38 protein-coding genes and 1 pseudogene (1 of these 39 running past the window's edge) are annotated in these 57,671 nt (G+C 57.9%); 16 read left to right on the forward strand and 23 right to left on the reverse strand.

Going from position 1 to position 57,671, the window contains the following annotated elements:
* The first annotated feature begins 757 nt into the window (after positions 1 to 757).
* Positions 758 to 1,009: a hypothetical protein gene (locus tag IVA98_RS07530; protein WP_247298843.1), complete on the forward strand. Its 252-nt coding sequence runs from the start codon at positions 758 to 760 to the stop codon at positions 1,007 to 1,009.
* Positions 1,010 to 1,040: 31 nt separating this feature from the next.
* Here IVA98_RS07530 and IVA98_RS07535 read toward each other — a convergent pair whose 3' ends face one another.
* Positions 1,041 to 1,733, reverse strand: coding sequence for a response regulator transcription factor (locus tag IVA98_RS07535; RefSeq protein WP_247298841.1), 693 nt, complete (start codon positions 1,731 to 1,733; stop codon positions 1,041 to 1,043).
* A 946-nt stretch (positions 1,734 to 2,679) separates the two neighbouring features.
* On the opposite strand from IVA98_RS07535, the gene IVA98_RS07540 reads away from it, so the two are divergent.
* Positions 2,680 to 3,024, forward strand: a complete 345-nt coding sequence (locus tag IVA98_RS07540; RefSeq protein WP_247298839.1) for an H-NS histone family protein — start codon at positions 2,680 to 2,682, stop codon at positions 3,022 to 3,024.
* 1,428 nt (positions 3,025 to 4,452) lie between these two features.
* Here the strand turns inward: IVA98_RS07540 and IVA98_RS07545 are convergent.
* Together IVA98_RS07545 and IVA98_RS07550 are read right to left on the reverse strand one after the other, a co-directional pair.
* On the reverse strand, positions 4,453 to 5,025 hold the full coding sequence (locus tag IVA98_RS07545; protein WP_524536352.1) for a transglutaminase-like cysteine peptidase: 573 nt from the start codon (positions 5,023 to 5,025) through the stop codon (positions 4,453 to 4,455).
* A 1,111-nt stretch (positions 5,026 to 6,136) separates the two neighbouring features.
* Entirely contained in the window at positions 6,137 to 7,024 is an 888-nt protein-coding gene (locus tag IVA98_RS07550) for an efflux RND transporter periplasmic adaptor subunit (RefSeq protein WP_247279019.1), read from the reverse strand.
* A gap of 216 nt (positions 7,025 to 7,240) precedes the next feature.
* Here IVA98_RS07550 and IVA98_RS07555 point away from each other — a divergent pair, with 216 nt between their 5' ends.
* From IVA98_RS07555 to IVA98_RS07570, 4 genes are all read left to right on the forward strand, one after another.
* Positions 7,241 to 9,157: an efflux RND transporter periplasmic adaptor subunit gene (locus IVA98_RS07555; RefSeq protein ID WP_247354588.1), complete on the forward strand. Its 1,917-nt coding sequence runs from the start codon at positions 7,241 to 7,243 to the stop codon at positions 9,155 to 9,157.
* A gap of 10 nt (positions 9,158 to 9,167) precedes the next feature.
* Positions 9,168 to 11,321 (forward strand): peptidase M50, encoded by a 2,154-nt coding sequence (locus IVA98_RS07560; RefSeq protein WP_247298833.1) that lies wholly within the window; start codon positions 9,168 to 9,170, stop codon positions 11,319 to 11,321.
* Positions 11,322 to 11,331: 10 nt separating this feature from the next.
* Positions 11,332 to 13,350 (forward strand): preprotein translocase subunit SecA, encoded by a 2,019-nt coding sequence (locus IVA98_RS07565; RefSeq protein ID WP_247354589.1) that lies wholly within the window; start codon positions 11,332 to 11,334, stop codon positions 13,348 to 13,350.
* A 203-nt stretch (positions 13,351 to 13,553) separates the two neighbouring features.
* Complete coding sequence (locus tag IVA98_RS07570; RefSeq protein WP_247354590.1) at positions 13,554 to 19,247, forward strand: LamG-like jellyroll fold domain-containing protein; 5,694 nt, start codon at positions 13,554 to 13,556, stop codon at positions 19,245 to 19,247.
* Between the two features lie 97 nt (positions 19,248 to 19,344).
* Here the strand turns inward: IVA98_RS07570 and IVA98_RS07575 are convergent, their stop codons facing one another.
* From IVA98_RS07575 to IVA98_RS07615, 9 genes are all read right to left on the reverse strand, one after another.
* Complete coding sequence (locus IVA98_RS07575; protein ID WP_247298828.1) at positions 19,345 to 19,584, reverse strand: hypothetical protein; 240 nt, start codon at positions 19,582 to 19,584, stop codon at positions 19,345 to 19,347.
* Between the two features lie 74 nt (positions 19,585 to 19,658).
* On the reverse strand, positions 19,659 to 20,600 hold the full coding sequence (locus IVA98_RS07580; protein ID WP_247354591.1) for an alpha/beta hydrolase family protein: 942 nt from the start codon (positions 20,598 to 20,600) through the stop codon (positions 19,659 to 19,661).
* Positions 20,601 to 20,678: 78 nt separating this feature from the next.
* The gene (locus IVA98_RS07585; RefSeq protein ID WP_247298824.1) at positions 20,679 to 21,923 is read right to left on the reverse strand and encodes an ATP-grasp domain-containing protein; all 1,245 of its coding nucleotides are present in this window, start codon (positions 21,921 to 21,923) and stop codon (positions 20,679 to 20,681) included.
* Positions 21,920 to 23,161 (reverse strand): NAD(P)-binding domain-containing protein, encoded by a 1,242-nt coding sequence (locus tag IVA98_RS07590; RefSeq protein WP_247298823.1) that lies wholly within the window; start codon positions 23,159 to 23,161, stop codon positions 21,920 to 21,922. Before IVA98_RS07590 ends, IVA98_RS07585 begins: the two co-directional genes overlap by 4 nt.
* A gap of 892 nt (positions 23,162 to 24,053) precedes the next feature.
* Positions 24,054 to 24,515, reverse strand: coding sequence for a hypothetical protein (locus tag IVA98_RS07595; RefSeq protein ID WP_247298821.1), 462 nt, complete (start codon positions 24,513 to 24,515; stop codon positions 24,054 to 24,056).
* Complete coding sequence (locus IVA98_RS07600; RefSeq protein WP_247354592.1) at positions 24,493 to 25,353, reverse strand: hypothetical protein; 861 nt, start codon at positions 25,351 to 25,353, stop codon at positions 24,493 to 24,495. The genes IVA98_RS07595 and IVA98_RS07600 overlap by 23 nt, the downstream gene beginning before the upstream one ends.
* A 402-nt stretch (positions 25,354 to 25,755) precedes the next feature.
* The gene (locus IVA98_RS07605) at positions 25,756 to 27,069 is read right to left on the reverse strand and encodes an HlyD family type I secretion periplasmic adaptor subunit (protein ID WP_247298819.1); all 1,314 of its coding nucleotides are present in this window, start codon (positions 27,067 to 27,069) and stop codon (positions 25,756 to 25,758) included.
* On the reverse strand, positions 27,066 to 28,769 hold the full coding sequence (locus tag IVA98_RS07610; RefSeq protein ID WP_247298848.1) for a type I secretion system permease/ATPase: 1,704 nt from the start codon (positions 28,767 to 28,769) through the stop codon (positions 27,066 to 27,068). The genes IVA98_RS07605 and IVA98_RS07610 overlap by 4 nt, the downstream gene beginning before the upstream one ends.
* Positions 28,770 to 29,880: 1,111 nt before the next feature.
* Positions 29,881 to 32,712 carry an Ig-like domain-containing protein gene (locus IVA98_RS07615; protein ID WP_247298818.1) on the reverse strand — a complete coding sequence of 944 codons (2,832 nt, stop codon included), beginning with the start codon at positions 32,710 to 32,712 and terminating at the stop codon, positions 29,881 to 29,883.
* 666 nt (positions 32,713 to 33,378) lie between these two features.
* Here IVA98_RS07615 and IVA98_RS07620 point away from each other — a divergent pair.
* A complete protein-coding gene (locus IVA98_RS07620) occupies positions 33,379 to 34,032 on the forward strand; it encodes a class I SAM-dependent methyltransferase (protein ID WP_247298817.1) in 654 nt (217 codons plus the stop codon).
* Positions 34,033 to 34,273: 241 nt separating this feature from the next.
* Here the strand turns inward: IVA98_RS07620 and IVA98_RS37485 are convergent.
* Positions 34,274 to 34,372 (reverse strand): annotated as a pseudogene (locus tag IVA98_RS37485) (IS5/IS1182 family transposase); the annotation flags it as partial.
* 515 nt (positions 34,373 to 34,887) lie between these two features.
* On the opposite strand from IVA98_RS37485, the gene IVA98_RS07625 reads away from it, so the two are divergent.
* The 3 genes from IVA98_RS07625 to asnB are packed head-to-tail and all read left to right on the forward strand — an operon-like array spanning position 34,888 to position 38,926.
* Positions 34,888 to 35,595: an acyltransferase gene (locus IVA98_RS07625; protein WP_247298816.1), complete on the forward strand. Its 708-nt coding sequence runs from the start codon at positions 34,888 to 34,890 to the stop codon at positions 35,593 to 35,595.
* A complete protein-coding gene (locus tag IVA98_RS07630; protein ID WP_247298815.1) occupies positions 35,588 to 36,949 on the forward strand; it encodes a glycosyltransferase in 1,362 nt (453 codons plus the stop codon). Before IVA98_RS07625 ends, IVA98_RS07630 begins: the two co-directional genes overlap by 8 nt.
* A gap of 33 nt (positions 36,950 to 36,982) precedes the next feature.
* On the forward strand, positions 36,983 to 38,926 hold the full coding sequence (gene asnB / locus IVA98_RS07635) for an asparagine synthase (glutamine-hydrolyzing) (RefSeq protein ID WP_247298814.1): 1,944 nt from the start codon (positions 36,983 to 36,985) through the stop codon (positions 38,924 to 38,926).
* Between the two features lie 19 nt (positions 38,927 to 38,945).
* On the opposite strand, the gene IVA98_RS07640 is transcribed toward asnB, so the two are convergent.
* Positions 38,946 to 39,899, reverse strand: coding sequence for a glycosyltransferase family 2 protein (locus tag IVA98_RS07640; RefSeq protein ID WP_247298813.1), 954 nt, complete (start codon positions 39,897 to 39,899; stop codon positions 38,946 to 38,948).
* 716 nt (positions 39,900 to 40,615) lie between these two features.
* Here IVA98_RS07640 and IVA98_RS07645 point away from each other — a divergent pair.
* A complete protein-coding gene (locus tag IVA98_RS07645) occupies positions 40,616 to 42,040 on the forward strand; it encodes an O-antigen ligase family protein (protein ID WP_247298812.1) in 1,425 nt (474 codons plus the stop codon).
* A 99-nt stretch (positions 42,041 to 42,139) separates the two neighbouring features.
* Positions 42,140 to 43,300, forward strand: coding sequence for a GNAT family N-acetyltransferase (locus IVA98_RS07650; protein WP_247298810.1), 1,161 nt, complete (start codon positions 42,140 to 42,142; stop codon positions 43,298 to 43,300).
* 101 nt (positions 43,301 to 43,401) lie between these two features.
* Here IVA98_RS07650 and IVA98_RS07655 read toward each other — a convergent pair whose 3' ends face one another.
* Positions 43,402 to 43,860 (reverse strand): class I SAM-dependent methyltransferase, encoded by a 459-nt coding sequence (locus tag IVA98_RS07655; protein ID WP_247298808.1) that lies wholly within the window; start codon positions 43,858 to 43,860, stop codon positions 43,402 to 43,404.
* Between the two features lie 697 nt (positions 43,861 to 44,557).
* On the opposite strand from IVA98_RS07655, the gene IVA98_RS07660 reads away from it, so the two are divergent.
* On the forward strand, positions 44,558 to 45,535 hold the full coding sequence (locus IVA98_RS07660) for a right-handed parallel beta-helix repeat-containing protein (RefSeq protein ID WP_247298806.1): 978 nt from the start codon (positions 44,558 to 44,560) through the stop codon (positions 45,533 to 45,535).
* Positions 45,536 to 45,619: 84 nt separating this feature from the next.
* On the opposite strand, the gene IVA98_RS07665 is transcribed toward IVA98_RS07660, so the two are convergent.
* A complete protein-coding gene (locus IVA98_RS07665) occupies positions 45,620 to 46,708 on the reverse strand; it encodes a glycosyltransferase family 2 protein (protein ID WP_247354593.1) in 1,089 nt (362 codons plus the stop codon).
* A gap of 347 nt (positions 46,709 to 47,055) precedes the next feature.
* Between IVA98_RS07665 and IVA98_RS37165 the strand changes: the two genes are divergently transcribed.
* Positions 47,056 to 47,766: a class I SAM-dependent methyltransferase gene (locus IVA98_RS37165; protein ID WP_247298804.1), complete on the forward strand. Its 711-nt coding sequence runs from the start codon at positions 47,056 to 47,058 to the stop codon at positions 47,764 to 47,766.
* Positions 47,767 to 47,848: 82 nt separating this feature from the next.
* On the opposite strand, the gene IVA98_RS07675 is transcribed toward IVA98_RS37165, so the two are convergent.
* The 4 genes from IVA98_RS07675 to IVA98_RS07690 are packed head-to-tail and all read right to left on the reverse strand — an operon-like array spanning position 47,849 to position 51,906.
* On the reverse strand, positions 47,849 to 48,895 hold the full coding sequence (locus tag IVA98_RS07675; protein WP_247354594.1) for a hypothetical protein: 1,047 nt from the start codon (positions 48,893 to 48,895) through the stop codon (positions 47,849 to 47,851).
* Positions 48,896 to 48,925: 30 nt separating this feature from the next.
* Positions 48,926 to 50,410, reverse strand: a complete 1,485-nt coding sequence (locus IVA98_RS07680; RefSeq protein WP_247298800.1) for a lipopolysaccharide biosynthesis protein — start codon at positions 50,408 to 50,410, stop codon at positions 48,926 to 48,928.
* A 48-nt stretch (positions 50,411 to 50,458) separates the two neighbouring features.
* A complete protein-coding gene (locus IVA98_RS07685; RefSeq protein WP_247298798.1) occupies positions 50,459 to 51,112 on the reverse strand; it encodes a PIG-L deacetylase family protein in 654 nt (217 codons plus the stop codon).
* Positions 51,109 to 51,906, reverse strand: coding sequence for a sugar phosphate nucleotidyltransferase (locus IVA98_RS07690; protein WP_247298796.1), 798 nt, complete (start codon positions 51,904 to 51,906; stop codon positions 51,109 to 51,111). Before IVA98_RS07690 ends, IVA98_RS07685 begins: the two co-directional genes overlap by 4 nt.
* A gap of 196 nt (positions 51,907 to 52,102) precedes the next feature.
* Between IVA98_RS07690 and rfbC the strand changes: the two genes are divergently transcribed.
* Together rfbC and IVA98_RS07700 are read left to right on the forward strand one after the other, a co-directional pair.
* Positions 52,103 to 52,723: a dTDP-4-dehydrorhamnose 3,5-epimerase gene (rfbC, locus tag IVA98_RS07695; protein WP_247298794.1), complete on the forward strand. Its 621-nt coding sequence runs from the start codon at positions 52,103 to 52,105 to the stop codon at positions 52,721 to 52,723.
* Positions 52,724 to 52,780: 57 nt separating this feature from the next.
* Positions 52,781 to 54,124 (forward strand): NAD(P)H-dependent oxidoreductase, encoded by a 1,344-nt coding sequence (locus IVA98_RS07700; RefSeq protein WP_247281166.1) that lies wholly within the window; start codon positions 52,781 to 52,783, stop codon positions 54,122 to 54,124.
* Between the two features lie 114 nt (positions 54,125 to 54,238).
* Here IVA98_RS07700 and IVA98_RS07705 read toward each other — a convergent pair whose 3' ends face one another.
* The 3 genes from IVA98_RS07705 to IVA98_RS07715 all read right to left on the reverse strand — a co-directional run.
* The gene (locus IVA98_RS07705; protein ID WP_247354595.1) at positions 54,239 to 55,357 is read right to left on the reverse strand and encodes an acyltransferase family protein; all 1,119 of its coding nucleotides are present in this window, start codon (positions 55,355 to 55,357) and stop codon (positions 54,239 to 54,241) included.
* A 354-nt stretch (positions 55,358 to 55,711) separates the two neighbouring features.
* Complete coding sequence (locus IVA98_RS07710; RefSeq protein WP_247298790.1) at positions 55,712 to 56,764, reverse strand: NAD-dependent epimerase/dehydratase family protein; 1,053 nt, start codon at positions 56,762 to 56,764, stop codon at positions 55,712 to 55,714.
* 157 nt (positions 56,765 to 56,921) lie between these two features.
* Positions 56,922 to 57,671, reverse strand: partial view of an NAD-dependent epimerase/dehydratase family protein gene (locus IVA98_RS07715; RefSeq protein ID WP_247298788.1) — the 3' portion only. The gene runs 249 nt beyond the window's last position; only the last 750 of its 999 coding nucleotides appear in the window; its start codon lies beyond the right edge, outside the window — the gene reads right to left on this strand; it ends in the stop codon at positions 56,922 to 56,924.

Genomic DNA, 57,671 nt, shown 5'->3' on the forward strand with positions numbered 1-57,671 from the left:
TCGATTGCGCTCGAAATCCGAGTATCAGCTCTGGGGCAATCGGCCTTGCGCTTTTCCTCCTTCTCTTCGTCTGCGCAATCGACCCCACCATCCGCGCTTCGAATTCCAGAGCTCCCGCCGGTCGCGAACGGCCCTTTGCCACCGCCTCCGCCAGCACCGGACCCGCCGCTACCGCCGCCACCGCCGGATGTCCGTCCGGCACGAGATGATCCAGCAGGGCCACCACCAGCTGCTCCACCACCGCCAGCTGCTCCGCCGCCCCCAGATGACCCTCCGCTCGAGTTCCCCGGCCCCGCCGCGGACGACCGGTCGTTGTCGAAGAACGACTGGCCCCTGTCGTTCTGCCTCCCCCGTGCAGGCCGCCTGAACTTGCAATGGCTTTTGAGGTCAGGGAAGTGGACAGAAGCAGGGTCATGACAGGGGGCGTCACGGCTGCAAATCTTCCGCAGGTTTTCAAAAACGCCCGCCGGTCGTCATCTTCATTACCATCCCGGGTCACGACACGCTCTCCTCGAATTAAAACTTTAAATACCCTATTATATATTAAATACGTTTTCAACCAGGAATGTTCCTTGGCCCGGCGGGAGTTACTGAACGTGCGCCGCGCCGACAGAACGCTGAAATTCCGTGTTTTCCTCTCGGCGCGCCCGACGCATTGCAGCTTGCTGCGCGAATTTTGAGTTGCGCCTCGGCATTTAATATAGTTAATTTGCGTTTAACTGGCCGAGCGCGAGTTCGGCTGCAAAGGATCTTTGTGATGCCACTGCAATTCCACCGGTCCGTCCGGGACATGGAGATCTGGAGCGCGAGCAGCCACGGCTTCTCGTTCGTGATCAGTTTTGAAAGCCCCGGAGGTTCGGGCTTTCACGGACGCAACGGCTACTTGGCGAGTTGGCGTCCGCTCCACAAGAACCAAGCTGCAATCAAGATTGGCGGCTCGCCGTTTGGAACGTTGGCCGAGGCTGAAGGGGCTTGCCGCAATATGATTGAGCATCTGGCGCCACCATAGCGCGCCCCCGCGCACCCTCCAGGCGTCCTCGTCATTTCACGCTGGGCGGATCCTGACGCAACAGATCCGGGGGATCCGGCTCACGTGGCGCTGTATGCAGCTCGTTTCGCGAAATCGCCAATGCCGCGAGAACTGTACGATTGCTGATATCCAGCTTCTGGAAGATGTGATGAAGGTGGACTTTGATCGTACCGTCGGCAATATTCAAGCGACGCCCAATTTCCTTATTCGATAGCCCCTCCGACACGAGCCGCATGATCTGGCGCTCCCGGTCCGTCAGTTGTGTCAGCGGCTTCTTCTCGCCGGCACGGGGCTCCTGGTTGCCGTTCCCGGTGCTCGGCAAGCCTGCTGCTACGGCTTGAGCAGCCTTCCGCAGGGTTGCGACCAGCATCTCCGGACTCGCGTCCTTCGGGAGGATGATGCAGGCGCCATCCAAGGCCAGCCTCTGTAGCTCAATGTCGCCCGCGATACCCGCGAAGAAGATTATCGGGACAGCTGGGCCTACAGTGTTTGCAAGAGCGAGGATCTGCTGTCGGCTCACATCGGGCAGTCCAGCATCGACAAGCGTGATGTCCGGCACAAGAAATCGGATTGCCTCAAGACAGCTTGCACCATCGCTGCACGACGCAACGATCGTAAAATCACGCTGCGTCGCAAGAACGCTCCGGATTCCCTGTAAGACGATCGGGTGTCGATCCGCGATGACAACTCTGATGCGGCGCATGCTTCCCTTGCCTGTAGCTAACACCCCCCGTGCAGCCGTTTAATCCGGCATCTCCTTTGAGACGCGCGAGGCATGACCAATCAGCTCGGCCATAACGTCGCAAGGCTTAGGTTTGAGACAGCACGAAGCAGCAACGCTCGATGGCCGCGCTAGCGTAACTCGCTCAGAGAATGCGTGCAGCACCGTAAGAATGCGGTGCTCCACGCAAGGTTAAAACCGCGAATTCCTCGACGAAAGCGCCATTCTTTTCACAACGATTGGTAGATTCGATCTACAAGTTCTCTCGGAGAATGTCATCGGCACCCGATCGGCTGCGTTGTCATTATGGTCAACATCCATCTAACTTCGCCAAGGCCGGTTATTACGAACGATATATAGGGTCATTCACGATTCGAATCTAACATTCGACGAAGTTTCACTGAAGCGAGGCCATTCGAAAAGCCTCGCTTTCCGGAGGGAGGGCAAGAAAAGTATTACTATTCACCAAAGCGAGGATGGCAATCAAACACAGAATTTGGCTGCGTTTGATCGCAGCCCGTGTAGCACCGATGAAAACCCGGTCCCCAGTTGGAGCTGATTCCGTCAATTCAGCAACTTCAATGAGCGGCCGCGGGGTCATCGTTGGCATGAGTAGGTGGTCACATGTATTCTTCCGCTATTTTGCGTCAAACACATCAGGCCCTAATCGTTCAATTTACCGAATTGCAGAACCTACGTAGTCGCGTGTTGAAGGCCGAGCAGCGATTGCTTGCGCCCAGGCGACGAGCCCACGGGCGGAGGGCGCCAGGGAAGCGACCGCTCGGTCGGAGGCACGGGCCCAATCGGTAGCACCAGGTACCGCGTTGCACACAGGCGCCGCGCGCGCCCGCATCGCGCTTGCCCGACCCCGGCTTGACCTGATAATCCCCCTCCTGTGTAGGTTCGGAAGTAGTTGGGGACGGCTTCCATGGAGAAGGACGACTGGGCAAACATGACCACAGCCGAGCTGTGGCGGCTTTACGATGAGGTCACGACCGTCCTCAGTCGCAGGATGACTGCTGAAAAAGCCAAGCTCGAACAGCGGCTTCGTAAGATTGAGGGGACCGCCGGTCCGACTCAGACCCAGGAACGTCCGCGCCGCCCCTACCCGCCGGTGCTGCCGAAATACCGGAACCCGAAGAATCCGTCCGAAACTTGGTCTGGTCGCGGTAAGCAGCCCCGATGGCTGAAAGCGCAGCTTCGAGCCGGCAAGAAGCTAAACGATCTCCTGATCGATCGCTCGTCCGCGCAAAGGCGCCGCCGGGCCGGCTGAGGTGCGCCGCCGCGCTATCGTCGCGCGCCGACGACCCCGCGCGGTCTCTCGGCGGCTTGTGTGGCGACGCTCGCGTTGAAGCCGATCTAGCCCGCGCTGAGGGTCGGAGAACAAGCAGCGATGATGTTTTGCGGATCCTCCGTACAACGTCTCGATCAAATAGACAGTCGATCGCAGCAACATCAAACACCGCGAATCCTTCAAGCGTCCGGCGAGATAACAATCGCCGAATTGCATCCTCCTGAACTAAACGATGCGACCAGCGCCCAGGCGGCGGTATTTTCATTATCGATGATCCGCAGAAGCCGGACGCCATCAACCTGTGGTTCTCCAACACGCTCAGGTCGCGGTTAGACGACAAAAGGCGTCATCACCGTCGTCATGCAACGCGTTCACCTCAACGATGTCAGCGGCTACCTGCTCGAGATTGTTGGATCTGGCGGCGATCGCCGAGGAAGATGGGGAAATTGAGATCGGCCGCGGTAAGGTTCACCGTCGGCGGGCCGGCGAGACCCTTCATCCCACCACCTTAAACTAAACTTCTCGGCCATGCGCGGCGGTTTGAAGAAGCCGGAACGTAGGGCCCCTACGCAGCTTAGGACGCGCAGCTCGGCGGTACCGGCGCGGGTCTCCTACTAGTTTCGGCCGCCTGCGACTGAAGAACTCGCTTCAGGAGGCGGCGCCCCGCAGCCGCCAACCAGATCAAAGTCAAAAAAGCTGCCGCTCAGACTCATGGCCAACCGAGAATAGTCCTCCTCTTGAACCTTGGCAGGCCGGTGCGAAAAGCGTCCACCCAGTTTGAGCGCTGAGGCTGGACTCCCCTTCGCCCAGATCGCGCAAGCACAGCAAGGCGGATCGCTCTTCCTTCGCGCTCAGGCCTTTCTGGTCTGCAAACAGCTTCCGTCCCACGCTAGCCGCGTCAAGTTCGCCTGCAAGGTCAGCGACGAATTCACCGTACGCATCGTCAAGATGAAGAGCTACACCGCAATGGTAACAAGACGCCTTGGTGGGCGGACCTCCAGATCTCACCGCGACCGGTCGCGAACGAGCTATGGGCTGGAAGCCGGATCGACGCCAGCGGGCAGGTCGACAGACGCGATCAAGCTCGCTGTTCGGAGCTTGGAACAAGAGCAACGTTGAAATGAATTTCCCCTTCAATATGACCTAAGTCCTCCCGGCAAACGCCATACCGGGAGACTTCGAGGTGCTTGCCCCCCCCTCCTGCCCGAAGGCCTCGACCGAGCTCACACTCAACCCGGCGCTCGATGGGACTGGCCGATCGAACGGTCGGTTCGTAGTGGTCACTCGGCCGTGTGCCTGATCGGGCTCCTGGTCGGTCCCGACGAAAGGCTCCGCGCCTTTCGCGACAGGTTACTAATTTAGTCGTGGAAAGGAAATGGTGATTGCCTTGTGCTGGCTCGGCCAAATTTATACCTTTCCGCGGTCGATCGTCGACCACAGCTGATTGCTGCTCGGCATTTGTACGCGAACCCAACGATAGGGGACCCGCGACCACAGCTTGATCTCTGAAGCAAGATTGTCGAGCACGAGATCGCCGCTCCGGGTGCGCACGAGCAGCACCAAATGATGCTCTCCAGAACTGACGATGACCTCGCTCAGGAGCAAGGCCCGCGCCGGCCAGCCACGCTGAAGGAGTTCGTGACGTTTGCTTACGGCGTAATCATTGCAGTCCCCGCGATCGGGATTGATGCTCCACGCCTCGCCGTCTAAGCCGAGATGGTTGGGCGCAGGCACAATGGACAAGTTGACCAGACCATTGACCTCTAAGAGATCCGCCCACCGTTCCTCCGTCAGCCGGACTGGACCGCCGCGGAAGCCCCGCCGCGAGCGGCACTCGGCCTCGTAGCGCAGGCAGAACATCGTGTACGTCAGAGGCGGAAGTGTGGGCCGTCCAAGTTCGATGCGCCCTAGTGCCGCTTGAGGAGGCGTAGGCGTCGCCAGGCGTCCTGCCCCCGCCCATGGAGTACCTCCGGCCATCATGGCGATCGCTATAACCAAGACGGAGCCGGAGACTCGATACATCTGCCGATCCCTACTGAGGTTCGGATCCAGTCGCAGCCAGGCTATGGGCAGAACTGCGCGATTAATTCGCCCATTTAAATATATTTAATATATATAATTAGCAACGAAAATAACAATCCGATTATTGCGCCTCGGACTAAAACGCTCGGCCTGCCAGTGGACAAGCAGGTTCAAATGCGCCTCGGTTGCTTCTCTCCGGGAGCGCTGCTGCCCTTACGCGGTTATGCCATCTGTCACCGACGGTTGTGTTCGCGTCGCGAGCGTCGCGCTGTTATCGGGCGGACGGCGCCGAAGGAGCGCTGGCCCGAACTTCGTCCCCCTCATAGGTCAGACGACAATCGTAGCGGTGACTTCGCCCGCCAAGCGAATGGCTGCAATCAGCAGCATATTTTTTACAACAGGGAAGCGCCGCGCACTCGGTCCGCGGTTGTGCGCCGAATTTTGTGCGCAAGGCGGGGACGCGAGTCGAAATCGCCAGCACCATCGCTTCTCGCAGGCCACCGCCTGACAGAAGCCTGCGGAGCTTTGGAATCCGGGTTCGATCCGGACGCTCGGGTTGGACGATCAGGACCGGCGATGTCGAGTGTTGGTCGCGTTGTTTGTCAAGGCAGCCGATTTGACCCCACTAACCGATCCTGACGGCTGCGCCTTTTCGATCGCCTCCGGCAATCTACCGGCGGTCCCTTGATCAGTGGGTAATGCGCTCGCGGCGGGAAATCTGTGCGCGTAGGGCGGGGGCGAGCCGTTCCAGAATGAGGTGCCGCTCCAATCGGATCTCGCGTTCGAGGGCGTCCGAGTAGATCGGGAGCGCGCGGATTGTCTCACGAGGGATTCTACAGGACGCGTGCCCAAATGGGGCCCCTGCCCCGACCACGATGGCTTGCCATCGCGTTCGATCTCGCCGACGAACTCGACGTCTCCGACAGAACTCAGCGTCATATTAAATTTCCAATTCAATAATGGCGCCATTAAATTAATACAAGCGAAACTTTTCCTGCAGAGACTTAGTAAACCGCACTTCGGCCTCACCAGAATCAACCGCTCAGGCTCTCGCGATGATCGACGCACTCTATTTTTGAAAGGATGATGGCGCGTCACCAGCCATCAGAGCCGGATTGCCGCCCTCCAGCACGAATGCGACTTTGCAGCGAATTCCCCCAGGCAGCGCCAAACGCGGGTTTGGCAAGGCCAGACGCACCCCGAACGTTCCGCTGGCGGCGTCGAGGACGCGGTCGACAACGGTGACAGAGGCAATATGGACGCCCCCGATGGGCAGCTCCGGTCGCACCTTGGCTCTGCTGCCGGCACGGATCTGACCAAAATATGCGGTGGGCACGAACACTTCGACCCTCAGCGGATCAATCTGTGCGAGGGTGAGGACTGGGCTCTGGTCATTTCGATATTCACCCGGAACGAGAAGCCGCTCGACCACCACGCCGTCGATCGGACTACGCAGCGCGCGTTGATTCACAACCTCTTCGGCGTGCGCGACTTCCAAACGAGCAAGCTCGTTGTTGAGTTGCGCCTCCTTGAGTTGCTGCTCGGCAACCTGCACCTCCGCTTCGGCTTCCTGGAGTGAAGCGAGTGGACTGACGGACCTTGTATGAAGCTCCTTTAAACGCTCATGTTTTTGACGCAGGAACTGCGCGCGGGCTTCGGCCGACTTCACGGGAGCACCATTGGTTGCACGGGCCCGCGCGAGCGCCAGCGTTGCGGCCTCGACTCCATCTTCGATCTTGCCAATGATCTGGCCCTCCCGAACGATATCGCCGCGATCAACATCGAGGCGCGCGATCATGCCGACTGTGGGGCTCGCCAGCTTGACGGTTTGTTGCGGCTCGATCACGCAATTGAATTCTCGCTCCCCCGTCGAGATTTCTGGGGTCTCTGCCCTTGCACCGGAACCGGCAAGCAAGATCCCCACCGGTAGGTACAAGCACAAAACGACGTAGTTCATCCGCTGAGCTCTGCGGGCAATTCCCTCAATCGGACGCATTATGCGAGTTCCCATCGAATTCCGCTTCCGCGCTATTCGTATATAATATTAATTGGATTTAATTAACTTAAAATGGCATAATTCGAAAAATAATATAGCCGATGGATTGGCGGAAGATGACTGCCACCCTCCGACAACACTACCAAAGTCATTGGTCGGCGCTCTTGTGGACAACACATGTCTGAACCCGACTTGACAGCAAGCGGGGGTCCCGCCCCGCAATTGCGGCAGGTGCCCGCAGATGCGACGACATCGCCGCACTGGCAAGGATTGCTGAACGCGGGAAACGAAGCGACATTTGTTTCGGCCTGGTTGGCGCTGCAATGCAGCCGGATTGCCGGCGTGTCAGCGGGTCTGTTGCTCCTGCGGCGGGTTGATTCAACTGCTCCGTTACTATCGGTAACGTGGCCGCCTCGGGATGTGGATGCCCGCGATCTCATGCGCCTGGCCGAAACCGCCTACGCGGAACGCCGCTTGGTCATTGCTCCGGGTCGCGTCGGTCCTGATTCCAGGCCCGCGCAACCTGTGGCCTTGATAGTCGCCCTGCCGCTCGGCACTACGAACGAGCCGATTGCGGCTGTAGCCATCGCATTGACGACGACGGCCGCCAAGCCCCTGGTCACCCCGGCGATCGTCGCGGAGCAATTGCGCTGGGGTGCGGGCTGGCTCGAGGCATTGCCTTGGGCCAGGCACACTAAGGATCTCTCGTCTGACGTAACGCGAGCGGCATCGTGCCTCGACCTCCTGGTCACAGTGAACGCGCAGCCGCGGCTGAGCGGTATGGGAATCGCGGTGGTCAATGAGCTGACAACCCGCCTGCGGTGCGAGCGCGTATCGCTAGGGATTATCCGTCGTAATGGTACAATCTGCCTGCGCGCGGTTTCGTTCTCGGCTAGCTTCAAACGCGAGAGCCGCCTCGCCAATGCGATCGAGAGCGCAATGGAAGAGGCGATCGAGCAGCGTGGATGCGTCGTTTATCCGCCATTGCCGACGATGGGACGCGTCGTGGCCATCGCCCATCGGGCACTGGCGGAGGAAGCAAAGGCGTCCGGCTCGTCGACGATGTCAGCTATACTGGCCGGCCCTTATGGAGAACCGGCCGGCGCTCTCACTTTCGAACGTCACCGCGCCGACCCCTTTACGGACGACACGCTGAAGTTGGTAGAGGGGATCGCGGCGCTGCTGGGACCTCAGATCGCTTTGCAACTGCGGGCGAACCGGCTCTTGGGCGGACGTGTGATTGACGGTATCGGCGACGGATGCGCGGCACTGTTCGGCGCACGGCGGCCGACCCTCAAGCTCTGCGTCGGCAGTGTCATGGTGCTTGCGCTAACGTTGGTCTTTGCGAAAGGCGAGCACCGCGTCACCGCGAAATCGGTGCTTGAGGGCGAAGTACAGCGCGCAGCTGTGGCTCCGTTCGACGGATTTGTTCGAGCGGCCCCGGCACGAGCTGGCGACACGGTGCGGCAGGGCGACCTTCTCGCCCAGCTTGACGATCGGGATCTCGTTCTCGATCGGTTGAAGTGGCGCGCCGAACTCGACAAGCTGCTTCAACGCGATCGCGAGGCGCTCGCCAAGCACAATCGCAACGGCCTCGTGGTACTGGAACCGCAGATCCGGCAGGCGGAGGCGCAGTTGGCACTCGCGGAAGAGAAGCTCGCGCGCACCCGGATCCTCGCTCCATTCGACGGTGTCGTCGTCTCGGGCGACCTGAGCCAGATGCTCGGTTCTCCCGTCGAGAAGGGAAAGACGCTGTTCGAGGTGGCGCCACTCAATTCCTATCGTTTGATCGTTCAGGTCGACGAACGTGACGTTCGCTTCGTGGCGGTCGGGCAGAGCGGCACCGTTGCACTCGCAGGCAGGCCCGGCGAACCGGTGCCGATGACCCTGAACAAGATCACGCCGGTTACGCTCGCCGACGAGGGACGCAACGCTTTTCGGATTGAGGCTCGCCTCTCGGAAGCGGGCCTTGCATTGCGCCCCGGGATGGAAGGCGTTGCAAAGATCAATTCCGGACGACGCCCGATTGCGTGGATCTGGCTGCATCCTATCATCGATTGGCTGCGACTTGCCGCGTGGAAGTACCTGCCGTGAGAGGGGCAATATGACCGCAGCCCCGTTTCTAAGCTCGTCCTGGTATCGCGTCGCGCAACGCAGGCCGAAGCTTCGCGACCACACCTCGGTGCACCGACATCGGTATCGGGGCTGCATTTGGTACGTCGTGCAGGATCACGCGACCGGCCGCATGCACCGCTTGTCGCCCGCCGGCTACATGATCGTGGCTGCGATGGACGGCGTGCGAACGGTTGACCAAATCTGGCACGAGGTCGGATCCGCTCTTGCAGAGGAGGCGCCGAGCCAGAGCGAGGCCATCCAATTGTTGGCCGAACTCAGCGCTTTTGACCTGTTACAAACGGAAGTGACTCCGGATGCAAGTGCGCTGGTCGCACGTGCCGCGAAAGCTAGACGCTCCAGGTGGCTCGGCAACGTGATCTACCCGCTGGCCCTGCGGATGCCGCTCTGGCATCCAGTCAGGTTTTTCGAGCATACCCGGCCGCTTGCAGAATGGTTATTCGGGTTGCCGGGTGCCTTGCTGTGGCTACTGGTGGTGTTGCCGGCGCCTCTGTTCGCGGCACAACACTGGCAGGAATTAACAGCCGACGCCTCCGACCGAATCCTAGCCACCGACAACCTTCTGTCGCTCGCGCTGGTTTATCTCCTGCTCAAGACCTTGCATGAATTTGGGCACGGATTTGCGGTCACGGCGTTCGGAGGAACAGTACCCGAATTCGGAGTCATGATCCTGGTGTTCGCCCCGTTGCCCTATGTCGACGCCTCTGCCGCATCGGCATTCCGCAGCAAGTGGAGGCGCGCTCTTGTCGGCACGGCCGGAATGATTGTCGAAGTGTTCTTCGCTGCGCTCGCGCTTTACGTATGGCTTACCGTTGAGGCTGGACTTGTTCGCGCGCTCGCATTCGACGCACTGGCCGTGGCTGGTGTCTCGACCGTGGTATACAACGGCAATCCACTCCTGCGATATGACGGCTACTACATTCTCGCGGATCTGCTGGAAATTCCGAACCTGGCGCAGCGTGCTACCAGGTACTGGAGCTACATTATTAATCGCTACGCGTTTCGAGCGGATGGATCTAAGGATTTCGTAGCCACGACTGGCGAACGAGTCTGGCTCCTTTTGTACGCACCGACTGCTTTCCTTTACCGGCAGGTCGTGATGCTCGCGATCGCTATGTTCCTCGCCTCGCAGTATCTCGCCCTCGGCGTCTCGATCGCCGTCTGGAGCCTGCTAACAGGGGTTGCGCTGCCGATCGGCAAGGCCCTGTGGTTCGTGCTCGCGAGCCCGAGCCTTCATCGCAATCGCGGCCGCGCCGTGGCGGCGACCTTCGGCATGATTCTGGCCACCGGGTTGATGCTTTTCCTAATTCCGGTCCCTTCTTACACCACGACGGAAGGCGTCGTCTGGTTGCCGGAGAATGCAATCGTGCGCGCGCGAACCGACGGCTTCGCGCGCGCGCTTCTGGTCCATCCGGGCATGAGCGTCACAGCCGGAGAAGCGCTGGTCGAAAGCGAAGAATCAACACTCAAGAGCGAACTCGCAATTCTCCGCGCACGCGTCGCCGAACTCGAGGCGAGGCTTGCGATCGAGCGCTTTACTGACCGCGCGAGCGCGGAGATCACTACGACGGAACTGGGGCAGGTACGCGCCGAGCTCGCGAGCGTGACCGATCGCGCCGCGCGCCTCATCGTGCGCAGCCGCAGCGAGGGCACCTTTGCTGTTATGAAACCACAGGATCTGCCGGGACGCTTCCTGCGGGAAGGGCAACAGATCGGCTACGTACTTACTCCCGGTTCACGCATCGTGCGTGCAACAATCCGTCAGGACGACATCGACCTCGTTCGCCATCGGCTGCAGAGCGCCGAAGTTAAACTCGCAGAACGCCCTGATGAGACGTTGCCCGTTGAATCCATTCGCGAAATACCGGCAGGCCGTGACGTCCTTCCCAGCAGGGCTTTGGGGGGCGCCGGCGGCGGCGCTTTCACCGTCGATCCAGGCGATCCCGAAGGCGTAAAGACGCTGCAACGCGTCTTCCAAATTGATCTTGTACTGCCCGAAAATGCACCGGCGGCCACCGCATTCGGCGGTCGCGCCTATGTCCGCTTCAACTTCAACTGGGAGCCGCCGGGCCAACAGATCTGGCGCCGTCTACGACAATTACTGCTGTCCCAGCTGCAGGTCTAAGGGCATCCGTATGCTCAAGCGCAACCGAAACTTCGTCGGCCTTGCCTCGGTGGCGGTGGACGCACCCTATGCAGAGCAAGCCGCTCGCCGAGAGATTGGACTCGATGCTGCCCTGCTCGACGCTTGGGGCCGGCTCTTGCCCTTCCTGCAGCCGGCCATCGCGCGAGACCGCCTCGTGCGCTTTGTCCGGTTGGTCGGCGATCTGGAACCGCAGTTCGCTGTTCTGACGAACCAGCGTTTGCGCAAAACTGCGGAGGAGCTGCGCGCATCATTGCTGTCAACTCCCCTCTACTCGCATCAAATGGCGCGTTCGTTTGCGCTTGCGCGCGAGGCGGCGCGTCGTCACGTCGGGATGCGTCTCTTTCCGGTTCAATTGCTCGGCGGCGCTGCCATGATGGGAGGCGCGGTCGCCGAAATGGAAACCGGTGAAGGCAAGACTTTGACGGCGCTGCTGCCGGCGATCACCGCCGCACTCATGGGGCGTCCGGTTCATATCATCACGGTCAACGACTATCTCGCGCGCCGCGACGCCGAACAGCTCGCACCCATCTACAATGCGCTCGATCTCACGGTCGGGCTCGTCGAGCACGGGCAGTCGCAGCGGGAGCGGCAAAGAGCCTACGCAAGTGACGTCACCTATTGTACCAACAAGGAGCTTGTGTTCGACTATCTCCGCGATCGGCTCGCGCTCGGCCCCCGCCGTGCCCGTTCTCGGCTTTCTCTCGACACAATATTCAACAGCAGACTTGCTAGCCACCATCAATCACCACTTTTGCGTGGTCTGCATTTCGCGATCGTAGACGAGGCTGACAGCGTCCTGATCGATGAGGCCCGGGTGCCATTGATCCTCTCCGGAACGCAAGAAGGGCCCGAGAACGCCGGAGGCCTGCACGAGACCGCACTAGATCTCGCTCGACGCCTGGTGTCCGGCGACGACTTTCATGTGCGCGCAAACGAAAAGTCGGTGCGGCTGACCACCCGCGGCGAAAGCCGGATCGCTCAGCTCGCTGCAGGACTGCCAGGACTATGGGCAATCCGGCGCGCGCGCGAAGAACTCGCGCAGCATGCGCTTGCCGCACTTCATCTCTACCGACGCGACGTCCAGTATATCGTCGCTGATGGCAAGGTGCAGATCGTCGACGAGTATACCGGGCGCATCATGCCGGACCGGTCGTGGGAAGGCGGCATCCACCAGCTCATCGAAGCCAAGGAACATTGCACCATCACGGAGCGGCGCACCACCCTTGCGCAAATCACCTATCAACGCTTCTTTCGGCGCTACATGCATCTTTGCGGCATGTCCGGGACGGCGACCGAGCCGGCAGGGGAACTATACGGCGTCTATGGCCTCCGCGTTGCAAGGATCCCAACAAACCGGCCATTGCGACGAGCGAACGCCGGCACACGCTTGTTTCGGACGGCCAACCTCAAATGGGAGGCCGTGGTCGATTCAGTTCACGATATCGTTCGCAAAGGTCGCGCCGTGCTCGTCGGGACCCGCTCGGTTGAAGCCTCTGAGCAAATTTCGCAGTTGCTTAGCAGATCGGGACTCGAACCCGTGGTTCTTAACGCGCGACAGGACCACGCAGAGGCCGAGATCATTGCGAGCGCGGGTCAACCGGGCCGCATTACCGTCGCTACCAACATGGCGGGCCGCGGCACTGACATACAACTACATCCTGCGGTCCGGAGCCGAGGCGGCTTGCATGTCATCCTAACCGAATATCACGAGTCCCGCCGCATCGACCGCCAACTCTTTGGGCGCGCCGGCCGCCAGGGTGACCCCGGTAGCTACGAAACGATCGTCGCGCTCGATGATGAGCTTTTCAGACGCTTTATGAATCCAAAGCTTCTTCGGTTATTGGGCAAACGATCGAAACGAACGCAGCCAATTCAAGGAGCATTAGGACGCGCATTACGCAGCTATGGCCAACACGCGGCCGAGCGTCTTCACGGGCGAGCCAGACGGACCGCCCTTGCCGAAGATCTTCGTTTCAACAGAATTCTCAGCTTCGCCGGGACCGAATGATGGTTCGCTTTACGCGAACTACTTCCCCAGGAAACTCCCGCAATCTCGCTCATCCGACACGTACACAAATATTATTATTTATATTTTGATTAATAAATCCGTAGCCAAGCCGTCGCGTTGTGCTATTAATTGGCGCATTAATTTATCCATTATCGAACACCATTATCCAGCAGCGATTTCGGTTCTGGCATTCGGAGACAACGATGTCGGGTTCCCGGGGCCTTTTCAGCCATCTGGCACGACGGATCGTTCACAGCAACGCGAGGAGCGATCGCAAGCCGATCGTCGATGGCAACCGCGATGCTAGCCATTCGCCACTGATCTTCGAGACCCTCGAATCGCGCCTGCTGCTTGCCGCAGACCCGCTCGGCATCACGGCCGGCTACGCCTTCAGCGAGGTCTCGGGCACCACAACGGCAGATGCATCCGGCCACGGCATCGTCGGCACGCTCACGAACGGTCCGACCTTCACAACCGGACGATATGGCAATGCGGTCGCACTCGATGGCATCAATGACTTCGTCAATCTCGGCAATCCGACTGCGCTGCAATTCACGGGCAGCATGACGGTCGGTGCGTGGGTTTACGTCAGTGCGTTCCCCTCCGATGATGCCGCGGTCGTGTCTAAGCGAACATCGAGCGAGTCCGGATATCAGCTCGATATCACCGCCGATACCGGTCCCCGCACCATCGGGTTCAAGCTCACCAACAGTGCCGGCCAGCCGATGTTCCGCTATGGCGCGACGCCGCTGCAACTCAACACCTGGTACCACATCGCGGGCGTCTATAACGCTGCGAACCAGACCATAGACGTTTATCTTAACGGCGTCCTTGACAATGGTCAGCTGCTGGGCACGGTCACCAATTCCCAGCAAAATTCCACCGCCAATGTAAACATTGGCCGCCGGGCCGGCAGTACCGGCTTCGAATTTCCAGGCCGCATCGATGACGTGCGCATCGCCGACCATGCGCTCACTCAGGCGCAGATCCAGACCGACATGGCAACGCCTCTCGCCGGAACGGCGGACACGACGCCTCCGACCGTGTCACTCACGCCTCCGGCCCCGATCGTATCCGGAACAGTGAGCCTTGCAGCGAGCGCGTCGGACAATGTTGGCGTTATCGGCGTCAAGTTTTTACTCGATGGCAATACCCTGATCGGCACGGAAGATACCACCTCGCCGTACGGTGTCTCGTGGACCACGACCACGGCATCGAACGGCTCTCATGCGCTGACCGCGCAGGCACGCGATGCCGCCAACAACGCAACCACCTCGACGCTGGTCAACGTTACGGTCGACAATCAAGCACCAACGGGCACGGTGGCGATCAACGGCGGCGCCGCGGCGACCAATAGCACTTCGGTCACGCTTACGCTCACTGCGGCCGATGCAGTGACTTCCGTCAAGCAGATGCGCTTCTCCAACAACGGCAGTTCGTACTCGACGGCGGAAGCCTTCGCCCCGACCAAGGCCTGGACGTTGTCGAACACAACAGGCACCAAGACGGTCTATGTCCAGTTCAAGGACGCCGCGGGCAACTGGTCCGCGGCGGCGACCGATACCATCGTGCTTGACGCGACCGCGCCAACGATCTCCGGGCAGACAGCAACGAACATTACCAGCAGCACCGCACGAGTCACCTGGACAACCAATGAGGCCGCGACTTCGCGGGTCGAGTATGGGCTGACGACCAGTTACGGATCCTCGACGGCGCTTGATGCGACCCTGGTGACGGCACACAGCGTTGGGCTAACCGGCCTTGCTCCCAACACCACTTACAATTACCGCGTCCGTTCGATTGACGCAGCCGGGAACGAAAGGATCGGCTCAAACGCTACGTTCACGACGGCTGCCACCCAGGACACCACGCCGCCATCGACTCCTACGGGCCTCACGGCGACCGCCGTTTCGACAACGCAGATCAATCTTTCATGGAATGCGTCGACCGACAACGTCGCCGTCACCGGCTATCAGGTCTTCCGCAATGGTGCGCAAGTCGGCACTCCGACGACGACCACGTTTAGCGATACCGGCCTGTCGCCGGGCACGTCCTACACTTACACCGTGCAGGCGAGAGACGCTGTGGCGAACCTCTCCGGACAATCCGCGTCGGCCAGCGCCACGACGCTGACGTCCGATACGACGCTGCCCACGGCGACGATCACGGCGCCGACGGGTTCAGCCACCGTCTCAGGTACGATCACCATTAGCGCCGATGCGTCCGACAATGCCGGGGTGGCGGGCGTGACCTTCCTGGTGGACAATGTCGCGGTCGGTGGAGGAGAAGACACGACCTCTCCCTACAGCGTCAGCTGGGACACGACCACGGTCACGAATGGCGTCCACACGATCACAGCGCGCGCACGGGATACCTCCGGAAATGCCGGCGACTCGCTGCCCGTCAGCATCACGGTGTCAAACACTCAAACGCCGGGTCTGGTTGCTGCCTATTCCTTCGATGAAGGATCCGGAACGACTGCGGCCGATTCCTCAGGGCAGGTAAACCTAGCGACACTCAACAACGGCGTTGCCTGGGTGGCCGGCAAGCATGGCCAGGCCGCGAGCTTTGACGGAGTGAATGACTACATCTCTATTCCAAATTCTGCCTCGACCAACATCTCCGGTAGTGCCCTTACACTGTCAATGTGGATCAATCCCCAGCCGCTCGCGAGCGGCGATTGCGTCGTTATCGGCAAGTTCTGGAATACCACTATGTCGTCGCCCTACTACCAATATGGACTCGAACTGCGCGGCGGCAATCAGACCGATTTCTATATCGGGACGTCCAGCGGCGCGCGCGTCGCCGCCGGAGGAACCACTTTGCCATTCAGCCAGTGGTCCCACCTTGCCATCACCTTCGATGGTGCGCAGGTCAAGACCTACGTGAACGGAACCCTCGTCAACACGCAGGCGCTGTCGGCAACGATCACGGCGCGCGGAAATCCTATGCGCATCGGAGCGGATGCCTCGACGGCGCAATTCTACAAGGGATCGCTCGACGATCTGCGGATATACAACCGCGCGCTGACTTCTGCCCAAGTGCAATCGGACATGACGACGCCTGTCGGCAACCCGACCGCTGGATCACCGCAGGTCTTGATAAATTCCCCAATCAATGGAGCGCAAGTTAGCGGCATCGTGAACGTGACTGCAGATGCAACCGACGACACCGGCATCGCCAATGTGCAGTTCTATATCGACAATGTGGCAACCGGCTCTCCCGATACGACCAATCCTTACGCTCTTTCGTGGGACACGCGCACGGCAAGCAATGGCGCGCACACTGTCACAGCGATGGCGACCGACATAGACGGCCATGCGACGTTGTCTGCACCGATAACCGTCAACGTGGCGAACAGCAGCTTTTTCCAGAACGACGTCTTGGCGACGGGATTCAATCTGCCGACCGCGATCAAATTCCTGCCCGACGGCCGCATGCTGGTGGTGGAACTTGCGGGCACGATCAAGATATTGCCGCCGCCCTATACCACGCCCGATCCAACGCCTTTCCTGCAACTCACCAACATCGGCTCGGCCGGCGTACAGCAAGGCATCTATGACATTGCACTCGACCCCAACTTCAACACCAATCATTACTACTACATCTTCTATACGCTGGGCACACCGAACGTGGATCGCTTCTCGCGCTTTACGGCGAACGCAGCGCTAACGGGCACCGTCGCCGGCAGCGAGTTCGTCATCTATCAGGATACCGAAATTGCCAATGCCGAGCACCACGGCGGTGCGATCAACTTCAGCAACGACGGCAAGATTCTGCTCACGACCGGGGAGCATTTCCAGGCCGGCGAAGCGCAAGACCTCACGAAGCCGCGCGGCAAGATCCTTCGGTACAATATGGACGGCACCGTTCCCACGGACAATCCATTCTATGATGGCAACGGACCGAACTACGATGCGGTATGGGCGCTTGGTCTGCGCAACCCCTTCCGCGCCTACTACGACGCGCCCACAGGAAGGTTGATCATTGGCGATGTTGGCGGGAACGTCTACTCAACTGCGATCGAAGAAATCAACATCGGAGCGAAAGGCGCCAATTACGGCTGGCCGAATGTAGAAACTCCGAACGGCGATCCCGCCTACACTGCACCGGCTTACTACTATCCGCACAATGGCCGCGACGCGGCAGTCGTAGCCGGGTTTGTTTATCACGGCACACAATTCCCAAGCAGCTATCAGGGCAGCTTCTTTTTCGCGGATTACACTCAGAACTGGATCAAGCGCCTGACCTTCGACGCCAACGGAAACGTCACCGGCGTCTTCAACTTCGAGCCAGCCGACGGCTCGGTAGATGGCCCCTACGGCGACATTGTCTATTTGACCGAAGGCCCCGATGGCGCGCTCTACTATGTCGATCTCGGCTATTCCGATATCAGTGCTACATTCGGCGTAAGCAAAATCCGCCGCATCGACTTCATTCAATCGGATCTGCCCCCGGTAGCGACGGCTTCGGCATCACCAACGAAAGGGCCCAGCCCGCTCACCGTCAATTTCTCCAGCAACGGTTCATCTGATCCGGAAGGAAAGCCTCTCAGCTATTCGTGGAACTTCGGTGACGGCGCGACTTCCACCGCGGCCGACCCGTCACACACATATACGGTCGCGGGCCCGTATCAGGCCCGGCTGACGGTCTCCGACGGGGTCAATTCCACGCTGTCGACTCCGATCGCAATCAGCGTCGGCAATAGTCCCGTTGTCAGCCTCCTTGCGCCAACCGATGGCGCGACCTTCAGGGCCGGCAACGTGATCACATTCAGCGGCACCGCGACGGATGCCGAAGATGGTACACTCCCCGCAAGTGCCTATACCTGGAATATCGATTTCCTCCACGAAGGTCATGTTCATCCGGGTATTCCTATCACCGGCGTGACCAGCGGCACGTTCACGATCCCGACCTCCGGGCACGATTTCAGCGGATTCACGCGGTATCGAATAACGCTGACCGTGACCGATTCCAGCGGGCTGCAGTCGAGCCAATCCGTCACGATCTTCCCCGATAAGGTCAATCTCAATTTCAACACGTCGCCTGCCGGATTAACACTGTATCTGGACGGCATCGCGCGCACGACGCCGTTCACCTATGACACGTTGATCGGCTTCAATCATGAGATCGAAGCGCGCAACGCGACCGTCGGAAGCACGACCTACAACTTCGCATCGTGGTCGGATAGCGGCACTCAAGATCACATCATCACAGCCCCCGTCGGCGGTGCGACCTATACTGCGACTTATAATGCCGTTACGACCGCCGCACCGTTAGCATTCGTCCAGATGACTTCCGCCACCCCGCAAACCAACCAGACCCAGGTATCGGTCGCCTACACGAACGCGCAGACGACAGGGAATACGAACATCCTCGTGATCGGATGGAATAACACGACATCGAATATCACGTCCGTCACGGACTCGGCCGGCAATGCCTATCAGCTCGCCGTCTCGACAGCGCGAGGCAGCGGTATCAGCCAGGCCATCTACTACGCCCCGAATATCAAGCAAGCCGCCGCCGGCGCCAACACCGTGACAGTGACCTTCAACACTGCGACTCAATACGTGGACATTCGCGCTCTGGAGTACAGCGGTCTCGCTCTCAGCAATCCCTTCGATGTCGGGGCCTCGGCGGCAGACACCAGCAGTTCAGCCAGTACCGGGGCGGTAACGACCTCCACCGCGCATGAGCTCATTTTTGGTGCCGGAACGACGACGGGTGGGTTCACTGCGGCAGGCAGCGGCTTTACCACGCGTGTCATTACAACGCCTGACCTTGATATTGCCCAGGACCGGTTCGTAACCGCAACGGGTAGCTACAGTGCGACAGCATCTCTCCAGGGCTCTGCGGCATGGGTGATGCAGGTCGCGACCTTCAAGGCCGTGGGTTAGTCTAGATGCCACAGCCTCAAGACGTCATGTGCAGCAACGCCCTGAGCTGACGCGCCCAGCTATGCCTCAGTCGGCAGCTCAGGCGGACCTGCATTCCTCATTCCTTAAGCGTCGGATAATCGACGAACAGCTCAAACAGGTTCGTTGTGAATGTCAGTTTCGTCTTACGGCGGCGCCTGATCACCCAAAACACGCCATAGCCAATGGCGAGGATCGGAAGCCCCGCGCCGGCAATCGCGCCGGGAGCTCCCCTGACCCGGCCGGGGGCGCCGTCGCAATTCCCGTTGCCATTGCAGGCTTGCGCAGGCGCGTCAATGAACGGCAGGGCGAAGACCAACCTTACCGAAAAATAATCGGCGACCCGCGCGCTAGCTACGGCGCTACGTGGAGCGCGCGTCGCAAACGGCTTTGCTAATCAGCTACGCGAGGCCTTGGAACAGCTGCTCGTACGTCAAGTTGCACAAGGAATTGCTGTACCGTAGATCCCCAAACCGCTGTGTTACCATTAGGAAACAACATGTGCCCTTCCCCCGTCGCTGGAAGGGCAACGAAGAGGATTCTGGCGCGCGAGTTGGTGCTGTATGCCGACCACATCTCTCTCGCCAACGGCGGACCAAACGTTTCATCGTCAAGTGCGTACAGCCAGATCTGCGGCAATTTGTTTTCCGCCCCGAGCCGGCTTAACGCGGCAATGAGCTTGTCACGCCCGTTGCAGAAATGCTCGTGTTTCCACGAGCCGGTACCCCCGGCAAAGTTAATGATACCCACAACTCCATTCGGCGCATCCGACGCAACGCCGAGCGCTCCAAAACCCCCGTGTGAATGTCCAACGATGATGACGCTCCTTGGGTCAATGAAGCTTTGCTGTTGCATGAAAGAAATCACGCTCTCAGCGTCCCGCGCTGCTGCTCTTGCAGTTGCCAAATAGTCCATCGTCTCGCAAGATCCTACCATATCGTTCGCAGTTCCTTGCGAGCGGCCGTAGCCTTGCCTTAAGGGGACCGCGACCGCGAAGCCATGATCGACGAACCATTGCGCGGCGGTCTCGAAACCCGGCCTGACAGCCTGAAAGTTCCTGGCAGGCTTGCCGTGATAGATGACCACAAGCGCAAAGGGACCAACTCCAGCCGGCCGATAGACTAATGTCTCGAGCAACCGCAAGGAGGCTTCCCCGTGCGAGTGTGCTGGAATCCACCAAAGCTGCTGGTTATAGGTGCCATGCGGCAGCCCAATCGGCCCGGTACGACGCTCGATGGTCGTCGGCGCAATCTTCACGACAGAAATCCACCATAGGCTAAACGCGGCCAGCCCCACTATCGTGGCGATTCCCAGCCGCCATGAAGCAATACGCAATCCTGCACCTCCTGCCTTGATATTGATGCGAAGTCGCCATCCAACACCGGTGATGTCGTTTCCACGACGTCCTATCTACTAGTGTCTCAGGTCGCCTGCAGGTCGCGGCGTGTGCTCGGGTGCGGTCCAATGAGAGTGGTACGGCGATCTCTCACTGCTGCTGTACCCAAAGAACCGAAGTAGCTCCGGCTCCTCAAACGGCACATCGTGAAAGGCTCTTGCGAGCCACTGGCTGCCCGGGTCTCTCTTCCACTCTTGCGGGAAGAGTGCCACCTCGTCGGGCGACTGCCGAACACTGAAATTCTCCAGAGGTTCGTTGCGGATCGCGCTAGACAAGGCCGCCGGCAAGTCGGGGCCGTCGTAGCCTGGAAAATGATTGATCTGAGTAGCCCGTGGATTGATCTCTATCAGCTTCGCTTCCTGACTGTCCTCATCCAGCACGAAATCCAACCCAAATACGCCTGACAACTCAAGATGCCGCGCTATAGAGCGCGCAGCGGCGATCATCGGTTCCCCCCTCACACGCCGAACGACGCTTGCCACCCCGAACGCGCGGCCGCATTGAAGGACCTCGACCGAAGCCCAACCCACAACATTGCCGCGCCAGCACGCGACGGCGCAATTGGCAAGGCGCCCCTTAACGTAGGACTGTACGGACACTTGGGCTGTCGAAAAATTCCTGGCCGTGAAGAACGGTTCAACGTCGCCGTCGTACAGCAGCCATTTCATGCGACGAACCCAGCTCTTTCGAAGTCTCATCCTAAGAAACCCGGGCACGACTTCGCCCCTGTTCCGGAGCAAGAGAACGTCGCTGCCGCCGGAGCTTCCGTCGAGCTTCAGAACTGCCGGAAGTCCGTGCTGACGGACCCAATCCTGTAGGTCATGTAAGCTATCGATTGCTGCCGTTGGAGGTACGTGAACGTGAGGCAATTGCGCGAGGCTGGTCAGGAAGGAACGTTGGCGAACCAACTCATAAAAGTTGGGTGACCCAAGAGAGGTTTCAATGAGTGACGTGATGCCGCGACCTGCGACGCCATCGCAAGCTGAGGCCGCCTCTGCGTAGATGCCATGCAGGTGTGCGACGATGCGATCGTCGCAGGGCACTATAAGATCAGGTCTGGATGCGGCGATACTGTCCTTTATCGATTTATACGGCGAAGTTGGTCTATATTCGAATGTACGGTTCGGGGATTGCATCCGATGAATCGGATGTCCCTTCGGCGCAACGGCATCCACCGCAAATCCCGCTCTTCGAAACGCAATCGCAAGCCGGGCGACATTCGGCCAAAACATGCTGTGCGCAAGCAGGACCTGCGGGATCATTTCCCCGCCCATGCGTCGGCCCGCAACTTCTTGCCGGTTGGCAATTCGATACGAGACGGTCGGCGTAACGTTGGCGCAAGGCGCCGCGCGGCAAAGCCCGCGCCAAACGCAAAGCGCATCATTGGTCCGAAGCTATTCGCCGCGATCGGTCCGATAAGAAACAACCCCTTTACCGACGACTCAAAACGCATCGAGAGCATCGGAGATTGGTTTACGTGCGCCAGCTGCGCAACCAACGTTCTATCCATGTAATCGAGGCGCCGGATGTCGACGCGATAGCCAGTCGCGGCGATGACGTGGTCCGCATGCACCCAGGCTGTTTCGCCATTCGGCCTTCTCAGTTCGAGACGTACCCCCTGGTCGACGGCTGATGCTTCCACAACTTCGCAACCGCAAAGTGCCGGAACGTGGTCAACGAACATCTGCCTCATGGGCCATCCAGCGGCGGGACCGAGATGACGACGCACGACCTCCTCGCGGAATGCATCGGGCATTAAGTGAAAGAGCAGCGGCGCGTCGGTGCACAACCGGGATTTCAGCCCCGGTCCGATTCCAGAGCGAGGATGCCTGATGCGTTGCCAGAGCGATCGCTTGCTCGGGGGCGGATTTGCGAACACCAGCTTTTCGCGGCGGCAGATCAGCGTAACATCGCATTCCTGCCGTTTCAGCAGCGCCGCCATATCGATGGCCGACGCTCCACCCCCAACCACTGCAACACGCCGCCCCGCGAAGCGGCCGAGGTCACGATGATCGTAACTGTGCGAAACGACCTTGGCAGTAAGCGCGCTGAGCGGAGGCGGTACATAGCGGAAATGTCCGATGCCGGTTGCGGCAACGATGCGACGGGCTCGCACGGTAGTTCCATTCTCGAGGCAAAATGCAAAGCCCTCGGCGTGCCGCCGAAGTGAGTGAATAGTCGTTTCCTCCAGGTTCGGGGAGAAGCGATCCCCAAACGCACGGCCATAGTCGATGAACGTCTCCAGCCGAACCGGCGTTTGATCATCGCTATATTTGATCGAATACTCGCTGCAAAAGCGTGACAGCGGATACTCACCCGCCGGATCGTAGAGGTTGGAAGCGAAGCCATCCGACTTCAGCAGCATACCCTCCGGCATGTGATGACGCCACGTTTCCATCGGGCGGCCGAAAATTCGATGATCAACACCCGCCGCTCTGAGATGGGCTGCCAATGAGAGGCCATACGGACCGGCGCCTATGATTGCAACATCAACTTCCATTACGTATCCAATTCGCTCGAGGCGTTGCAAGCCTCAGTCGCTTTCGGCGCTGATCGCCGATCGAAAGTATCGGAGGGAAGCAATTCGACCTGCTCGCTCGATCCCGCGACAGTCAGTTTTGCGCGCAGAGCCAGAGTGAGCTTTTGCAAAAACGAGAGCCGCTCGGAGCGGATCTCCCGTTCGATTGCGTCCGAATGGAACGGAATCGTGAATTGTGTCGCGCGGAATTCTACAAGGCACCTGTCCCACGCTCATAGACGTGTGGACCAGGAGACCCGCGCCAGCCCATTCAACGCCAATGAACTCGATCGACACGACAAGCCTCGCAAATGTGACGTATCGGCCATTGCAACTTGCGCAATGTGACGATGCCTATTTCAAACAAGCACCGAATTGCCCCTACGTTTAATTGTCCCATTCTTCCACCTGAGAGCGGCAGCTTTCTTCCAAGGCTACAGGACATGAAGCTGGGGCATGTTCATTTGTTGATGTGCCATTGATCTGTGCAGGCGAGCCCATCCGCTAAAGCAGCGGCGGTCATTCTCATGCTCAAATACTGAAGGACTCGCTTGCTAGACTGGGACTATTCCGGCTTGCGCCGGCGGCGCCTGATTACCCGGTAGACGCCGTAAGCTACCGCCACGAAGGCGATTCCAGCGCCGGCCGCGGGCCCCGGTGCCCCTTGAGCCGTTCCTTGCCCGACGTACGTGTAACTTTGATCGGGAGGGAAGAAGAAACTTGCGGTGAAATATACACCGGCGGGCACCGCCGCAGCCATTATGAGGAAAATCGCAAGGACCCATCCTGGCAACGTCATCATTCTACTCCTCTTTAAAAACTCCGAATATATATAAATTAAATACCATTATTTTAAATTGCGGTCAACATGGATTTAAAGAGTCCCCCACGGAAGTCGCTCTGCAGTGCACGATGAGCTTTGCGCCACATGGAGAATGGGAGAAAGGTGCGTAGCCAACCCGAGCTCGCGCAAAAACCTCGACCAGAGATAGTCCAGGACTGTCCAGAACACCGGTTGTTCGACATAGACCCCGCCGCGAAAGACCACAAACGTGCGGTCGGCGCCTGCGGCAACATGGCGGATGAGGTCCCGATTCGACCCATCCGGCGTCAATTTTGCCACCTGCATCTGGCAGGTCGCCGTGGTCGCTCGAATAACCGGCGTGTAGTTCACGAATTCCTCGCTCACAACGACATCGAAATGGTTGCGTTCAAGAAACTTAACCAGCTCCTCTTTGAGATAGCTCGGATTATCGGCCGGAATCGCGACCTTCCAGCCAAGGCTGAGCAAGAGCACAATGGCGATGCACCACCTAAATGCGACGCAGGAGTTCACGTCTGACACCCAGCACACAAAATCCGACGATCAAGCTCAGTATCAATGTGCTGCTGACGGCTTCGCCCAACGCACCGTGGAACGTGGCGTAGTGCCACTCGCTTAATCCCATGAAGCTCATGCGGGTAACATTCACGGCTATTACTGAAATGCACGCCATGAGGCACCAAAGTGGATCATAAACAGACCTCTTGTGGCAGACCAATTGGCTCACGAGAACCCAGCACAGCAACGCAAGCGATACGTTCGCAAGCGAAGAGCAGGCTGGCAGAATCACCAGGATTCCGGAGCCATCAGCGAACTGAACGATATCACCGGTCCGGGGGGTACGTAACATCCAGCCTACAAGTGATGCATCTATCTGCAAGATTGCGCTTGCGAAGAACTGAAACAGCATTCTGCTCCAGAGCATCGGCACCGTGGTCGCCAGCAATATTAGAGCGCCGCGGCGTGACGATGGAACGTCCGTACAAGTGATCGTGTAGAAGCTGAGAAAAGTTACTGCGAGCCAGCTCAAAGGGCCTATTGGCAGAACGATCAAAACTAGAAAACCTGCCCCGAGCGCGAGCTCACGCGGACGAATTCCAATCGTGCGGTCCTGGAGAACGAGATACACCCCTACGGCGCACGATACCCAAATGATGACGCTAATCTCGAAGGTACCGAAAAATGCATCGGTCCATCCAAGCCGATTGACCGACTGAAGCATCCGTGATGCGAGGCCATTTGCGCATCCGAGGACGAAGAGGCTCGCGAAGAATTCGCCGCGTGGCAGCTCCATTAAAACTCGCGTTGTATAGCCGCGGTTAATTAATTCGCTTGAAAATGCAGTCGCCATTTAATGCCTCACGCTGCATTGAGCTTAACCGTCGGATGCTCGTACGACAACGTCGTATTTAATACGAGAAAAATACTCGATCAGGTGACTTCCAATAAGTTCAACGGAAAGGTCAGCTTTTCTGACACACCTTTTGGATAGCGGGAGTGTCGGCAATCCGGCCTGGCAGCCGTCGCTATAACCGGCCCAAGCCTGAAACGCCACCTGTCCGCTCGCCCTGAACTTGATCCGGTTGAACAACGTGTGCTGTTACGCCCGATCGGTCGTGCGCTGAGGACTCACTTCTCTGCAGCGGGCTTTGAAGCCCGCTGCTTGCGCGTTGCTAAGATGCCGGCCAGCCCACGGGGCCGGCAAAGGCAACGAACCGAACAGAGCCATCCAATAAGAGCTGCAATCTATGCGCTACCGCTCCTTGAACGCCCGCCCCGCCTGATCCTGCAGCGGCTTAAGCAGATAGGACAGCGCCGTCCGACCTGACGTCTTGATGAAGACCTCGACTGGCATGCCTGGCAGGAGCTTGGCAGAGCCGAGCTTCGCCAGCTCTTCCGGCTTCAGCAGGACGCGGCCCGTGTAGTAACTCGTGCCGGCGCGTTGATCCTGCGTGATGTCTGCCGAGACCATGCTGACCTCTCCGTCGATTTCGGGCGTGGTCTTCTGGTTGAACGCTGCGAAACGCATTGTCGCGATTTGCCCCACATAGACCTGGTCGATATCCTTCGGTGCGATCTTGACTTCGACCGCAAGCGAGTCCGCATCAGGTACGATCAGCATGATCTGCTCGCCGGGAGAGATCACCCCCCCAACCGTATGGACGCTGAGCTCGTGGACACGGCCGGATTGTGGAGCCCTGATATCGATTCGGTTCAACTGGTCAACCGCCGCAGTTTTGCGCTCGCCCAGCTCGGAGAGTTTCGAGCGCGTGTCGATCAGGTCCTTGCCGACCTCCGTCCGCAGGTCCTGATCGATCTGAATGATCTGGAGTCCGATTTCGGAGATCTTGCCCTTTGATTGAGCAATCATGCCAGCCAGCTGGCTGCGTTCGCCTTCGAGACGGGCGGCATCGCGCTCAAGGGAATTGAGCCGCGTGATCGGCACCAGATTCTTTTGCCAAAGGCTGCGCACGCCTTCCAACTCCTGGCGAATAAAATCGACCTCCTTCTGCTTGGCTTCAGTCTGACCCGTATAGCCCTTGATCTCATTTTCCAGCTGCGCGCTTTTCTCCTGCAGCTGTGCCTTTTGGCCGCTCCTCGCCTGGCGACGCAGGTCAAACAGCTTCCGCTCCGCGGTAATTGCTCGGCTCGCCTCGGACTTGTTCTCCTTGGCCCGGTCGAGCAGCACCTTAGGAAACACGACCTGCTCGGCACCATCGCGCTCGGCCTCGAGGCGAGCCTGTCGCGCGAGCAGCTCATCGATGCTGTTCGTGACGATCGTCGCATTCGCCAGCGTCTGAGTCTCGTCGAGGCGAATCAAAACGTCGCCTGCATTGACCCGATCGCCCTGGCGCACGCGCAGTTCCCCCACGATCCCGCCAGTGGCGTGCTGAACCTTCTTGACGCTCGAATCCACCACGACCACCCCTTGCGCGATTACGGCGCCCGACAATTGGCTCGTGGTCGCCCAACCACCGATCCCAAATGTCACCAGACCAAACATGATCATACCGACGATCATGTAACGCTGGATGGACTGCATCGCCGGTACCACCTCGCCGTTCATCGGCCGCCTCCTTGAGCGTCCGCGACCACCTTGAGCGGTACAGGAGTTCGCAACACTTTCTTCAGGACTTCCTCTCTCTTGCCGAAGGACTGAACCCTGCCTTCACCGAGGCACAAGACATGATCAACGCCCTCAAGCGCCTTCGGACGATGCGCGACAACAACGACAATCCCGCCACGACGGCGCACGTTCAGGATCGCCTCGGTCAGCGCCTCCTCGCCCTCGGCATCGAGATTGGAGGAGGGCTCATCGAGCACGACCAGGAAGGGTTTGCCGTAGAAGGCACGTGCGAGTCCGATACGCTGCCGCTGTCCGGCGGACAGCGCCAATCCCCCCTCGCCAATCTTCGTGCTGTAGCCGTCCGGAAGCGAAAGGATGAGATTGTGCGCGCCCGCCGCATGCGCGGCTTCCAGAACAGCGGCGGCTGTCGCCTGCGGATCGAAACGCGCAATGTTCATCGCGATGCTGCCGTCGAACAATTCGACGTCCTGAGGCAGGTAACCGATATGCTTGCCGAGGGCGTCAGAAGACCAGTGATCGAGTGCGGCGTTGTCCAGCCGTATCCGGCCTCGAATGCTGGGCCATACCCCCACCAGCGCACGCGCCAGCGTCGATTTGCCAGATCCGCTCGGCCCAATGATTCCAACCGCCTGCCCGCTCCGCAGTTGGAACGAGACTTCATTGAGGGTGGGCCTCTCCGAGTTTGGCGCGCCAACATAGAGATGCTCGACGGTGAGAGTTTCAACAGGCGGAGGCAATGCCAGCCGCTCCTCCTCGCCGGGCAGAAGCTTCAGTAAAGCATCGAGCCGTTGTCCCGATTGCCGTGCAGCGACGAACCCTTTCCAGTTCGCAATGGCCATTTCGACAGGCGCCAAGGCCCGCGCGGTGAGGATCGATCCGGCGATGATGATGCCGGCCGTCGATTCCTGGTTGATGACGAGGACTGCGCCGACGGCAAGAACCAGCGATTGCAGGATCGCTCGGAAGATCTTGGAGGCGCCCCCGAGCCCGTTTGCGACATCGCTGGCCCGCTCATGGGCCGCGAGATACTTCGCATTGACATCCCGCCAACGCAGCGCCGCCTGCTGCCGCATGCCCATGGCCTGCAGAACCTCGGCATTTCGTCGGCCCTCGAGCGCCAGTGCCGTTCGGGAGACTGCGAGGCGCGAGGACGCCTTGGCCGGCCCCCGCGTCCGGGTTTCCGTGAGCATCGTAATGCCGACAAGCACCAGCGCGCCGGCCAGCGCAGTGAGGCCGATCCAGAAGTGAAACAGAAAACAAACGCCGAGATAAATCGGCATCCAGGGCAGATCGAACAGCGCCGTCGGCCCTCCGCTCGACAGGAAGCTGCGGACCTGATCAAGATCCCGCACCGGCTGCAAGCCATCGCCATCGGCCCTGGTCTTCAAGGGCAGGCGAACGAGCGCGTCGAATATGCGAACGCCGAGCTTTTCGTCGAGATACCGGCCGACTCGGGCGCTGATCCTGCTCCTGACGAGGTCGAGCCCGCCCTGAAACAGGTAAAGCACCGCAGCCAAAACCATCAAGGCGATCAACGTCGGTATGCTGCGCCCGGGCAGCACCCGATCGTAGACCTGCAACATGAAAAACGAGCCGGTGAGCATGAGGAGATTGCTCATACCGCTGAAGGCCGCGAGAGCCCAGAATATCCGACGGCAAGACCGCAGGAAAACCGTCATCTCCGACTGCGACTCATCATAGTCACCGGTCGGCCGCGGGAGACCGGAGAACAGTCGTAGCCGCAAGACTTCGACGAGGTGCTTTGCCCAGGCGATCGGCCCTTGCGTCCGCAGTTCGGCCTCTTCCGCCCACTGTCTTGCGATTACCCCAAACCTCGTCAAACGCGAAAGTTGGATCCGATAACGGCTTGCTGGCAGAGGGATTACCCCCCACCGTTCAAAGTTTGTCATGACTCCCGCCCTTGAAAACGCGCCTTGTGTGACGATCCCCAAGAAGGTCACCAAGGCAGTCCCGAGTTTGATTTCCCTATCGTCGAGCTACTGTTACGCGAAGTAGAAGTCAGGTCGATTTACGCACCGAGCCCTGGCCAACTTGAGCGTGTCGCCTGCCGGTATCAGAGTGATATGATGGCCATCCCGCCATTTAATCTGCTCTCCCAGCTTCTTCGACACGTACTCCACTACGAAGCCGTTCGCGGAGGGCGATGTCGTGGCGACCTATATCCACTACCTCAAGGTCAATCAGCTTGGTCTCAGGTGGCGGTCGCCATGGGCTTTTTTGGGACCGGATAGGGGCCGGGCTGAGGTTTTTTTAACCAGCACATCAAGGCACGGTTCTGCAATAATCGCGCGATTTTCGTTCGATTAAATCGTCGCGAGTTTCTCTGATGTCATGCCGGACAGCGAGTCTCAACAGGCTTCTATTGCGGCACCGCCTCAGCCCACAGAAATCGTTTGCTTAAACGCCCAGCGAGCCCATCTGAGTGCGAGGCCGACTCCTATACCATATTTAACTTATTTATTTCCGCGTATAGTGGCCTTATCGCGATTGGAGTCGAACAAAACTGTCTGATCGGAGCGAAGAAAGTGTAGCGACCCGAGGCGCTCGGTTGCTTGTGGCGGCAGGTCCGAGGATGACCATCGCGCGAAGCGTCACCGGCTAAAGCCACGCGCATCGATCTGTCCGGGCGTGGATCCCGCGAATGCCGCGAAGCCGCTCACGCGTAGATCACAATAGAGGCAGCCAGAACAAAAGAAGGCGGGGACTATCCCCCGCCTTCCATGATCTGCACCGCAGATTGGTGGCTACACCGTGTCGCCGAACACGTGACTACGCGAAATGGAAGTCATGGCTGTTCAGCTTGTCGAGGTGCGTGTTCTTTAGCGTGAGCGTGTCGCTCCCCGTCGCGATGACGACGTCGTGGCCTGACTGGGCCGCGTGGGAGAGAACGCTCGCAAAGCTGTCGAACACGCCCTTGCTGAACGCGATCGTGTCGTGAGCAGGTCCGCGGGCAGCGAAGTCCTTGATGACGTCGTGGCCGAAGTTCGACGCAAACTCGAAGGTGTCCGCCCCCCTTTTGCCGACCATGATGTCATTGCCCGTGGTGCCGGTCAGCGTATTGCTGCGGCCAGTGCCGATGATCGCCTCGCCCGAGCTGGTCCCAACCACGTGGCCGGTCGTGTCGACCCGCTCCGCGGTAAAGGCGTGGCTCTTGCCCGACAGATCGGAGGTGTGGAAGCTCCACTTGCCGTTGTCGCTCGCAGTGACCGAACCGACCGACGTTGTGCCGTCAAACAGCTTGATCTGGCTGTTGGGATCGGCAGTACCCTTGATCGTCGCGGTGTGATCCCAATGCGGACGCACATTGGTGAGTTCCACGGTCGAGCTGCTGTTGCCGCCGTGCGAGCCAATTGGCGGATCAATCGGTTGCGACAAGGCGCTAGTGTTGCCGGCTGCATCGGTGGCCGAGGCGACGAACGTGTGAGATCCGGTTTTGAGGCCAGAGGTCGTCACACTGAAATGTCCATCGGCGCCTGTCGCCCCCGTGCCAAGCAGAGTCGTCCCCTCGTAGACCTTGACGGTGCTGCCCGCCTCGGCCGTTCCGATCACCGTCGCACGATGATGACTGGTCACATCGCTGAGCAGAACCGGAGCATCGGGAGCTGCGGTATCCACCGTGACATCCACCGCAGTCGATGCCTTGCTGGTGACGCCAGAAACCGTGTCCGTCGCAGTGAGGCTGTGCTTGCCGTCAGACAACGCAGCAGTCGAGTAGTGCCACGCCCCGTTCGCATCCGCCGTGACGGTGCCGAGCTGGGTCGTGCCGTCGAACACTTTGACCGTGCTGTTGGCAGCCGCAGTTCCCGCCAGGGTCAGGGTCTTGTCGTTGGTGATGTGATCACCGGCGACACCGCTGTCTGTCGAGAAAGAGGCGATTTTCGGCGCGGCCGGCGCTGTGGTGCCCGCGCCCGACGTGCCGGAGCCGGAGGTGCCCGTACCCGAGGTGCCGGTACCGGACGTGCCTGTACCCGAGGTGCCTGAACCGGACGTGCCCATACCCGGGGTAGCCGAACCGGACGTGCCCGAGCCGGTGGAGCCCGACGATCCAGAACCAATGACCGGATCCACGACCGTCGACGCAGCACTGACGTTGCCCGCAACGTCAGTGGCCTTCGCCGCCAGCGCATGTGAACCGGCCGACAACGCAGACGTCGTGACGCTCCACGCGCCACTCGAGTTGGTTGTCGCCGTCCCGACCTGCGTCGTTCCGTCATACACTTTGATCGCGCTGTTCGCTTCGGCAGTCCCCGTCACCACCACCTGATTGGCAGAGTTGGCGGTGTCGCTCGCGATCGTCGGCGCAGCTGGTGCCTTCGTGTCGACGGTGACAGCCACCGCAGCCGAGGCCGCGCTGGTCTGGCCCGACGCGTTGGTCGCGGTCGCGGTAAGCGTATGCTTGGCGTCGGTCAGGACCTTGGTGATGTAGTCCCAGGTGCCGGTCGAAGTCGCAGTCGTCGAACCGATCTGGGCCGAACCGTCGTAGATCTTGACGGTGCTACCAGCGGCAGCCGCACCCTTGAGCTCGAGGGCATTGTCGTTCGTCACACCATCGCCCGCCACACCGCTATCAGTCGAGAACGAAGCGATGGTGGGCGCAGCCGGAGACGTCGCTGTGGACGTCGCAGGCGGAGTCGTAGACGCTGTGCCCGACAAGGTGTTGTCGGCGCTTATGACCTTGCCGCTGCGCATATCCACGTTGTTGGAGAGCGACCAGCCATCCATCGATCCGGTGTAGAACGCGCCATAGGCGCCCGACGTATCGAAAAAATTGTCGTGCGCCAACGCTGTTCCGCTAATGGGCGTGACGGCGGCATTCGAAGACGCATACTTGCTGCTGCCATGTAGCATGTATGACATGGCCGTGTCGCCCGTCGAAATCATCGTATTGTAAGCAAAGACCGGATCTACCAGCGTGCCGGAATTGGATCCATCGTTGATATCGAACTGGTAACCCTCGCCGCTCGCCGCTGAAGGCGTTTCGTAACTGGTATTGAATTCGATATCAATCTTGTTCGTGACGCCGCTACCGGTCTGTTGCAAGTAGTTCAGATGCGAGCCGGCAACCGTACCGCCGTTCTCGATTAGATTGTACTTATAGGTGAGGTCAGTGCTGCCACCGATCTCAACCGCATGCTGCGGGAAATCCTTCATCCAATTATATTGGACAACGACGTTGCCACTGCCCGAGATGAGCGCGCTGCCATCCGCACCTCCGATCAGCGTGCAGTGCTCAACCGTCAGATTTGGCGAACCAGGACCAGCATCGATCAAGCTCGTTGGCGTCGTCGCCTGGAATTTGCAATTGGTTATGACGGCATCGGGAGAATTCGTCAGGTAGACGAACGCACCGCCGTTCGTTGAGAAATCGATGCCATCAAGATGCACGCCGGCTTGACCGTCAATGCGAACCATATTGCCGCTGATCGTGATCCCAGGACCACTAAGAGTCTGCCAGTCTTTCAGCTGCGTATCAGCGGGTACGCCCACAGCGTAATCAACGCCGGCGACCTCCCAAGAGGGCCGCACGGCGTAGCCGTCCAACAGATTGGGAAGTTGCGGTGCGCCGGTGGACGCACTTAGAGAACCGTCATTCAGGGCCATGATTACCTCTTGGCTTGTGTTCCGATTGGAAGATGATCAGCCCACAGGGCTGATAGGGCATTGCAGTCTCCGAATTCACTGACGCGAGAGACAACACACGATCACTTGTTGCGCCGTGGTGCCGTCGGGCCGATTGAAAGCAGCTGTCCGCAAACGGCCGCCGAAGCTCGCATCACGTCGATGCGCATCGAATCGTTTCATATCTGTGAGTCCCTAGTCGACGCCCCCAACGGCTCGCGTTTTGGTACTCGGCGCAAGGCGATTTTTTGACCATTTATGGGCTCCGATGCGATCCTTCTTTGATTTCATCCCCAAGATTCTCACGATCAATATTGCCGTTACATCTCGCATCTAATTCGCAGCGCGAATGCACTCTCGACGCACTAAATGACACGAATTAAATATTACCCGCGCGAAATAGCGCGCTCGCATTCCGCGTTGATTCGATCGCTTTTAGATCACGCAAAGCCCCTTTACCGCTGAAGGCAAAGCGAGCCGCGTTCGAGCATATGCCTTGCGGAAACGGATAGGCGATGCCTTCTCGTTGCAGATCCCGCATCCTTTTTTTACCGGGAACGATCTAGCGCCGGGAGATTCGAGATGGACCTCTGTCCCAACAAGAATTATAATCAGTGCAGTTTAATGTCTGTCGTATATTGGAATTTCATGGGCTACGCCGAACCAAACGACCTCAGCAATCGATTTCGCGTTCAACGATTTCGATTATTCGCGCCTATAGTCACTCAAGTTCTTGCCAACAAGAGAACTTGCCGGATTCTGGATATGGGCGGCACCGCAGCCTACTGGGAGCAATTCGGCAGTGATTTGGACTGGGATCGGGTTGAGGTTTGCACATTGAATCTGGATGAGTCTGAGATTGAGACAACACATCCAAAGATAATCTCGGTTGTTGGAGACGCATGCGACGCCGCGGAATTTCACGATCTCAGTTTCGACATTGTTCATTCCAACTCGGTCATTGAGCATGTTGGACGCTGGGATGACATGGCGGCAATGGCAAAGGAGATACGCCGACTCGCCCCCCGTTATTTTGTCCAGACCCCTTACTTCTGGTTCCCATTTGAACCTCACGCTCGTTTTGCATTCTTCCATTGGATGCCTGAGTCAGTGCGATATCGAATCTTGTTAAGTCGCACTTGCGGCTTCTGGAAGCAGCACACGGATGTGGGCCAAGCCACGAAGGCGGTTCAGAGTGCACTGTTGCTTGACAAACGACAGTTCCAGCATCTCTTCCCCGATGCTAGAATTGTCAGCGAACGATTCTTTGGATTTGTGAAATCGCTGATCGCCATTCGCTGAAGACACACGGATGCTTGCCGCTTTGGGCGACCTACCTGCTGCCGGCAATGCTGCGCGCTCGGCGTTGGTTAGGTCTAAGCCGGCTTCGCCTCACGCACATTCTCGGCAGTTCTAGACGTTTCATCGACAGCATTGCTGTCTTCGGCGGATATTCTGATCTGCCAGGACTTCGTACGCCCCCGAACTCAGCAGGCCCCGGGATAGTTGCCTCCATCAGCGTCGAGTTGCAGCGACGACGGCGAAGTAATTTCGCACCGTCCTTTTCGTAACGCGTTGCAACGCGTCTGAACCAATTCAGCTTTGAGAAGCAGCATTCGACCAGACCACGCTCGGCATAGAGCATATGTTGAACCAATGTTGATTGCGCGCGAGATTGTGCGCGGTGACATTTGGAGCGATCGCGGTTCGGAATGCATCGGAGCGTAGACCGTATCGGCCATCACGACCTCGGCAGAGAGCTCCTAGACGAGTAGCTGGGCTTGCGGCGGGCCGCTGGCCTGACCTGCATCAGAAAGAAACGGACCGGGACAACCCAAGCCGGGGACACCCAGATGGGTTCCTGTCATCAGACGAGCCGTGACCTGCCCTTCGGCCGAATGGCTAAGGCTAATACACACGCTCCGCGACCATTTCGCCAGCTCCAAACATTTTATTGACAGCATCGTCATGTCCAGCAATTATTTCGAACAAATAGCAGATTTAATATTTTTAGTTTTATGGGCCATTGTTCCGCGAAAACGATCTCCCGCCGGTTCCTGGCTTCGGCACTATTTCAGCCGAGTCCGCAACCTTGGGTTGCGCCAACCGTGTACACGGTCTTCTGGTTGCAGGGCCGATTGCAGAATGATCCCGTAGATGCCAAACGGCGCCTGGAAGTTCAATGGCGCCCCCCCGGGACAGCCAGAGGCTGCCACGGTGCGTGAAGCTGTCCGATTGCGTCAGCAACACAGCATCGCGCACAAGATTGCAGGCGCGTGCCGTGCACTCTCGTACACGCTCCACTATGTACGTTGGCGGTTTCGGTTCGCAGAATTCGGTTGGCGCTCCCGGCTGGAAGCCCCCGATCTGCTCACCCACCCGGAGCACATCCGGATCGGCAATCATGTTCACATCCGCAAGGGCGCTAGGCTGGAAGCGATAACCAGCACAGACGCCTGCGAAGTCCCGAAGATCGAAATCGGAGATGGGACATCGGTGCACCTATACTCTCACATCGGCGCTGTCTCGCGGGTGCAGATCGGTCGAGACGTGCTCATCGCCGGCCACGTTTACATTACAGACCATGACCATGCTCTTCCCGAGCCCCGCTTGTCGACCACTCGAAACGCAGTCCTCATTGCCGCGCCAACCTGCATCGACGACCATTGCTGGTTGGGTGAAGGCTGCATGATCCTCAAAGGAGTCCATTTGGGCCAAGGATGCGTCGTCGGCGCGAACGCGGTAGTAACCAAAAGTTTCCCTCCCTATTCCGCGGTTGTGGGCATTCCGGCGCGCCTGGTAAGCCGGTATGACCAGGCCAGGAAGGAGTGGGTCGCCGTCGGTAGCGAGCAGATGCATGAGTGACGATGTGGTCGGCCTGGCAAAGACGGTCTTGGTCTTGGCCTATCATTTCCCTCCTATCGGCGGCGCTGGTGTCCAACGAACCGTCAAGTTCGTGAAGTATCTTCCCGAGTTCGGCTTCCGCCCCGTGGTCGTGACGACCGGCGACGCCAGCACCGCCCCTTCGTCGCCGCGCGACCCTTCCCTTCACCGAGAAATACCGGCTGGTACCCCCGTATACCGGACCCAAAACACTCCGGCCGCGCCCTTTGGTCACCGGATCGCTAGCATCGAGGACCGTTTGCTGGGGCTGGTGGGGCGCAGCGGCCGAAACTCAAGAGCTTGGATCGAAGCATGCACGAATGTGGGGCTGCAAGCCGGGCTCGAGAATCCGCCCGACTTGGTATATGCCTCACTCTCGCCGTTTGAGAGTTGTCCGGCGGCAGCTTTCATCGCGCAAGCCTTTGGAGTGCCATGGGTCGCCGACCTCCGCGATCCGTGGGCTCTCGACGAGATGATGGTATATTCAAGCCGCTGGCATCGCGCGGCTGAAATTCGGCGGATGCGGAGAGAATTGAGTACCGCTCGGCTCATCATCATGAACACCCCGGAGGCAACCCGCGCCTTGAAGCAAGCGATGCCGGAATTCTCGAAGAGAGCTGTCACAATTACCAACGGCTTCGATGCCGACGACTTTGCTCGTCCCCCGTCCCCCAAACTGCAGGGCCAATTCCGAATTGTTCACACTGGCCATCTGCATTCCGAGCTCGGCGCCCGCCACCGCCGCAATCGATTGGTTCGCCGATTGCTCGGCGGGCATCGACTACCCGTGGATGTAGAGACTCGCTCGCACATATACTTGTTGGCTGCGCTGGCGCGGTGGCGAAGCGAAACGCCAGACATGAGCCGACACGTTCGGCTGGTGCTGGCCGGCCCGATGACGCCTTCAGACCGATTGATCGTCGAAAGGTCCGGCGTTTCGGACCTGGTCGAGATGCCGGGCTACGTGGATCATCAGCGTTCCATCGACTTCATTCGCTCGGCGGAGATCCTGTTCCTGCCGATGCACAATCTTCCGGTGGAAGAGAAGGCACGTCTGGTTCCCGGCAAGACCTATGAATATCTCGCCGCCGGCCCCCCCATTCTCGCCGCAGTGCCGGACGGAGATGCGAGTGATCTGGTGAAGCAATCGCGCAATGGCGACGTATGCCGGCCGGATGATGTAGACGGCATGCTAGCCAGTTTGCGTGCGCGCTACGAGTCCTGGCTTGTCGGCAAGCAGCAGCTGCCGACGAATCCCGATTTTTGCAGTCGTTTCGAACGCCGTGAATTGACGCGCGCGCTTGCAGCGAATTTTGAGTGCATTCTACCCCGCTGATATCTCCAATTATGAATTGATGGAGCGCTGAGCATGTGCGGAATCGCCGGAGTATGTTGGCGGAGGCCTCGACCTTCAGGCAGCCCGAACGTGGCTTCCCGTATGGCCGACGCGCTGTCCCACAGGGGGCCCGACTCGGCAGGCAGTTATGAGGCGCCCTTCGCAGAGATCGGATTCCGTCGCCTTGCCATCATTGACCTATCCACCGGAGATCAGCCGCTCTCCAACGAGGACGGCTCCATACAGTGCTTCCTCAATGGCGAAATCTACAATTATAAGGACTTGCGCGACAGGCTACGAAAACTGGGTCATACGTTTTGGACCACCTCTGATACTGAAGTTCTCCCGCATCTCTACGAAGAGTATGGCACCGACATGTTCTCGATGCTCAATGGCATGTTTGCCGTTTGCATCGTCGATCGCCGGCAACAACAAATCATACTGGCCCGCGACCAGATCGGCGTTAAGCAGATGTACTATGCAGCATCCAACGATTGTGTGGTCTTCGCCAGTGAAGTCAAAGGGATCCTTGCGTCAGGCCTCGTCACGCCCGATGTCGATCGATCCGCAGTGATGAGCTATCTCGCACTGTTCTACGTGCCGGAGCCCCGTACCCTGCTTCGTGGTATCCTCAAGATTCCGCCCGGCAGCTTCCTGCGCCTCGCGCCGGGAGTGATCCCAGAACCGGTGAATTACTATCAACCGCCAGCTCCCATCTCCCCTGACGATCGTGATCCCGAACAGGCCATAGCTGAAACGCGGAATCTCGTCGAGGACGCCGTAAGACTTCAACTGCAGGCCGACGTTCCGGTCGGGATAAGCCTGTCCGGCGGCGTTGATTCCAGCGCCCTCGCATATTTCGCATCGCTGACGAGCAGTTCACCCCCTACAGCCTTTACTGTCGATTGGCCGGGGACATTCGAGGGCGAAGTTGCGGGGGCCAGAGATCTATGCCGGCATCTCGGTCTGCCGCACCGCATCCTTCGGCCGAAGCTTTCCGACCTGATTGAGGAGCTTCCGCTGCTGGCTTGGATGTGCGACGAGCCGATTGCTGATCCCGCGATGTATTCGCAGTTCGTGATCGCGCGTGCAGCCAGAGAACATGTCAAAGTCCTGCTTACTGGCGCGGGCGGCGACGAGCTCTTCGGCGGATATTCCTCGTACGGGCTTTCGACCAGACGCAGATGGTACGTTCGCATGCCAAGACCGATACGACACGCCATGCGTCCACTTGCGCAGCTAGGCGGTCTGTCTCGCGACGAGATTGAGGCGCTGGATTTGTACTCACATTCACGGCTTCCGTGGCACACCCGTGCAATGGCGAGCATTGACTCTCCGACGCGGTCGCTTCTCGCCAATCACCTAGGTGCGTCCGCCGATGCGTTCGTGAACTTCCGACATTGGTTCAGCGAGTACCGCGAGCTCGATGCGACCTGCCAGCAAATGCTGGTCGACTTGAAAACCTACCTCCCGGACCAAGTACTTCCCATGGTCGATCGCGCAACGATGGCTGCGTCTATCGAGGCTCGTGTGCCGCTATTGGACGTGCGGCTGGTCAACCATGTGTTCTCCCTCTCGACGAGGACAAAGCTCGGTCATCCTACGGTGCCGAAGCGGCTCCTGAAATTGGCAATCGAGTCGGGAGTGCCAGCCGATACCCTGACCCGAAGGAAAGTTGGACTTCCTTCGCCTATGGCAACACTCGTCCAGAACGAGTGGAACCGTACGTTGCCCGCCGCGCTACTTCGGCCGTCGAGCTTTGTCAGAACGCTCCTTCCAACGGAATGGCTGAAAGGATTGCTTGCGACCAGAGAAATCGCGCTTTCGAACTCAAGGGTTCTGTACTCGCTACTGGTACTTGAACTTTGGCATAGATTGTTTGTCGTCGAGCGGTCGGTCGGTCGCCCAGCCGTTCGTACCGAAGAACTTCTGGACATCCCTGCACAACGATCCAGGACTCTGTCGGCGGCGTCCTGATCAATCCATCGGGCGCCGGTCAGGACGTGCGATTGGCAGCCCTGCTAATCGTCAATCCACTCGCCCCAGATCCAATGCGAGCGTCACCGCGAGCAACATCGATAACGAGCCGCTTCCACTCGCCTCCCACCACTCGCCAGAATCGCGGCCCCCATACCCGCATGAGAGAGGCATAGCATTGCAGGCGATCGGAACGATCAAGCTCGACGCGAGAAATCGCTCGCAGAACTTCCAAGAATTGTTTGGTGCGAGGCATCACGTAGCGACCTCGGTTTGTTGCATCCATCTTCTCGTCGAATTGCTCCTTCGACTGATACTGACTAAAGCTAGTTCCAACATGCACCCTGGCCTGGTAGAGGTCGCGCGGAATCCGCCAGAACTGGCCGATCATCGCGAGTTCTGCGAGTAAGACCACATCCGAGGATTCAAAGCTTCCGATGAGACCCGTTTTCGCCAACACACTCGATCGATGAAGCCCGAGAGCCGGATAGCACAGACCGGAATGCCTCAGCACCCGCTCAAGTCTTCCGCTTACCGTTTCCTCGCGGGTGTCCAGATGGTCTTCGTAGCATCCCAGAAGATGGCCGCGCTCATCGATTTGAACCGATCTCGGATAGACGAGCACGACTGAACTTGGTGCCCTATGGAGCGAATCAACACACTCCCGCAAGAAGCCAGGGCTGCACACGTCATCATGTACCAGCCATTTGAAATAGTCGCATTCGGAGAGATGGAACACCCGCCGGAAATTCGGCGCAATGCCGATATTGGCTTCATTCCGAAAGTAGCGAACCCTTGAGTCGTGCCGAGCATATTCCTGGCAGATATCCGCCGTACCATCGGTCGAAGCGTTATCGGAGATCACCAGTTGGAAATTCTCGAAATCCTGGCTGAGGGCGCTATCGAGCGCCTCGCGCAGGTATCGCTCACCGTTGAATACAGGCAATCCCAAAGCTACGCGTGGCTTTCGCACTCATACTCTCCATGTGCCCGATGACTCCGCATAAGCATACTACCGATACCACTTAGGACGAGTATTCAAGAGCTGAGCGGTGGGGCCTTAGCTCTCGCCCACCGTCCTCGCGCGGATATTCTCCGCCCCCATGTGTCGCCCCCGGCTTCGAGTAGATCGACGCCGGCAATCGCGATAGGATGGCCCAAGACGGGATCCCGCTCAGCAGCCAAACATCGTATGCAGCAAATGCCTTACTTTCAACGGCACCGGCGGTCCGATCTATCCTGTCCTCGGCCTCGGCGCTCGGCTGCCGCTCATGGCGAGACACAATTACTACCGTGGGCGCGCCGATCGCGACCCGAGATCGAATTCGCAAACGCTTGATCCCGGCGACTCCTATGTCCCGCCGGACCTGAGGACTCTGTTGCTGGCGCGCAGTCCTTGAGCTCGGCAACCAAGCACGCCAGAGTATGGCACCTGCCGGCACCTGGGCGAGGCAGCCCCGTCCCAAAACGCTCCGTGAGTCTCAGGGAATGCCCACGTTATTGACTCGGCCTCATGTCCCTTTTTATTTAGTTAATAATATTAATGTTTGATATATAATAAAAACCAATATATATTGTGAACGCCGCCTTATGTTTAGACCGAATGTATGAGCATGTCCGCCCGGAGTCTGGAAAACCATTCTTGAGCGGGCGCATGCCCCTCGTCATTTGCATTGAGCGCTAAAGGCAATGGCTACCAGGCACCCGCAATCAAAATCTCTCCTTGTGTCTTTTAGTCCGCACGCTCAGCGACTGGAACTGAGCCGCGCCGACGCGACCGGAAGGCATTTCGGAGACGAAATCCTTCTGAAGGTACTGATCATCGCCATTTTCCTGCCAGAGGGCCTGTCATTCTTTATTGGGGATTACCGCTTCTCGCCCGCGCGGGCGTTCCTAATCATTGTCAGCCTTGTAGTGTTGGCACGGGTTTCCAGGCGGGCAAGCATGCCACGCTCAGTGTGCGTACCGTCGGACATCATGGCGCCTCTCGCAGGACTGTGGATGGTTGTTGCTGCGATAGCAACCGACGGGATCACTTCGGGTTTCAAAGGTGGAATCGCGCAGGCGCTTGAATTTTCCGGCACCTATTATGCCTTTCGATATCTGCTTGGTCCTATCGATAGCTCGGTACGGCTGGCGGCATTTCTGAGTAAGATAATCGTGCTTGTTGTCTTGATTGCGCTCTTAGACCCCCTTAGCGGCCAATTGTTCACGTACGAGTTTGTCAAAGGGCTCACTGGCTACGTGAAAATGGCTTACGAGACAGCCAAGGCTAGCCACAGCGAGGCGATTTACAGGGATGGCCTCGTCCGCGCGATGGGTCCACTGGAGCACTCGATATTGTTCGGGACCGTTTGCGCTTGGTTTGGTGCTCTGGCGCTGTTTACATTTCCGGGTCGGCTGCTCCGTTGGACCGTCCCAACTGTCGCAATTGTCGGCCTCTGGTTTTCGCAGTCACGAGGGCCGCTGCTAGGTCTCGTCATCGCATGCGCTCTGGCGGCCCTCTATGCTGCCACAAGGCAGTTTGGCGCTAGGTGGAAAGTTCTCGGTCTGCTCGTCGCTTTCGCGGTCACCGCAATCTTCCTCTTCTCCGGAAGTCCGATTGCCACGCTGATGACAGTCGGAGGACTGAGTCCCGAGGCCGCCTGGTACCGACAGGCAGTCTGGAATGCCGCATTACCATTGGTATGGGGCTCCCCGCTTTTCGGCATCGGTTTGACCGAAGATTGGGATTGGCAAGTCAATGGTGCGTTGATCGGAACGAGCGTGGACGCTTTTTGGCTCAGGACCGCGATGATGTTCGGGATTCCTGGCACCTTATTCATCTTCCTGACAATGGCAGGGGCATTTTGGTTAGGTCCAATCGATAACGCTGATAGCCTTTCCCGCGAAGAGCGGTTGTTGTCCGTCGCACTTGGCGTCGTCGTGACAGTTGCCACGTTTCTGGGTTTCACAGTGCACTTTTGGGGAGCTTGTTGGATTTTGCTTGGCGCTTTTCCCGGTATTCGAGCGAACCTCGCCGAATGCGCGATCGTACGTCACAGACATGCCTTCGATGAACTTGGGAAGGCTGCTCCGAACAGCTACGTCAGATCAGCACTTGTTCGCCAATGAGGTGATCTCCAGAGGGCTTTCAAGAACCGAGGACTTCGCGCGTGTGAGATCGCAAAGGCAACGCCATTCCACCATCTGGCATCCCGAAACGCAGGTGTCATGCATCAGTATCAATATCGTGTCCAAATCCTCAGGACCCCCAAGGAAATCGAAACAGTTCGCGAATTTTGGAATGATTGCAACCCTGGTCGAGACGCAGATCTCGATTTCTACCTGTTCTTCGCGGCTCTCCGCTCGGAAGCACGACGACCACATGTCGTGGTGCTCTATGATGCAGATACTCCAAAGGCTCTTCTTGCTGGCAGACTTGAGGACGCCCGGTTATCCATCAAGCTCGGTTACTTGAGCCTTCCGGCGCCGTCAATGCGCCTCCTGCAGTTCGTGCACGGTGGATGGCTAGGAGATACATCCAATACCAACGCCAAACTCCTTATCGGCAGCGTCCTCGATTCACTGAAGACGGGCGAGGCCGAGGGGGCCGTCTTCCATTACGCCGAGGTCGATTCGGCTCTGTTCCGATCGGCCAAGACACTTCCGCGCTGGTATTGCTCGGACTATGCCGTCAACCATCAAATTCATCGATTTCGCGATATTTCAAACCGAACTGAAGTCCTGTCTAGTCTGACAAAAAAGCATCGATACAATTTCAGAAGTCTCGCCCGAAAGCTGACGGATACCTTTCCCAATAGTAGGATCGACAAACTTTCGAAGCTCGACCAACTCGATCGGCTCGTCGCCGACGCAGAGAAGGTCGTAAGTAAATCGTATCAGCGTGGTCTCGGAGTCGGCTTTTCCGCAACGCCGATCGTCCGATCACGCCTTGAGTTTGAGGCGCGTAAGGGATGGCTGCGGGCATACATCCTTTATCTCGACGAGCGGCCTGGTGCCTTCTGGATCGGCTCGCTTCGGAATGGAGTGTTCGTCAGCGATTATCTCGCCTTTGACCCTGCCTACGCCAAATACGGCCCAGGTCTATATCTGATCGTACAGGTGATCGAGGAGCTCGGTCGAGATCCGATTGGCCCTCCGATCGAGCAAATTGATTTCGGCATCGGCGATGCACTTTACAAAGCGAGGCTTTCGAATCGCGAGCGCCAGGAGGCCGTCATCTGCATCTTTGCACCGACGGCAAAGGCCGTGGCGATCAACGCGCTCCGCTCAGGACTTGGGACGATGACCCAGGCAACCAAGACGGCGATGGGGCCACTAGCTGACAAAATCAAGCGGCTTTGGCGGATGAAGGTGACCGAGAAGAGCTAATTCTTACGGCGAGCACAGCACCAACCGCGAAATCATACGAACCATGGCAATGGCCAACAAATCGGCGCGCGAGGACGACGTCGAAATCGGGCGCCGACCATCTAGCAACGTTCCGAACCACTTTCACGCGCTCTCGCAACGCCCTGCCAGACACAGAATCCGGGAGCGGTAGGTATTTGGCCGATTTTCGCGAGAAAATCGGTTCGCTCGTCGACAACCGCGCTTTGCTCGGGACGGTAATATAGCAGATACAGCTTTCCCTGGTGTCGCGCCAGATTGCACAAAACCTGCCGCATGACGGTTTCTCGAAAAGGATTGAACATGAACACGACTATATCGCCTTCTGGAAACTCGAATTGAGCGGCATCTTCATTCCTGACTTCGACCCTCACTCCCGCAATCTTGCCGTTCTTGATCGCAAGATCGACCAGCGACTTCGCGAACTCGACACCAATCACGCGTGCAAACCCGTGCTGAGAAGCCGCAATCAATGCACGTCCCTTCCCGCACCCTAGATCCACGAATGTGAAGGCGGACCAATCCTTGTGCAAGAACGACAAGGCCGTATCCAGCTCATCCGCAGGAATGGCCTGATATCTTTCACCGTATCGCGCGTTTGCGGAGTCCGTGTCCAAATCCCATACGGGTGATATCCCACCGGTGTCAGTGCCGTATGTTGCATCAAACAAATCTTGGTTTGACCTCGCTGGACCCACCCCACTGAGAAAATACCGACCGGCGCGTCGGCAAGTCTCACGAACTCCATGAGTGCGCAGGGAATTGAGCGCTCTATACCCCAGAAGGCCGATTCTCCGAGTCATTGTCGGGTCTCTCCCCTTCCAACTAGTAATCCTATAGAAGTTGGATGCTGAACGGGTGTCAACGATCTTTGAACTCGCTCCGTTTTTCTGATTTCAGGACCCAACACTCGACTCTAGTCTCGATCAGGTGGCAGGTTCGGTCGGCCCCAAGGCAATTTGAACACCTTCGGCGATTTTGCAGGCGGTTGGCACGGATTGCCGACCACTCGGCGCAAGCTATCAGGCTCGACAACATCGGCTCGGCCACGTCACGCCGGCAGAATAACAACTATCGCCAACGAAATCGCGTGACAGCATCGAAACCGATGCATACCGTACACGTGCCAACTGCGATCAGATCCATTGACCGGCGTCCGCACTGGCGACCAAGTATTGAGGTTCTGCCTTGTTGGCTGCAATGATCTCGAGATCGTGCACCGCACTCCTGTTGTCTTGCTTGCCGTTCGCATTGCGTGACGGTACTGCATCAGAACTCGATCTGCTGGACGATGGACATGCGAACGCACCGCACGCGCCCATTCAGAAGCCAGAACTATTGACAAGCTATGTCAAGAGGCCACCTTGGAAAGTGGCTGGTGTTGATTACGGCGTTGGTGTTCCGGCCGATACCGTGCTTACCGACTGGCGCGATTTGCGCGGTCCAGGCATTTCGATCGTCGACAATCTTGTTCGCGTCGACAACACCAACGGCGTCCATATCGACAGCGTCGATTTTTCCCTTCACGGAGGTGCGATCCTCCTGTTCGTCAACTCTCCCAGGGGCGTCGTAACCAACAGCAAATTTCAAAGCACTAGCAGCGCCGGAGAGATAAACGCCGATGAGCAGTCGCCTGATCTTACAGTACAATTCTGCACGATAGCAGGAGGAGCCGACGGCAGCTCGCTCATCTCTGCTCATGGCAATGTCGTTGTTCAGTACAACTGGATGAGGGATTTCCCGCAGCACGCGGTCGAGATAGGTGGCACCACCAATCTCATTTACCGTTACAACCTTATCGAGAATGGCGGAACGGTTGCCGGTGCTCATCTCAATTATTTGCAAATGATGGGATCGAACGTAACGAACGCGGTGGTGATTGCGTACAACACGACGTATCAAACGCGCCAGGCAGCGAGCGGTGAAGGCTTTCAACTCTATATCAGCGATGGGACCAACTCCGGCGTATTGGTAAACCCTACATTTGCCTACAATACGATGATCGCGAAAGGCCGCCTTGCGATGTCCTACATGCTGCATGGCTCGAGCAGGTACGCAACGAGCAAGCCCCATAGTACTCCTATCGAGGGGATTGCGACTGCTCATCACAATTATTTCGACACGACTGGGGCGTATGGTGCGTTTTATCCAGGTTCTGTTTTGAAATGGTCTCTGGTTGAAAACTGGAACATGATCACAGGGAGGGGCATTCGATAGACCGGCGGCGTTCGATCGGCCCCAGTCCCGAAAAGTCGCTCGATTCAACGGGAAGGCGACTGTACGACGCTAAAGCGGTCTTTGTTAGGGAAGAACTCCGCCGCGGGACTCTGCCAGTTCGGAGATCTCGGGATAGCAGATCGGCGGACCCATTTCGCCCCTCAGTCCTGCAAATGTACCGTGGAGGCCCGCGATGCAGTTCTGCCATGCTCCCTTAACAAAATACCTGACAGCATACAGAACCATGACCACGGCGCAGAACGGCAATGCCATAGGGAAATGCTTACGCACGAAGCGAACGGCGTTGCGGTGCTGAAGATACACGGAGAATCGTGGCACTGCGGAAATATCCCTAGCAGATCCGGTCGTCGTCCCACGCTTGTGCCGAACTATGGACGCAGCCGCATAGCCCAAACCACACGGTTTGGCGCGGATCCCCCAGTCTAGGTCCTCGGAGAAGAGGAAATAGCTTTCGTCCATAGGACCGATTTTCTCAATACAATCGCGCGTCACATACATGGATGCGCCTGAGGGACAGTCCATGGCGGCTTCAATTGCGCGCACGTCGTGAGGCGAATTCAACTGTTCACCGCGGCCGATCGCAACTGGTCTCGTAAGCCATTTTTGCCAATGGAGTCCGCCCCGGCAGCGTACGGTCGCCGTTCCGTCGACATCTACGATCGTACTGCCCACCATCCCCTTGTTGCCACTCGCAGCTCGCTCGACCAAGGCAGCGAGGGCTCCTGTTTCCGGCAGGGTGTCAGGGTTTAAGACCCAGATTCCGTTCCATCCGGAAACATCCTGCAATCGATCGAGCCAGAGGTTGATGCCGCCTGCGTATCCGAGATTTCCGGCCGCACATGCAACCCACACATTGGAAGGGCTTGTCCGCAATCTCAATCGCTGAACCTCCGAACATCGACCCAGGCCGACGTCGGCCTGAACATCGACCCTGGTGGCGTCGGTGCATGGGCCCTCGGTGTCGCAGAGCCGCTCAACCAGCCGATGGAACGCGCTCCTCCCGCCATTCTCGCAAATAAATACGTTAAACTCCGGATGTCCCGTCGCGCCCGACAGAGCCACGAGACAATCTCTAATGTCCTCGGCATTGCGAAATCCAACGATAAGGATCGCAACGTCGGCCATCGAATCAAGGATCACGGCTTTTTCCATCTCCTGGTTAATTTATCCCGATGACCAAAAGCACGGGTCGTGCGCGACGCCATAATGCGCAACCCTCTGCTCGAGCTGGCGGCCTTCCATTTGAGACGCCGGAGAGGGTTCGATTCCGACCAATTCTCTGCCAACCCGGCCACAGGGCAGACGACACACGACGGAGGCGACTCTCGACTCTAAGGACCGGGTTAACAAAGGGCTCGACCAGCGCCGATCTAAGCGACGCGCGCATTATATCATGGTTGATCAATTTATAAAGTTCAGGCAAATTACCAAGCATAATTAAATCGACAAATTGCGCCGCCGCGGCCCAATCGTCGACGTCTGCGAGAGGTTATGTAGCAGTGGCAAACCATAAAATGGCGGTTGGTAGAGCCGATGAATTCAATGGTTACGAGAAAGCAGCAGCAAGCTGTTATCGTCTCGCAAGATTCTCCATTTTTCTGGATTTACTTGCATCGATTCCGGCAATGGCCCGCCCCTTGCGCATTCTCGACGTCGGCGGTGTCGAAGCATATTGGCACGATAAGCGACGATTGATCTCCCGGCCAGTGGAAATAACACTGATTAATCTGGACGGTGAGGGACTTGCAAAGCCGGGGCTTATGTTTCTCAAGGGCAATGCCTGCCACATGCCCGAACTCGCCGACAATAGCTTCGATGTGATCCATTCGAATTCTGTCATCGAACATGTAGGCCAGTGGTCGAGCATGATGTCGATGGCGAATGAGATTCGTCGCATAGCTCCAAGCTATTTCGTTCAAACGCCCTATTACTGGTTTCCAATCGAACCCCATGCGAGAACGCCGCTTCTGCACTGGCTTCCCGAGTCCCTGAAGTTCCGGCTGGTCATGTCTCGAAAATGCGGGCCGTACTGGTCCAAAGCCGAGACCGTCGACGACGCGATGAGAACGATTCAGAGTTCAACATTGCTCGATCGATCCATGTTCTCGGCACTGTTCCCCGACGCAACCATCGTTCCGGAGAAGGTCTTCGGCTTGACCAAGTCGCTCATGGCCGTCCGCAACAAATATGCAGCTGCGCCGAAGACATAAACTGGTGTTGGCTCAGGGGACGCAGTCGAGGACTTGCGGCAGGCGGTGCCGATTGGTCTAGGGTAAAGGCCACCGCGACGCGTCAGTGGGCGGTCTCCTCCGAAACTCTTTCGAGCCAAGCCTCACGCCACCACGAATATATGCTTCGTGGGCAAAACATTCGGTTGTGACTATAGCGCGATTGACAACACACCCCCTCTAGCAGCACAGCCGGAGTTTTCATTCTTCTCATTTTTCCGGTGCTTTCGTCGATGAAATTATTCACTCTCGCTTTGACGCGATAAGTTCCTCCGCAAAACGGCACCAGCTCCGCATCGAAGGCCATTCCTCGATTTTGGCCTGCCGTGTCGAGCGAGGCGAGAATCTCATCGTACGACTTCACCCGAACCAGTTCTCCGGGTTGGAGGTTCAACTCACATGTAGGAGTAGGTTTTCCGAGCGGTATCTTGCCACGTCTTCGCGGGAATGGAAATCCGTTCCTGATCGCTTGAAAGCGATCGTACAGCCAACGGCCGGGAATCCCAAGCCTGCCGCGAAAGGCCAACGAACCGAAGAAGTATCCCACGTAGATAAAACCGCAAAATATGCGGCCCAAAGTAGCATTGCCGGACGTATAATCCTCAACGTACTGCCTAACGTCCCACCACGGTAGGGGCGTAGTGTATTCGAGCAGTCGGGTTGCCTGGCAAATGTATATCGGCTCGCCATCGGCTCCACGGATGTGTGTTGCTTTGCCGACGTCTTCCTCTGTGCAAACGACCGGAGCGATCTTGCCGCCATGCGGCGCTCCGCACTCTGGCGACGATATCGTCGAAGTAGACGCTTCCGCGACAGGCTTGAGCCAAGCTTCCTTCCAGAAGAGCAAGCACGACGCTTGGCAGCCACCGTGTGCCTTGCCATCGCAGCGGAGATCCAGGTGAATCCCATCCGCAAGTTTTCTTCCAAGCGATTTTCCCGAGACGGTATCACAGGTCTTGTGCGCCCGTTTGTAGACGCGAAAGCGCTGGCCACAGTACTGGAACATCTGCGGCATAAATGGCAACCCATCCAACCGACCGGCTTTATCCAGCGTACTTAGGATTTCGTCCTTAGTTCTTACTTCCATCCAATCGCCTGATCGTATGCTCATGCTCGCCAGTTCCTCGAACAAAAATCCAGGTCACCCAACTGAAGCCGTGCGGTCCGGCAATTCAGGCAATCGCGGCTTCCTCAGCGCCGTAAGGAGATCCAGATAGAACGCCCTTTGGCCCATTATGAGCAGCAGCATCGAGTAGTAGACCCCAAGCATGATGCCACCCTCAATCATCAATCTAACATAAGGCGGCCCCCACTCTCCGAACTCTAGCTGGACACCAAACGCAACCAGAGCAGCCACGACACCTGAGAGAAACGGGCCCCTCACCGCCAGGAACAGGTCCGACAGCGAAATCGCCGTTCCGTGCAGACACCAGGCAATATGGGGAAGCACCCACAGCGTCATCGCAGTAGAATAGGCAATTGCAACGCCCTTCGGTCCATACGGCAGCCCGATGAGATAGGCCGAAATAACCAGCGGAGCGATGACGCAAGCTATCGTCAGGCTTCGTCTTGTGAGACCGACAGAAAAGAGAAGCCATGCCAGGGGATTGATCATCCCGAACACCAGGACCGTTGGTGCCAGCAGGCGGAAGATGATTGCTGCCTCGATCCATTTTGGTCCAAGAACGACCAGAACGATGTCTTTGCTGAACATGGCACAGAAAATCGTCGTGGGCATTGTCAACGAGACAACCAGCGAATAGCCCTTCAAAAAGTAATTCCTCAAACGGACGGGATCGTGCTGGAGCCGCGACAATGCCGAGAACGCGACGCCGCCCACCGCAGAATTGAAGTTGGATGTGGGAATCGTGACAAGTTGATATGCTCTTCCATAAATTCCCAGGGCGTCCGCGCCCCAAAACCGACCGATGACTACCTTGTCGAAATTGTAGGCGACATAAACGATCAGGCCATTTAGCGTAATTGTCCCGCCAAATCGCAGCATTGGAAAGGTTGCTCTTCCCCAACGTGGGGCACTCGGTATCCAAGCCGTCGCCAGCCACATGCAGACAGTATTCATCGCAGGCGAGACGATCGCCGCCGCGACCAGCGCCCAGTAGCCGAAGCCGGCTACCGCCATCCAAAGCGCAACGCCGATACCTACAATCTGCGACACCAAATCAATTATCGTCAACGCTACATAGCGCAACTGGCGTTCAAGAAGCGCGGAGTGCTGTACACCCGCCCCGTTGAGAACGAACCCGAAGCCGATGGCGATCGTCACCCAGAAAAGCCGAGGTTGATGATAAAGAGCAACGAGGGCGGGCGCGCTGGCCGCGGTCATGAGGGCAAGCAGTAGCCCCACCCCAAGATTGATCCAAAATAGCGTCGAGATCTGCTCATTGGTTATCGTTGCCTGCTGAACGGTGGCCGACGAGAGACCCGCAGTGCTGAAGAGGCCATATATTCCCGTAACGACGGTCGCCATCGCGATCAACCCAAAGTCCTCCGGATCCAGCAAGCGGGCTAGAATCGCTAGGGAGCCGATTCGAAGGGCGAAATTTGCGGCCTGACCACAAAGCTTTGCAAAGCCGCCGCGAACCGCCCTCGCCTTCAGATCATCCATAGATCGCTCCAAAACGAGCCCCTACAGCAAGCCACATGGCGAACCTCTTCAACCTAGGGCGAGCTTACGCGCAAGAAATGCCTCGGCGTACCTTTCTGGAGCCCGACATTCCATGCCCCGGATCCGTGCCAATCCGCGGAAGGTTTCAGGATCGAACCATTGCTTGGAGCGCTGGCTTCCAAAATGCGACATCAGGAGGTCGATCTTGCGCTGCAATGCTCGAGCTGAAACGGGCGCATACAAATTTGGTCGACCGACGTCCCCGTCCCACTTGGGAATCTCATATTCTAGAATCAAATTATCTCTGAATGTATTCCAAGTTAAACGTGACACCTGACGATGATCCTGATGGGCATCGTCTCCGCGGTGCGTCAGGATCAGATCCGGCTCAACTCGTCGCTTCAACGACTCAAACCACTTCTTGATCTCGTCACCCTGCTCTGGAAAGAAGCCGTCTCGAAAGGACATTGCTTCAATTTGAGAACGGGCTGCGTCGGACACGAATTCAGCCGCAGACGCCCTCGCCTCACTCTCACGTTCACCTGCCGCGCTAAGTACACACCAATGCACGTCAAGCCGAACGCCACGCGCCGTCAAGTTCAGAATCGTCGCACCGGCACCTATTTCGATGTCATCCGAGTGCGCACCGAGACAAAGGATCGAGAGACGCTCTCCGGGCGCGGCAAGCTGAAACCCCTTCATGAAGCAGCCTGTGTGCGCACTTCCGGAACAACCTTCCAGGGCATTTCGCCCCGCTCAATCATCTCCTCGAGAACCTGCCGGTCTCGCAGCGTATCCATCGCGCGCCAAAAACCTTCGTACTTGTAGGCCATGAGTTTTCCGGCCTCGATCAGGCGATTGAATGGCTCGAGCACAAGCTCTTCGCCCTCGCGTATGTAGTCGAAGATCTCTCTCCGGAAGATGAAGTAGCCCCCATTGATCCAGATCTCGGCCTGCTGACTGGAGCGGAAACGCTTGACGGTGTCTCCGCCGTTGAATTCAGCAAGGTGAAAATTGAACGGGGGATGCACGGCAACAAAGCATCCAACCATTTCACTCTTCTTGAACCGCTCGACTATTTCCGGCAACGGCGCGTCGGTCAGACCATCGCTGTAGTTTGCGAGAAAGACCTCCTCGTTCTCTACGAGGGAGCGCACCGCCATCAAGCGCTGACCGATATTTCGCCAAATGCCGGTGTCAACTAACGAAACCTGCCAATCCGGTGGCTGCTCGCCGATGACCTCAACCTTCCTGCCGAAGTTGGAAACAACGCAATCGCTGTGGGCCCAGCGATCCGAGTTCAAGAAGTACTCCTTGATCACATTGGCTTTATAACCCAGGCACAATATGAAATCGCGGTGACCATATTGGCTGTAGTATTGCATAACATGCCACAGCATCGGGTGTTGGCCGACGGGCACCATGGGCTTCGGAATGCTTTCGGAATATTCTCGGATACGGGTCCCGAGCCCCCCACAGAACAGCACAACTTTCATGGCTAGCGCTTCCCATGTTTTTGCCGGCCGTTTCGGTCGCCACAGATCGTCAAGAGCGGGTCCTACAGGCCTCGATTTAAATAACATAAAATCCACTATTGAATGTCGCATTTTATATTGCAAACTGAATTAATCAATATTTTTTGAAAACTATTTTGAGATTCCGTCCTTAAGCATTATCATCGTTGACATTTCGATGCGCTTGAATGCCGGCGCGGGCAGTTATGGAGGAATTGGGGTGATTATAACCGAAACCGAACTTAAAGGAGCCTACATTATCGATATTGAACGCCGCGAAGATTCCCGCGGCTTTTTTGGGCGAGCCTTTTGCCAGAGGGAGTTTAGGACCCTCGGCCTCAATCCGGTCATCGCGCAGGCCAACATCGCGTCAAATACCCGGCGGGGAACCTTGCGCGGTATGCACTTTCAGTTTCCGCCGGCATCGGAAACGAAACTGGTTCGTTGCACACGTGGCGCCATCCTCGACATTATAGTCGACCTGCGCCCTGAAAGCCCGACCTACCTGCAACATGTCGCCATCGAACTGAACGAGAGCAGCCATCGGTCGCTCTATGTGCCGGAACGTTTTGCTCACGGTTATCAGACTCTCGTCGACAACACCGATACCAGTTACCAGGTGGGACAGTTCTATACCCCCGAGGCGGAGAGCGGGCTGATGTATAACGATCCTCGGCTCGGACTGACGTGGCCGCTTCCGGTTTCCGTGATCTCGGAGAAGGATCAGAACTTTCGGTTGCTTAACGAGGTCGAATCCGAACTGAAAGAGCGGATGGAACTCGCCGGCGTCGCGGGTTGACGCCGAAAGAACGTTGCTCGCAGCGTTGACCGATCCCTCCAGTTGAAAGAATCTACGATGATACTCATCGATCACGCCCTAAAAGCCCGTCATGCGGCGGGAAAGCCAATCCGCGTCGGCCTTCTCGGCGCAGGCTTCATGGTTCAGGGGATTGCCAATCAGATAACCAACAGTGTTCCTGGAATGAGGGTGGTTGCCATATACAGCCGAAAGCCTCAGCGTGGCCGTGACGTATTCAACTATTCCGGCCTAGCCGACGTGGTTTACGCGGACAGCCAAGGGCAGCTGGACAGAGCCGTTGCCGCTGGCGTTCCGGCGGTCACCGAGGACGCGTTCCTCCTCGCCAGATCGGACCTGGTCGACGTGATCGTCGACGTAACCGGATCGGTTGAATTCGGGGCCCACGTCGCGCTGGAAGCCTTCAAGCATCAAAAGACCATGGTTCTCATGAACGCGGAGATCGACGCGACTATCGGGCCGATCTTGCAGGTCTATGCAAAGATGTATGGGGGCACCCTGTCCGCATGCGATGGCGACGAACCGGGGGTGCAAATGAACCTGGTCCGATGGGTCAAGGGGCTCGGCTTGATCCCGCGCGTCGTCGGCAACATCAAGGGACTTCAGGATCCGTATCGCACCCCCACCACGCAGAAGGGATTTGCCGAGCAATGGGGACAGAACCCAGCCATGGTCACCAGCTTCGCCGACGGATCCAAGATCAGCTTCGAGCAAACGATCGTGGCCAATGCGACTGGCTTCAAGGTCAGATCACGCGGCATGTCGCGCGGACTGGAATATCGCGGCGACGTCATGAAGATAGGCACCCTCTACGACATAGACGAAATCCGCGCCCTGGGCGGAATCATCGACTATGTCGTCGGCACACCTCTGACCAAGGTCTACGTGCTAGCCGAGCACACCGATCCAAAACAACAGAAGTATTTGAGCTTGTACAAAATGGGTGAAGGCCCCTTGTACTCGTTCTTCACACCATATCACCTCGTTCATTTCGAAGTACCGAACTCGATTGCTCGTGCGTTTCTTTTCAAAGATTTGATCGCCCCTCCCATCGCCGGTCCGGTTGTCGAGGTCTGTGCCGTCGCTAAGCGTGATTTGGCGGCGGGCGAGGTCCTCGACGACTATGGGATGTACATGACCTATGGCGAAGCCGTGAACTCCGAGGAAATGAGCCAAATGCAATACCTTCCCGAAGGTCTCGTTGAGGGCTGCAAGTTGCGGCACGCAGTCAAAAAGGATGAAGTGCTGACCTATGCGGATGTTGATCTGCCGCCCGGTCGCCTGGCCGACAAGCTGCGCGCAGAACAATACAAACATTTCAATGGACACACTTGGCTTGAGCAACGGATTACCCCGGATGCTTCATTTGCTCTCACGGCGTGAAAGGGCTGGAAGATGACCACGTTTGCCGAGCCATTGACGCAGGCGTGCGAATGCGTCGCGAGGAGTCCGCTCGCCCGCCTTACTCGTGATCCTGAGCGGATCTTCGCTGAATATTCATTGGGAAGCCACACCCGACGTTATCGGCGGCTGCATCCAAGCCGCGGCACGTCTTCCCACATTTATCCCCGGCAGTTCAATGTATCGATACGTGAGTTCTGAAACGATTATCGTGGCGGGTATGCTCAGGAACGAAAGCAGCAACATTCCAGGAGCAGCTCCAGAGTAACTGAAGACGGACCAAACGATCGCTGAAATGACAGGGTAGTGACACAAAAATATCGAGTAGGAGCGCGAACCAAAATACTGCGCCGCGGGATTCGTCAGCGCCCAAGAGTATATATTGGCAGCAAGTCCCGGCCGTTCGTGGCACTTCTGCGGAAGACCAAAAAATACAATAAACCAGATCAGGAACGGTCGCAGTTCACTGCGCAGCGGAAAAAGGACGATTGCCAAAGCCACTGCCGGGACCAGCCAATTATGACCTTCCACATACGGGTAGGTCAACCGGCTCACAATTCCCACCACGAAGTAGCTAGCTGCGAGCGGCAGCGCTCCGGGCTGAACAGTGCCGACGAAGCTCTTGAACCACAATTCACAAATTGCAATTGTAATCGCGAGTACTGGGATGAATATTTCATTTCGGATGATGCAGATTATCAGCGGTGCAACAAGATAGAATTGGAACTCCAGCGAAATGCTCCAGGCTGGCATGTTGAATGCGTACTCCGAGTACGGCAACGCTGCATTCGAAATGGCACCGTGCAGCATCGTGACATGCGCGAGAAGGTGTGACCAGAAGTACTTATGATTGCTTGCGGCGACACCATTCGCAACCTTTGCGAATTCGGAATCGTTAAAGCCAGGAGAGGTTAGCGAAATGGCAAGCAGATCGTTGGTAAAAAAGCCAACAATGCAGGTGGCGGCGAACAACGGAAACAATCGTGCGAAACGCTGGGCGAGATAGACAGGATATGCCTCCGATTTTTCAACAATGACGTGCGTGATTACGAAGCCGCTGACTATAAGGAAAACGAGGACAGCGGGTAGGCCTAGTGATCTGAGCTGTGCCGCCAACGTTCCCTCATTGAAGCCCGAACAGTATGCGAGGTGCGCCAAGACCACGATCCACGCCAGCCAGCCTCGCAATCCCTCGATTGCCTGAAATCTCTTCAACGGTGCTCGCCTTCTCTATTGGGTGGACGTGGAGAAACTGGCGCGGCTGTCTCTAGCAGCGGTTCGGAAGATGTTATTTTCGTTTGTCGGATGTATGTTTTCCCAGGCTATGATCTACATAACGTGACTGACATCGCGACACCTCCCCGAACGTCACGTCGCTCTTCGTCCCATGGTTCTTGCGACATTCGGCCGCGCGTCCCCTCAGGCCATTCCAACCGTCGGCGACTCTTCGAGGGAGCGCGACCTGGCAGTGCACTATCTGTGTCGTGTCAGGCCCACTCTGACGAATGAGCTTGACGCTTCCTCGGCGATCTCCAGCTCGTCGAGCTTTGCCGCACCGATCAGCTGGAATCATGACGCGGCTTGAAGCTGCAGTTTCGAGTGGCGCAAATCGCTATTAAGAATTCCCTCCGCAAGCAGTTTCCGAATGTGGCTGATCCGCTGATATCGCGGCCCTTCGAATTCTTCCAACGTCAAGTTTGACGAACGATAGACCCTGTAGAGCTGCTCGGCGCCCATCCGAGCGTCCCAGCGCGGCTGGAACCCTGGCAGCTTACAGCGGATCTTCTCGAAGCTCACTCGGTAGGATCGCTCATCTGGACTCGCATCCTCGGCGAACTCCACCGTAGAATTCGGCACCACACTCGCGACGATCTCGGCTAGATCCCGAATTCGATAATTGTGAGCAGTCTGACCGACATTGAATGCCTCATTGAAGACGGATTCGGCAGGTGCCTCCAATGCGGCGATGAAAGCTCTAGAAATATCCTCGATGTGGACGATTGGCCGCCAGGGCGAGCCATCCGATTTCAGATGAATTCTTCCTGTTGTAAACGCCCATGCAACAAGGTTATTCAGGACAATATCGAAGCGCAGCCGCGGTGAGACTCCGTACGCTGTCGCTGGCCTCAGATACACCGGGCAAAACCCGTCGCCGGCCAACGTCGAAATATCACGTTCGGAGGCAACCTTGGATTCCCCGTAGGCGGTCACCGGATTGAGCGCGGCGGTCTCATCGATCATTTCTTCGCCGGCTTTTCCATAGTTGCTGCAGGACGAGGCGAACAAGAAACGACGTACGCCGGCATGTTTGGCTATCTCGGCGATGCGAACGCTTGCGCGATGATTGATCTCGTCGGTCAGCTGAGGCCTCAGATTGCCGAGCGGATCGTTGGAGAGCGCTGCTAGATGCAGCACAGCGTCGAAGCCAACGAGATCCGCGACCTCCGCGTCTCTGACGTCCTTCCAAATCGTCGGGACCTCGAGAATGCTACCGCCAGCAGCGTATGTACACCGGGAGTAGATATCGCTGTCCATTCCAGTCACCTCGTGACCGGCGCCGACCAGCATTGGCGTCAAGACCGTGCCGATATAGCCAAGATGACCCGTTACAAGAACTCGCATCGCCATTCTCCATCGCACTCAATTTCATGAACGAAACTTGCCCGGTTTCCGTGTTTCGGCCAGCGTTCTGTCAAATGGCGGCCCGCCTGGAGCACGCAAAAGTGCAATGCAGGACGGCTGCACGTACGGCTTCGGCTGTTTTGGCACAGCAAGGGACTCATGAAGCCAGAGCCTGCCGTTGGCGCGCTGTTGCAAGTCCTCGTTCGGAGCGCCACCACTTCACAAACTCCGTCAGTCCGAGTTCGAGCGGCACTGTGGCTTGGAAGCCCAGCAGCCGTTCCGCTTTGCCTGTCGACGCAACCCGCCGCGGTGTAGGATTGATCGAGTGCTCGGGCGCGATCTGCGGGAGCACGCCGTCATTGCCCGTTACGGAAGCCAAGGCCGAAGCGAGCTGCACCAAGCTTGTCTCGACACCGCTCCCCACGTTGAACACCTCGTCGCTGACCTTTGCCCTCGCAGCAAGGATTGTTGCGCGTGCTGCGTCACGGACATGCACTAAATCCAAGGTCTGCTGGTCGTGCCCAATTATTACTGGCGGTGTTCCAGCCTCCACTTCCTCCATCCAGCGGGTCAACATTTCGGCGTAGCGGCCGTGCACGTCCATTCGGCTGCCATACACGTCAAAATATCTCAAAGCGATATAGTCGAGGCCATGCATATCGTTATAGGCGCGGAGCAGGCCTTCAATGCAGACCTTCGCTGTTCCATAGACCGTACGGTTTCCATACGGATTCTGATGCTCCGTCGTCGGCACTTCCTCCACCGCGCCGTACACCGCAGCGGAAGACGCAGCGATGAACTTCTCGACGTCATACTTGACGCAAAGTTCAAGCAGGTCGAAGGTACCGTTCACCATGACCTCCATGGCAAGACGCGGCTCGGCCATGCAATGGGCGCTGCATGGTGC

This window comes from Bradyrhizobium sp. 160, assembly GCF_023073735.1.
In the GTDB taxonomy this organism is placed as follows: Bacteria; Pseudomonadota; Alphaproteobacteria; order Rhizobiales; family Xanthobacteraceae; genus Bradyrhizobium.

Excerpts from the sequence above, each read along its gene's own strand:
- IVA98_RS07530 (WP_247298843.1), top strand. The coding sequence starts at position 758 with ATGCCACTGCAATTCCACCGGTCCGTCCGGGACATGGAGATCTGGAGC.
- IVA98_RS07535 (WP_247298841.1), bottom strand. The coding sequence starts at position 1,733 with ATGCGCCGCATCAGAGTTGTCATCGCGGATCGACACCCGATCGTCTTA.
- IVA98_RS07540 (WP_247298839.1), top strand. The coding sequence starts at position 2,680 with ATGGAGAAGGACGACTGGGCAAACATGACCACAGCCGAGCTGTGGCGG.
- IVA98_RS07545 (WP_524536352.1), bottom strand. The coding sequence starts at position 5,025 with ATGATGGCCGGAGGTACTCCATGGGCGGGGGCAGGACGCCTGGCGACG.
- IVA98_RS07550 (WP_247279019.1), bottom strand. The coding sequence starts at position 7,024 with ATGAACTACGTCGTTTTGTGCTTGTACCTACCGGTGGGGATCTTGCTT.
- IVA98_RS07555 (WP_247354588.1), top strand. The coding sequence starts at position 7,241 with ATGTCTGAACCCGACTTGACAGCAAGCGGGGGTCCCGCCCCGCAATTG.
- IVA98_RS07560 (WP_247298833.1), top strand. The coding sequence starts at position 9,168 with ATGACCGCAGCCCCGTTTCTAAGCTCGTCCTGGTATCGCGTCGCGCAA.
- IVA98_RS07565 (WP_247354589.1), top strand. The coding sequence starts at position 11,332 with ATGCTCAAGCGCAACCGAAACTTCGTCGGCCTTGCCTCGGTGGCGGTG.
- IVA98_RS07570 (WP_247354590.1), top strand. The coding sequence starts at position 13,554 with ATGTCGGGTTCCCGGGGCCTTTTCAGCCATCTGGCACGACGGATCGTT.
- IVA98_RS07585 (WP_247298824.1), bottom strand. The coding sequence starts at position 21,923 with ATGATCCCGCAGGTCCTGCTTGCGCACAGCATGTTTTGGCCGAATGTC.
- IVA98_RS07590 (WP_247298823.1), bottom strand. The coding sequence starts at position 23,161 with ATGGAAGTTGATGTTGCAATCATAGGCGCCGGTCCGTATGGCCTCTCA.
- IVA98_RS07600 (WP_247354592.1), bottom strand. The coding sequence starts at position 25,353 with ATGGCGACTGCATTTTCAAGCGAATTAATTAACCGCGGCTATACAACG.
- IVA98_RS07605 (WP_247298819.1), bottom strand. The coding sequence starts at position 27,069 with ATGAACGGCGAGGTGGTACCGGCGATGCAGTCCATCCAGCGTTACATG.
- IVA98_RS07610 (WP_247298848.1), bottom strand. The coding sequence starts at position 28,769 with ATGACGGTTTTCCTGCGGTCTTGCCGTCGGATATTCTGGGCTCTCGCG.
- IVA98_RS07615 (WP_247298818.1), bottom strand. The coding sequence starts at position 32,712 with ATGGCCCTGAATGACGGTTCTCTAAGTGCGTCCACCGGCGCACCGCAA.
- IVA98_RS07620 (WP_247298817.1), top strand. The coding sequence starts at position 33,379 with ATGGGCTACGCCGAACCAAACGACCTCAGCAATCGATTTCGCGTTCAA.
- IVA98_RS07625 (WP_247298816.1), top strand. The coding sequence starts at position 34,888 with ATGCCAAACGGCGCCTGGAAGTTCAATGGCGCCCCCCCGGGACAGCCA.
- IVA98_RS07630 (WP_247298815.1), top strand. The coding sequence starts at position 35,588 with ATGAGTGACGATGTGGTCGGCCTGGCAAAGACGGTCTTGGTCTTGGCC.
- asnB (WP_247298814.1), top strand. The coding sequence starts at position 36,983 with ATGTGCGGAATCGCCGGAGTATGTTGGCGGAGGCCTCGACCTTCAGGC.
- IVA98_RS07645 (WP_247298812.1), top strand. The coding sequence starts at position 40,616 with ATGGCTACCAGGCACCCGCAATCAAAATCTCTCCTTGTGTCTTTTAGT.
- IVA98_RS07650 (WP_247298810.1), top strand. The coding sequence starts at position 42,140 with ATGCATCAGTATCAATATCGTGTCCAAATCCTCAGGACCCCCAAGGAA.
- IVA98_RS07665 (WP_247354593.1), bottom strand. The coding sequence starts at position 46,708 with ATGGAAAAAGCCGTGATCCTTGATTCGATGGCCGACGTTGCGATCCTT.
- IVA98_RS07675 (WP_247354594.1), bottom strand. The coding sequence starts at position 48,895 with ATGAGCATACGATCAGGCGATTGGATGGAAGTAAGAACTAAGGACGAA.
- IVA98_RS07680 (WP_247298800.1), bottom strand. The coding sequence starts at position 50,410 with ATGGATGATCTGAAGGCGAGGGCGGTTCGCGGCGGCTTTGCAAAGCTT.
- IVA98_RS07685 (WP_247298798.1), bottom strand. The coding sequence starts at position 51,112 with ATGAAGGGGTTTCAGCTTGCCGCGCCCGGAGAGCGTCTCTCGATCCTT.
- IVA98_RS07690 (WP_247298796.1), bottom strand. The coding sequence starts at position 51,906 with ATGAAAGTTGTGCTGTTCTGTGGGGGGCTCGGGACCCGTATCCGAGAA.
- rfbC (WP_247298794.1), top strand. The coding sequence starts at position 52,103 with ATGCGCTTGAATGCCGGCGCGGGCAGTTATGGAGGAATTGGGGTGATT.
- IVA98_RS07700 (WP_247281166.1), top strand. The coding sequence starts at position 52,781 with ATGATACTCATCGATCACGCCCTAAAAGCCCGTCATGCGGCGGGAAAG.
- IVA98_RS07710 (WP_247298790.1), bottom strand. The coding sequence starts at position 56,764 with ATGCGAGTTCTTGTAACGGGTCATCTTGGCTATATCGGCACGGTCTTG.